Source organism: Ascidiaceihabitans sp., assembly GCF_039986515.1.
Taxonomy (GTDB): domain Bacteria; phylum Pseudomonadota; class Alphaproteobacteria; order Rhodobacterales; family Rhodobacteraceae; genus Ascidiaceihabitans.
The window spans coordinates 1-57,671 of sequence record NZ_JBDWQO010000014.1 but is presented as its reverse complement, the minus strand read 5'-3'; the positions used below and the strand labels follow the sequence as shown (position 1 = coordinate 57,671).

43 protein-coding genes (1 of these 43 running past the window's edge) are annotated in these 57,671 nt (G+C 53.4%); 20 read left to right on the top strand and 23 right to left on the bottom strand.

All coding sequences use genetic code 11. The annotated features are described in order from the left end of the window. Together carB and ABJL60_RS12595 are read right to left on the bottom strand one after the other, a co-directional pair. Positions 1–2,958: the 5' portion of a carbamoyl-phosphate synthase large subunit gene (gene carB / locus ABJL60_RS12600; RefSeq protein WP_348289070.1), read on the bottom strand. The gene continues 390 nt to the left of window position 1, outside the view; the window shows 2,958 of its 3,348 coding nt (coding positions 1–2,958); it begins with the start codon at positions 2,956–2,958; its stop codon lies off the left edge, out of view. A gap of 115 nt (positions 2,959–3,073) precedes the next feature. Then, the gene (locus tag ABJL60_RS12595) at positions 3,074–3,847 is read right to left on the bottom strand and encodes an alpha/beta fold hydrolase (protein WP_348375826.1); all 774 of its coding nucleotides are present in this window, start codon (positions 3,845–3,847) and stop codon (positions 3,074–3,076) included. A gap of 62 nt (positions 3,848–3,909) precedes the next feature. Here ABJL60_RS12595 and ABJL60_RS12590 point away from each other — a divergent pair, with 62 nt between their 5' ends. From ABJL60_RS12590 to ABJL60_RS12575, 4 genes are all read left to right on the top strand, one after another. After that, positions 3,910–4,284 carry a hypothetical protein gene (locus ABJL60_RS12590; protein ID WP_348375825.1) on the top strand — a complete coding sequence of 125 codons (375 nt, stop codon included), beginning with the start codon at positions 3,910–3,912 and terminating at the stop codon, positions 4,282–4,284. Positions 4,285–4,317: 33 nt separating this feature from the next. Next, a complete protein-coding gene (locus tag ABJL60_RS12585; protein WP_348289061.1) occupies positions 4,318–4,908 on the top strand; it encodes a TetR/AcrR family transcriptional regulator in 591 nt (196 codons plus the stop codon). Between the two features lie 103 nt (positions 4,909–5,011). Continuing rightward, entirely contained in the window at positions 5,012–5,686 is a 675-nt protein-coding gene (locus ABJL60_RS12580) for a PspA/IM30 family protein (protein WP_348375824.1), read from the top strand. Between the two features lie 69 nt (positions 5,687–5,755). Continuing rightward, positions 5,756–6,037, top strand: coding sequence for a hypothetical protein (locus ABJL60_RS12575; protein WP_348289055.1), 282 nt, complete (start codon positions 5,756–5,758; stop codon positions 6,035–6,037). A gap of 123 nt (positions 6,038–6,160) precedes the next feature. Here the strand turns inward: ABJL60_RS12575 and glyA are convergent, their stop codons facing one another. Then, positions 6,161–7,456 carry a serine hydroxymethyltransferase gene (glyA, locus tag ABJL60_RS12570; protein ID WP_348375823.1) on the bottom strand — a complete coding sequence of 432 codons (1,296 nt, stop codon included), beginning with the start codon at positions 7,454–7,456 and terminating at the stop codon, positions 6,161–6,163. A gap of 193 nt (positions 7,457–7,649) precedes the next feature. Here glyA and ABJL60_RS12565 point away from each other — a divergent pair, with 193 nt between their 5' ends. From ABJL60_RS12565 to ABJL60_RS12555, 3 genes are all read left to right on the top strand, one after another. Continuing rightward, the gene (locus tag ABJL60_RS12565) at positions 7,650–8,405 is read left to right on the top strand and encodes an NAD kinase (protein ID WP_348289049.1); all 756 of its coding nucleotides are present in this window, start codon (positions 7,650–7,652) and stop codon (positions 8,403–8,405) included. Next, the gene (locus tag ABJL60_RS12560; protein WP_348375822.1) at positions 8,405–9,613 is read left to right on the top strand and encodes a Coenzyme F420 hydrogenase/dehydrogenase, beta subunit C-terminal domain; all 1,209 of its coding nucleotides are present in this window, start codon (positions 8,405–8,407) and stop codon (positions 9,611–9,613) included. Before ABJL60_RS12565 ends, ABJL60_RS12560 begins: the two co-directional genes overlap by 1 nt. A 137-nt stretch (positions 9,614–9,750) precedes the next feature. After that, complete coding sequence (locus tag ABJL60_RS12555) at positions 9,751–10,785, top strand: endonuclease/exonuclease/phosphatase family protein (protein ID WP_348289044.1); 1,035 nt, start codon at positions 9,751–9,753, stop codon at positions 10,783–10,785. Here ABJL60_RS12555 and ABJL60_RS12550 read toward each other — a convergent pair. Beyond that, a complete protein-coding gene (locus tag ABJL60_RS12550) occupies positions 10,782–10,961 on the bottom strand; it encodes a hypothetical protein (protein WP_348289041.1) in 180 nt (59 codons plus the stop codon). The two genes, ABJL60_RS12555 and ABJL60_RS12550, sit on opposite strands and share 4 nt — an antisense overlap. 141 nt (positions 10,962–11,102) lie before the next feature. Between ABJL60_RS12550 and ABJL60_RS12545 the strand changes: the two genes are divergently transcribed. Next, positions 11,103–12,374 carry an Hsp70 family protein gene (locus ABJL60_RS12545; RefSeq protein WP_348375821.1) on the top strand — a complete coding sequence of 424 codons (1,272 nt, stop codon included), beginning with the start codon at positions 11,103–11,105 and terminating at the stop codon, positions 12,372–12,374. Here the strand turns inward: ABJL60_RS12545 and ABJL60_RS12540 are convergent. Together ABJL60_RS12540 and ABJL60_RS12535 are read right to left on the bottom strand one after the other, a co-directional pair. Further along, positions 12,359–14,248 (bottom strand): AMP-binding protein, encoded by a 1,890-nt coding sequence (locus tag ABJL60_RS12540; protein ID WP_348375820.1) that lies wholly within the window; start codon positions 14,246–14,248, stop codon positions 12,359–12,361. The genes ABJL60_RS12545 and ABJL60_RS12540 overlap by 16 nt on opposite strands. Before the next feature lie 159 nt (positions 14,249–14,407). Next, entirely contained in the window at positions 14,408–16,681 is a 2,274-nt protein-coding gene (locus ABJL60_RS12535) for an NADP-dependent malic enzyme (RefSeq protein WP_348375819.1), read from the bottom strand. 134 nt (positions 16,682–16,815) lie between these two features. Between ABJL60_RS12535 and ABJL60_RS12530 the strand changes: the two genes are divergently transcribed. The 6 genes from ABJL60_RS12530 (at position 16,816) to ABJL60_RS12505 (ending at position 23,226) form a co-directional block, all read left to right on the top strand. After that, on the top strand, positions 16,816–17,901 hold the full coding sequence (locus ABJL60_RS12530) for a cupin domain-containing protein (RefSeq protein WP_348375818.1): 1,086 nt from the start codon (positions 16,816–16,818) through the stop codon (positions 17,899–17,901). 131 nt (positions 17,902–18,032) lie between these two features. Continuing rightward, the gene (locus ABJL60_RS12525) at positions 18,033–18,422 is read left to right on the top strand and encodes a cytidine deaminase (RefSeq protein ID WP_348289125.1); all 390 of its coding nucleotides are present in this window, start codon (positions 18,033–18,035) and stop codon (positions 18,420–18,422) included. A gap of 4 nt (positions 18,423–18,426) precedes the next feature. Continuing rightward, the gene (locus ABJL60_RS12520) at positions 18,427–19,743 is read left to right on the top strand and encodes a thymidine phosphorylase (protein WP_348289027.1); all 1,317 of its coding nucleotides are present in this window, start codon (positions 18,427–18,429) and stop codon (positions 19,741–19,743) included. After that, entirely contained in the window at positions 19,743–20,924 is a 1,182-nt protein-coding gene (locus ABJL60_RS12515) for a phosphopentomutase (protein ID WP_348375817.1), read from the top strand. Before ABJL60_RS12520 ends, ABJL60_RS12515 begins: the two co-directional genes overlap by 1 nt. Before the next feature lie 148 nt (positions 20,925–21,072). Continuing rightward, the gene (gene upp, locus ABJL60_RS12510) at positions 21,073–21,705 is read left to right on the top strand and encodes a uracil phosphoribosyltransferase (RefSeq protein ID WP_348289022.1); all 633 of its coding nucleotides are present in this window, start codon (positions 21,073–21,075) and stop codon (positions 21,703–21,705) included. A gap of 90 nt (positions 21,706–21,795) precedes the next feature. After that, positions 21,796–23,226, top strand: a complete 1,431-nt coding sequence (locus ABJL60_RS12505; protein ID WP_348375816.1) for an SPOR domain-containing protein — start codon at positions 21,796–21,798, stop codon at positions 23,224–23,226. A 75-nt stretch (positions 23,227–23,301) separates the two neighbouring features. Here the strand turns inward: ABJL60_RS12505 and ABJL60_RS12500 are convergent, their stop codons facing one another. After that, positions 23,302–24,315: a hypothetical protein gene (locus ABJL60_RS12500; protein WP_348375815.1), complete on the bottom strand. Its 1,014-nt coding sequence runs from the start codon at positions 24,313–24,315 to the stop codon at positions 23,302–23,304. A 58-nt stretch (positions 24,316–24,373) separates the two neighbouring features. Then, a complete protein-coding gene (locus ABJL60_RS12495; RefSeq protein ID WP_348289015.1) occupies positions 24,374–26,002 on the bottom strand; it encodes an AMP-binding protein in 1,629 nt (542 codons plus the stop codon). A gap of 90 nt (positions 26,003–26,092) precedes the next feature. Here ABJL60_RS12495 and ABJL60_RS12490 point away from each other — a divergent pair, with 90 nt between their 5' ends. Together ABJL60_RS12490 and ABJL60_RS12485 are read left to right on the top strand one after the other, a co-directional pair. After that, on the top strand, positions 26,093–27,004 hold the full coding sequence (locus ABJL60_RS12490) for a DMT family transporter (protein WP_348375814.1): 912 nt from the start codon (positions 26,093–26,095) through the stop codon (positions 27,002–27,004). A gap of 76 nt (positions 27,005–27,080) precedes the next feature. Beyond that, entirely contained in the window at positions 27,081–27,731 is a 651-nt protein-coding gene (locus tag ABJL60_RS12485; RefSeq protein WP_348375813.1) for a sulfotransferase family 2 domain-containing protein, read from the top strand. A gap of 16 nt (positions 27,732–27,747) precedes the next feature. Here ABJL60_RS12485 and ABJL60_RS12480 read toward each other — a convergent pair whose 3' ends face one another. Beyond that, positions 27,748–29,793 (bottom strand): EAL domain-containing protein, encoded by a 2,046-nt coding sequence (locus ABJL60_RS12480; RefSeq protein WP_348375812.1) that lies wholly within the window; start codon positions 29,791–29,793, stop codon positions 27,748–27,750. A gap of 346 nt (positions 29,794–30,139) precedes the next feature. Between ABJL60_RS12480 and ABJL60_RS12475 the strand changes: the two genes are divergently transcribed. Together ABJL60_RS12475 and ABJL60_RS12470 are read left to right on the top strand one after the other, a co-directional pair. Continuing rightward, positions 30,140–30,802, top strand: coding sequence for a Hint domain-containing protein (locus tag ABJL60_RS12475; protein ID WP_348375811.1), 663 nt, complete (start codon positions 30,140–30,142; stop codon positions 30,800–30,802). 316 nt (positions 30,803–31,118) lie between these two features. After that, a complete protein-coding gene (locus ABJL60_RS12470; RefSeq protein WP_348289001.1) occupies positions 31,119–31,751 on the top strand; it encodes a 2-hydroxychromene-2-carboxylate isomerase in 633 nt (210 codons plus the stop codon). A gap of 6 nt (positions 31,752–31,757) precedes the next feature. On the opposite strand, the gene ABJL60_RS12465 is transcribed toward ABJL60_RS12470, so the two are convergent. Continuing rightward, on the bottom strand, positions 31,758–32,189 hold the full coding sequence (locus ABJL60_RS12465) for a DUF1489 domain-containing protein (protein WP_108827442.1): 432 nt from the start codon (positions 32,187–32,189) through the stop codon (positions 31,758–31,760). Between the two features lie 173 nt (positions 32,190–32,362). Between ABJL60_RS12465 and ABJL60_RS12460 the strand changes: the two genes are divergently transcribed. Continuing rightward, entirely contained in the window at positions 32,363–34,666 is a 2,304-nt protein-coding gene (locus ABJL60_RS12460; protein WP_348375810.1) for an adenosylcobalamin-dependent ribonucleoside-diphosphate reductase, read from the top strand. A gap of 264 nt (positions 34,667–34,930) precedes the next feature. Here the strand turns inward: ABJL60_RS12460 and ABJL60_RS12455 are convergent, their stop codons facing one another. From ABJL60_RS12455 to ABJL60_RS12395, 13 genes are all read right to left on the bottom strand, one after another. After that, positions 34,931–38,356 (bottom strand): AAA domain-containing protein, encoded by a 3,426-nt coding sequence (locus ABJL60_RS12455; protein WP_348376060.1) that lies wholly within the window; start codon positions 38,354–38,356, stop codon positions 34,931–34,933. A 108-nt stretch (positions 38,357–38,464) separates the two neighbouring features. Beyond that, a complete protein-coding gene (locus tag ABJL60_RS12450) occupies positions 38,465–40,219 on the bottom strand; it encodes a TniQ family protein (RefSeq protein WP_348376059.1) in 1,755 nt (584 codons plus the stop codon). A 50-nt stretch (positions 40,220–40,269) separates the two neighbouring features. Further along, the gene (locus ABJL60_RS12445) at positions 40,270–41,271 is read right to left on the bottom strand and encodes an ATP-binding protein (protein ID WP_348375809.1); all 1,002 of its coding nucleotides are present in this window, start codon (positions 41,269–41,271) and stop codon (positions 40,270–40,272) included. Next, entirely contained in the window at positions 41,268–43,409 is a 2,142-nt protein-coding gene (locus ABJL60_RS12440) for a Mu transposase C-terminal domain-containing protein (RefSeq protein ID WP_348375808.1), read from the bottom strand. The genes ABJL60_RS12445 and ABJL60_RS12440 overlap by 4 nt, the downstream gene beginning before the upstream one ends. Beyond that, a complete protein-coding gene (locus ABJL60_RS12435; protein ID WP_348431227.1) occupies positions 43,406–44,182 on the bottom strand; it encodes a TnsA endonuclease N-terminal domain-containing protein in 777 nt (258 codons plus the stop codon). The genes ABJL60_RS12440 and ABJL60_RS12435 overlap by 4 nt, the downstream gene beginning before the upstream one ends. A 178-nt stretch (positions 44,183–44,360) precedes the next feature. Continuing rightward, the gene (locus ABJL60_RS12430; protein WP_348375806.1) at positions 44,361–44,594 is read right to left on the bottom strand and encodes a helix-turn-helix transcriptional regulator; all 234 of its coding nucleotides are present in this window, start codon (positions 44,592–44,594) and stop codon (positions 44,361–44,363) included. A 240-nt stretch (positions 44,595–44,834) separates the two neighbouring features. After that, positions 44,835–45,422, bottom strand: a complete 588-nt coding sequence (locus ABJL60_RS12425) for an RNA 2'-phosphotransferase (RefSeq protein WP_348375805.1) — start codon at positions 45,420–45,422, stop codon at positions 44,835–44,837. Between the two features lie 351 nt (positions 45,423–45,773). Further along, on the bottom strand, positions 45,774–47,786 hold the full coding sequence (locus ABJL60_RS12420) for a molybdopterin-dependent oxidoreductase (RefSeq protein WP_348502165.1): 2,013 nt from the start codon (positions 47,784–47,786) through the stop codon (positions 45,774–45,776). Between the two features lie 554 nt (positions 47,787–48,340). Next, complete coding sequence (locus ABJL60_RS12415) at positions 48,341–50,650, bottom strand: hypothetical protein (RefSeq protein WP_348375804.1); 2,310 nt, start codon at positions 50,648–50,650, stop codon at positions 48,341–48,343. After that, complete coding sequence (locus tag ABJL60_RS12410) at positions 50,635–52,116, bottom strand: hypothetical protein (protein ID WP_348375803.1); 1,482 nt, start codon at positions 52,114–52,116, stop codon at positions 50,635–50,637. The genes ABJL60_RS12415 and ABJL60_RS12410 overlap by 16 nt, the downstream gene beginning before the upstream one ends. Positions 52,117–52,358: 242 nt before the next feature. Beyond that, a complete protein-coding gene (locus ABJL60_RS12405; protein WP_348375802.1) occupies positions 52,359–53,030 on the bottom strand; it encodes a hypothetical protein in 672 nt (223 codons plus the stop codon). Positions 53,031–53,134: 104 nt separating this feature from the next. Then, positions 53,135–54,862, bottom strand: coding sequence for a DUF2326 domain-containing protein (locus ABJL60_RS12400; protein ID WP_348431225.1), 1,728 nt, complete (start codon positions 54,860–54,862; stop codon positions 53,135–53,137). 209 nt (positions 54,863–55,071) lie between these two features. Continuing rightward, complete coding sequence (locus tag ABJL60_RS12395; RefSeq protein WP_348375800.1) at positions 55,072–56,043, bottom strand: SMEK domain-containing protein; 972 nt, start codon at positions 56,041–56,043, stop codon at positions 55,072–55,074. 616 nt (positions 56,044–56,659) lie between these two features. Here ABJL60_RS12395 and ABJL60_RS12390 point away from each other — a divergent pair. Continuing rightward, a complete protein-coding gene (locus ABJL60_RS12390) occupies positions 56,660–57,211 on the top strand; it encodes a metallophosphoesterase (RefSeq protein ID WP_348375799.1) in 552 nt (183 codons plus the stop codon). Positions 57,212–57,671: the final 460 nt, after the last annotated feature.

Here is a 57,671-nt window from a genome sequence, read left to right as displayed (position 1 = left end):
ACGTGGCAAAACCATGCCTGCTCCCATTTGGGCTTTCAAAAAGGCGCGTGGGAAGGTGCGGTCCCATCCCATGACTTCACCGGTTGACCGCATTTCCGGCCCAAGGATGGTGTCCACGCCCGGGAAACGGGCGAATGGCAGCACAGCCTCTTTTACCGAGAACCACGGCATGTTCGGATCAGCCAATGTCATCGGATCGCCCAAAGGCAGAACATCGTCGTAGCCTGCGTCCGCATCGTAGGGGGCACGCATCGGGAAGTTCGACAGGGGTTCACCTGCCATGACCCGCGCGGCGATAGAGGCAATCGCTGAATCCGTCGCTTTGGCCACAAAGGGCACGGTGCGCGACGCGCGTGGGTTGACCTCGATCAGGAATATCTCATCCGTTCCAGAAGAATTGGCTTTGATCGCGAACTGGATGTTCATCAATCCGACAACCTTCAGACCATGCGCCAGCGCGTGGGTTTGTTTCTCGATTTCTGCGATGATTTCGCGGGACAGGGAATAGGGTGGCAGGGAACAGGCACTGTCGCCCGAGTGCACGCCAGCCTCTTCGATGTGCTGCATGATGCCCGCAACATGCACATCTGTGCCATCGCAGATCGCATCCACGTCCAACTCGACAGCACCTGCCAGATAGCTGTCCAATAAAACAGGGCTGTCACCGGACACCACAACTGCCTCTGAGATATAGCGTTCCAGCTGGGCTTGATCGCGCACGATTTCCATGGCGCGGCCCCCCAAAACATACGAGGGACGGATCACCAGCGGAAACCCGATATCGCCAGCGATTTCCAGCGCTTCGGCGTCTGAATGTGCAAGGCCGTTGTGAGGTTGTTTCAGCCCGAGGTTTTGCACCAATTCCTGAAAACGTTCGCGATCTTCGGCCAGATCAATCGCGTCCGGTGTGGTGCCAAGGATTGGGATGCCTTCATCGTTCAGCGCCTGAGCGATTTTTAGCGGCGTTTGGCCGCCAAACTGGACGATGACCCCGTGCAATGTGCCGTTGTCTTGTTCGACGCGCAGGATTTCCATGACGTGTTCAAAAGTCAGCGGTTCAAAATAGAGCCTGTCGGATGTGTCGTAGTCGGTCGAAACTGTTTCGGGGTTGCAGTTGACCATGATCGTTTCATAACCGGCATCTGTCAGCGCAAAGCAGGCGTGGCAGCAGCAATAGTCAAATTCGATCCCTTGACCGATGCGGTTCGGACCACCGCCCAAAATCACAACTTTCTTGCGGTCGGATGGTCGCGCTTCGCATTCCACTTCGCCCATCATCGGGGTTTCGTAGGTGGAATACATATAGGGTGTCTGGGCTTCAAACTCTGCCGCGCAGGTGTCGATGCGTTTGAAACAGGCCACAACGCCAAGGTTTTGGCGGGCTTTGCGGACGTTTGATTCGTCGCGTCCAGTCAGATGCCCAAGGCGCGCGTCGGTGAAGCCCATCATTTTGAGCGCACGAAGGCCTTCTTCGGTGACGGGCAGTCCGTTTTTGATCACGTCGGCTTCTGTTTCGACAATTTCGCGGATGCGGTCCAAAAACCACGGATCAAACTTGGTGACGGCATAGATCTCATCGTTGCTCAGGCCGTGGCGCATGGCTTGCGCGATGGTGCGCATCCGGTCCGGAGTGACCTGAGCGATGGCGTTGGTTACTGCCGCTTTGTCCGGTGCACCAGCGATTTCGATGTCGTCAAAACCCGTCAGGCCTGATTCCATGGAGGCCAAGGCCTTTTGCAAGGATTCGTGGATGGTACGGCCGATGGCCATCGCTTCGCCCACAGATTTCATGGCCGTTGTCAGATAGGGTTCGGAGCCCGGGAATTTCTCAAATGCGAACTTCGGGATTTTAGTGACAACATAATCAATCGTCGGCTCGAACGACGCGGGTGTGACGCCCGTGATGTCGTTGTCCAACTCGTCCAGCGTATAGCCGACAGCCAGCTTCGCGGCGATTTTTGCGATCGGGAAACCGGTTGCCTTGGACGCCAGCGCAGAGGAGCGCGACACGCGGGGGTTCATTTCGATCACAACCATACGCCCGTCGGCGGGGTTCACGGACCACTGTACATTCGATCCGCCGGTTTCCACGCCGATTTCGCGCAAAACAGCGATCGAGTGGTTGCGCATGATTTGGTATTCTTTGTCGGTCAACGTCAGCGCAGGGGCGACAGTGATAGAATCACCTGTGTGCACGCCCATGGGGTCTACGTTTTCGATGGAACAGACGATGATGGCGTTGTCGGCGGTGTCGCGCACGACTTCCATTTCGAACTCTTTCCAGCCGATCAGGGATTCGTCGACAAGGATCTGACCCACAGGGGACGCATCCATTCCGGACCGGCAGAAGTGTTCATAATCGTCGCGGTTGTAGGCGATGCCCCCGCCGGTGCCCCCCATGGTAAAGGCGGGGCGGATGATGGCGGGCAGGCCTACGTCTTCCAGAACGTCAACGGCAAGCTGAACACCGGCGACAAGGTCCTTTTTGCCGTCCGCATCTTTAGGGGCCGTGACAATGGCCGCACGCGGGTTTTCGATGCCAAGGCGGTCCATGGCTTCGCGGAACAGCTTGCGATCTTCTGCCATTTCAATGGCTTCGCGTTTTGCGCCAATCATTTCGACGTTGTATTTGTCCAGTACACCCATTTCTTCAAGGGCGAGGGACGTGTTCAAACCGGTCTGTCCGCCCATGGTGGGCAGCAGTGCGTCGGGGCGTTCTTTTTCGATGATTTTTGCGACCACTTCAGGTGTGATCGGTTCGATGTAGGTGGCGTCCGCCAGTTCCGGGTCCGTCATGATGGTGGCGGGATTGGAGTTGACCAGAATGATCCGGTACCCTTCTTCGCGCAGTGCCTTACAGGCTTGTGCGCCGGAATAGTCAAATTCGCAGGCCTGTCCGATGACAATAGGGCCTGCACCAATGATCATGATCGACTTGATGTCGGTTCTCTTTGGCATGGTTCTGGACCCCCGATGATATGCAAATCGTGCCGTGCAAGCGGCGCACGGCAAATTATCGGGGGTTATAGGCGCGGAGCGCCTAGGTGCAAGGGGTGAATCGCCTCAATCTGATTTAGGCGTTTTTCACCGCATCGAGGTACGTCCGCACCGCTGCTTCGAAGGCGCGGGGTTGTTCGGCATGCAACCAATGCCCCGCGTCCGGTATTTTGGCAAAACGCGATTTTGGGAACAACGATTTGATATGGTCGCGGTCTTCGCGTTTGACATAGTCTGATGTTGCCCCGCTCAGAAACAATGTCGGCTGCTGGAAGGTGGATTGAAGCGCAGGAAAGGACATGATTTTGGGCATTTCGGCTTCAAGCACATTCAGGTTCAGCTTCCACCGTTTTTCCTTCACATCCAGCGATTGCAATAGAAAGGGCTGTACGGCAGGGTCGACGCCCGCAGTCGCCAGTTGTGCCCCCGCATCAGAGCGGCGCGTGACCGCTGTCAGATCAACAGATTTCATGGCCAGTATATTAGGCAGTTGCGAATGGGTGTAGCTGACCGGGGCGATATCGGCCACGATCAGGCTGCGCAGCAGTTCGGGCCGGGTCAGCGCCAAGGTCATTGCCGTTTTGCCACCCATAGAGTGCCCCAACAGATCAACGGGGCCGCCGATATGTTCAATCACGCCGGCCAGATCCTGAGCCATATCTTCATAGCTGTTGGTTGGTAAATGCGGGCTGTCACCGTGATTGCGCATGTCGACTGTAATCACGCGGCGCGTATCAGACAGACGTTTCGAAATGACACCCCAATTGCGGGCAGAGCCGTATAGCCCGTGGGCGATCAGAAGGGCGGGGGCATTGGCTGGGCCCGTGCCGATGTCGTTGAAATTGAGCATGTCCTCTGGTTATCGGATTGTGTGCGATTGTGCCAGCGGGGCAGGGGTTGTAATACAAGGTTATGACACCGGCAGAAAATATCAGCGATACGGCAGAACGCTTGCGGGCGATGCTTACGCAGAAATTCCGCTTTAAGGCGCGGGATTTGCCGCGTGCCTTGTCCAAGGCGGGGCGCCGTTTGCCGCGCAAATTGCATGTTCAGGCGCAGGTCATTGTCGAAGCGCAGAAACTTGGTGGAAATCCGAAGCTGATGCGGCGTGTTGATATGGATGCTGTATCACACGCCCATGATGCAATTTCTGCCTATTTGGCAAAGATTGATCCTGAGGACGTGCGGCGCGGCCGGCGTTTGGCGTTGTTGGGGGATATTGCAGCCAAGCTTCTTATAATTGTTGCGGCATTTGTTGTTTGGCTGTGGTGGACAGGCAAGCTATAGGGTGAACCCTGTTCAAGTTTTATGAGGGGTCACATGGCGGGCAAGGTTCAAGAGCGCAAAGAAAAGCTGCGTGTCACATTGATTGATGTGGCGCAGAACCAGATTGTGTCTGGTGGACTGGCATCTTTGAAAGCACGTGACATTGCGCGACAGGCGGAATGTGCATTGGGCGCTATCTACAATGTATTCGACGATATCAATGCGTTGGTGATGGCGGTGAACGGGCGGACGTTCCATGCGCTGGGCGCGGATGTGACGGCGGCTGTTCAACAGGCGCAGGGGCAGTCACCCAATGCGCAGTTGATCGCAATGTCCAAAGCCTATCTGGGATTTGCTGTAGACAATACGCATTTATGGCGGGCGTTGTTTGATTTGGACATGTCTGTCGAAAGTCAGGTACCGGATTGGTATTTGGCTGAGCTTGGTCAGCTTTTTGCACATATTGCGGTGCCTTTGGCGCAGTTGTTTCCGGATTTGCCAGAGGCCGAACTTGATCTGATGGTGCGCGCTTTGTTTTCTTCGGTGCATGGAATTGTGTTGCTGGGGTTGCAAAACCGCATATCAGCTGTGCCGCGCGATCAGATAGAGATGATGATTGCCCAGGTTTTGAACCAGGTCGGGTAACCGGTTTCAAACTTTTTTGAACATTGTTCATTTTTATTCTTGAACATCGTTCAAAAATTTCCATATACCAATTCATGAACGACGTTCACGAAAAGGAAAGCAAATGTTTGGAACTTTGAAAACACTGATGATCGGCGCAAATGCCCGGGCCGAAGAACATGTACGGCAAGTCTACTCGATAGAATTGATCGAACAGAAAATCCGCGAAGCTCAGGACGGTCTCAAATCTGCAAAATACGCATTGGCCGGTCTTATCCAGCGCGCCCGTTCCGAAGAGCGACTGATCGCAACGCTGAACACCCGCGTCACCGATTTGATGGCTCGTGCCGGAGAGGCAATGGCGGCAGGACGCGAAGACATGGCCGCCCAAGCCGCCCAAGCCGTTGCAGACATGGAAAACGAAATTGAAGTCCGCCGCGAAACGCTTACTCGTCTCGAAAGCCGCATTTTGCGTCTGCGTGCTTCGGTCGAAACCGCAAATCGCCGGATAATTGACCTCAAACAAGGTGCGATTGCCGCAAAAGCTGTGAAGCGCGAACACGATGTTCAATCTCGATTGGGGCGTACTTTGACCCAAGACAGCGCCATTGATGAAGCAGATGCACTGATCAAATCCGTTCTGGGTCGTGATGACCCGCTTGAGCAACGCGAGATTTTGAATGAAATTGATCAGGACCTGTCCCATGAGGGTGTTGCGGACCGCATGGCCGCCGCGGGTTTTGGCACCGCCAGCAAAACCACAGCAGCAGATGTGCTAAAGCGTTTCAGCGCCACATAAATCCCCTCTTTTTAACTGTGCCCGCCCCAAGGCCCCAGCACATCTTCAAAACAATTTAGGAGAACGACAATGTACAATGAAAATTCAGATAACGGCATGATCCTGACCATCAATGTGGCTGGCGTGCTTTTGGCCTACGCTTTGCTGGCAGTGTCCTTGTGGATGTCCACCGATGTGCCGCTTTCGACAAAAGGTTACTGGGGCATGGGCATCGTCCTGTTGACCATCAGCTTGATCAACGTTGTGAAATATCGCTTTGACCAACGATCCAGCGCCGACCGTATTCGTCAAATCGAAGACGCAAAGAACGAACGGTTGTTGGAAGAGTTTGTGAGTGATCCGAAGGCCTAAATCAGCCCCGGATGGCGCAACGAGTGTGCAGTAACGAGCAAGGCGGGCCGAGGCCCGCCTTTTTTGTCCCGTGTGGTGCACCAAGGTGCACCTTACGATCCAGTGGTTCGGTTGGAAGCCGTCTTAAAGGTTTGGATACATCGGGAAGCGGGCGCACATGGCTGCGACTTCTGCTTTGACTTTGGCTTCGACTGCGCCGTTGCCATCTTCGCCGTTCGCCGCCAATCCGTCGACCACCTCGTTGATCCAATCCGCGATCTGGCGGAATTCGTCTTCTCCGAACCCGCGCGTTGTACCAGCCGGTGATCCAAGCCGGATACCGGATGTGATCATGGGTTTTTCATCGTCGAACGGCACGCCATTTTTGTTGCATGTGATATGCGCACGTCCCAAAGCTTTTTCAGTGGCGTTGCCCTTGACCCCTTTGGGGCGCAGATCCACCAGCATCACATGCGTGTCGGTGCCGTGTGTCACAGTATCCAAACCACCTTTGATCAGCTGATCCGACATGGCTTGCGCGTTTTTGATCACTTGCTGGATGTAGGTTTTGAATTCGGGGCGCAATGCTTCGCCGAAGGCCACAGCTTTGGCGGCGATCACATGCATCAAAGGACCGCCCTGAATGCCGGGGAAAATCGCAGAGTTGAATTTCTTGGCCAGCGCTTCGTCGTTGGTCACGATCATGCCGCCACGTGGTCCGCGCAGGGTTTTATGCGTGGTGGTTGTTGCGACATGGGCATGGGGGAAAGGCGACGGGTGTTCACCTGCAGCCACAAGACCGGCAAAGTGGGCCATGTCCACATGCAGGTACGCGCCAACCATATCGGCGATTTCGCGCATGCGCTTGAAGTCGATTTGACGCGGAATGGCAGAGCCGCCTGCAATGATCATCTGCGGTTTGTGCTCTTTGGCGAGTGCTTCAACCTGATCATAGTCCAGAAGGTTGTCTTCGCGGCGTACACCGTATTGCACGGCATTGAACCATTTTCCGGATTGGTTGGGGGCCGCACCGTGTGTTAGGTGGCCACCCGCATCCAAAGACATGCCCAAAATGGTGTCGCCGGGCTTTAGCAAAGCCTGAAAAACGCCCTGGTTGGCTTGGGACCCAGAGTTTGGTTGTACGTTTGCAAAGTCGCAGCCAAACAGCTGTTTGGCGCGTTCAATCGCGAGATTTTCCGCAATATCGACGTATTGGCAGCCACCGTAGTAGCGGCGCCCCGGATAGCCTTCTGCGTATTTGTTGGTCATGACAGAGCCTTGCGCTTCCATCACAGCGGCAGAGACAATGTTCTCGGATGCGATCAGTTCAATCTCGTCGCGTTGGCGGCCAAGTTCAGAGGTGATCGAACCGAACAGCTCAGGGTCGCGATCCGCGAGGGATTGTGTGAAAAAACCATCGTTATTGTGAGGCGTGTTCATAAGGCAAGCTCCGGTTTGGCTGATTGAATTGTGCTGTTTCGTATCGGAAACAACACATTTCTCAAAGAAGGTAAAGCGACGCTGCGCGGTTAAATTGCGCCAATGCTGGTGGTGCGCGAAATAATGTGTTTCTTTTGGCGCAGAACGGCCGCCATCGGAAACCTGCGGACCTTATGGGAATGGAGCCTGCACAATGAAAATCGCCTTTACGGCCAGCACCACACCTGTGGCGCAAACGGCGCGGGCCGCATTGATTGGCCGGTACGGCGATGCCCCCTTGGAGGAGGCGGATGTAATCGTGGCCTTGGGCGGCGACGGCTTTATGCTGCAAACGCTGCATTTCACCGAAAAGCTGCCCGCGGCCGTCTACGGGATGAACCGTGGCACCATCGGGTTTTTGATGAATGAATACAATGAAAGCAATCTGATTGATCGCCTTCAATCCGCCGAGGTTGCCGCCCTGAACCCGTTATCGATGGATGCGGTCGATGCCAGCGGCAAAACCCACAAAGCGCTGGCCATCAACGAAGTGTCGCTGCTGCGCGCCAGTGCGCAAGCGGCCAAGTTGCGTATCACTGTGGACGGACGGTTGCGCATGGAAGAACTGGTGTGTGACGGGGCGCTGGTCGCAACTCCTGCGGGGTCCACGGCCTACAATTATTCCGCGCACGGTCCCGTTTTGCCCATTGGTTCGGACGTTTTGGCATTGACCGCTGTGGCCGCTTTTCGCCCGCGCCGATGGCGTGGGGCGTTGCTGCCCAAAACCGCAACCGTTCGCTTTGATGTGTCAGAGCCGGAAAAGCGCCCTGTGATGGCGGAAGCAGATTCGCGATCTTTCAAAAACATCGTGTCCGTTGTGATCCGCTCTGACCCAGCTGTGACACACCGTATTCTGTTCGATCCCGGGCACGGGTTGGAAGAGCGCCTGATTTCAGAGCAATTCAACTGATGGATTTGCGCGATCCCGCCCCCCGCAGTCTGTGCACGGATTGTGGTGTATCGCGTATGAAAGACCCGTCCATGTGTGGGCGGGCATGCCAGTTTATCCAACCTGACTATCCGGCTTTGGAAACCAAAATCCACGGGCGTGTTCGAGGCATCGGCGACGAGATGTACTTTGGCGCCTTCAAAGCAATGTACAAAGCCCGGATGGCGACCCCCAAGACGGGGGCCCAGTGGACAGGGATCACCACGTCTTTGGCTGCGGATTTGCTGGACAAGGGCAAAGTCGATGCGGTGCTGTGCGTCGTGCCGGACCCCGATGATGTATGGAAGCCCCGCCCCGCATTGATCACAGATGCGCAGAACATGGCGCAGGCCCGCGGTATGCGGATGGGGTACGCGCCGCTGCTTGCTTTGCTGGAAGAGGCGCAGGCACTTGGGTATTCGCGCCTGTGTGTGGTCGGTATCCCGTGCCAGATTTACGCGCTTCGTGCGTTGGAGGCCGATCTGGGGTTCGAACGGATTTATGTGATTGGAACGCCATGTTCTGACAACACCACCACCGAGAACTTCCACAGCTTTTTAGCGCTTTTGGATGAGGATCCGGAAACGATAACTTATCTGGAGTTTCGCGCTGATTATAAGGTGGAATTGCGCTATAGCGATGGTCGTGTGCGCCTGATCCCTTTTCTAAGCCTTCCGATCAGCGACCTGCCAAACGACTTTTTCCCGATGACCTGCAAAACCTGTGTGGACTACACCAACGCGCTGTCTGATGTCACCGTGGGATATATGGGGGGCGAGGGTAAGCAATGGGTGATTGTACGCAATGATCGTGGTGCAGAAATTTTGGAGGGTCTGAGGCGCGACGTCATATTGGGGCCTGTCGGTTCTGCAGGCAAACGCGCGGGGGCTGTAAAGGGGTTCATTGCGAATACGGCGCTGGCCGCGGGCGGGCTGCCTTTGCGGCGTATGCCAAACTGGGTCCGTCCGATTGTCAGCTGGTTGCAGCCACGGATTGGGCCAAGGGGCTTGGAATTTGCACGCGCCCGGCTTGAAATGAAAGCCGCTGAGACGATCCTGCATTTGCGCCGGGCCATGCCTGCGAAGATGAAGAATATGGTGCCACCGCATGTTTGGGACATTGCAGAACCATATGATTTGTCACCGGAACCCGGTGAACGCGATCCAAAGGCGGCTGCGTCCCGCGATTGATATTTTAGGGGCTCTGCCCCCAACCGCGTGCCGTGGTTTCCAACAGGGTTTTTGGGAAAAAGAGAAGGTCATACATTCCTGACTGTGTGCTGCGCGAATTTCCCGTTATTCTTGGTTGAATTTAAGGGAGTGGTTTTATGGCGTTCTACGGGTCTTTGAAAAATGAAAATGTGTATCCCAGGGGCTGTCAGGCGCCGGGGCAAGCTGGTTGGATTGCGCATCGTCTGTTGCGCTTGCGTGCGATGCTGAATGGTCAGATCACATCAAAACGTCGGCCCAATTCATTGATCATCGGGTCGTGGAACATCCGTCATTTCGATGGGGGACGAAAACGTCTGAACGAAAGCTATCACTACATTGCGGAAATCATTGACCACTTTGATGTGTGCGCTGTTCAGGAGGTTAAAGATCTTGAAGCTGTGGAAAAGTTGATGCGTCTTCTGGGCCCGAACTGGGATTACTTTGTCAACGACAGCTCTGGCGCGGGGCGCGGCAACCACGAACGCATGGCATTTTTATACAACCGAAACACTGTCCGGTTCCGCAATTTGATTGGTGAGCTGGTGTTGCCCAAAGATGCATTGCCCAACGACGAACAACTGGCCCGAACGCCTTTTTTTGCAGCGTTTCAGGCAGGCTGGTTCAAATTTACTTTGTGTTCTGCCCATATCGTTTTCAAAGAAGAAGACGGGCGTCCGCTGCGCGAAGATGAGATCGGGGCTGTTGCCAGCATTCTGGCAGACCGCGCAAAAGACACCGGTGATGTCCAGATATTTCTAGGCGACATGAACATCGACAAACGCGAGGATGCGAGTTTCAAAGCGTTGACAGACAACGGTTTTGAAGTGCCAGACATCGGGCCCACGTCTTTGGGCGGCACCAAACACTACGATCAGATTGCCTTTGCCGGTCCGTCCCACGTGTCGCACATGCTGGGGCATGGTGTCATCAAGTGGCAAGAGGCCGTGTTTCGTGAGGATGAAGTCGCGGATTATGAACAGGTTGCGATGGATATTCGCGAGACGCCGAACACAGGGAAACCCTATTCCAATTGGGCGCGTGAGTATTCCAGTTGGCGGACGCATGAAATGTCGGACCATTTGCCCGTCTGGATCGAACTGGAAGTCGATTATTCAAACAACTATCTGGCGGGCATCACAGCGCTGGACTAGATGGCAAAACTGAGTGCCGCGCTCATGCTGATGATCAGGGTCCCGCAAAACGCCAGCCAAAGCGTTGTCATACGAAACGTACGCTGTGGTATGGTTTTTTCATATCGCAAGGCAATCACGCGGTTCTGAACCCGGTGTTGCGCAGCGTTGTGAAATAGCTTTGCGTCTTGTTGCATTGGTTGCGTTCCTTTCGGGATGCTCGCTCCCTGTCTGAGTTTTGAAGCAATTAGGTGAATATCCATTTAATGAAGTCCCGGGTTGAGGTCGGAACAGGGTTGGGGTATGCGCACAGCCTTTCTAAGCGGGGATGATTGGGCATGGCGCACGACTGGGCAGGCAAAACGCTTGGCATCGACTTTGGCACCTCGAACTCTGCAGCAGGGGTGGCTGTCGCTGGTAAGCCCTATCTCATCCCGATAGAACAAGGGGCGCCGACGCTGCCAACATCGGTGTTTTTCGGTGTGGGGGCATCGCAGATGTCCATGGGGTCAGCCGCCAATCGCGCGTTGATCGCGGGCGAAGAAGGTCGGTACATGCGGGCGCTAAAAAGCGTTTTAGGCACATCATTGATGGGTGAAATGCGCATGTTCCTTGGCGAGAAGATGAATTTCTACGATATCATTGGCGCTTTTCTGAGCCAGGTGAAATCCCGTGCGGAAGCGCAATGCCACCAGACTTTTGATTATGTGCTGTCGGGGCGTCCTGTGCGGTTCCACTCGGCGGACGAAGACCGGAATGCGCGTGCAGAGGCCGATCTGGTTGAGTGTTACATGCGGGCGGGTTTCAAGGATCTGCGGTTCTTGGTTGAACCGGAAGCGGCGGCTTTGGCGTCGGGTGTGCCGCGCGGGCCGGGCCTGTCGTTGATTGTGGATATTGGCGGTGGTACTTCGGATTTTTGCGTGTTCCGCATGGCAGACGGCATCGAGGTTCTGGCCAATTCGGGCATCCGCATGGGTGGGACGAACTTTGATAAACGCCTTAGTCTGGACCATGTTATGCCGCTGCTGGGCAAAGGGGCTTTGATCCGCAACGAGATGGGCAAAGGCGCAATGGCGACGCCGAATTCACTGTTTCAAAAGCTGGCAACATGGGAACAAATTCCGTTCCTGTATGCGGGTGATGTCAAACGTGATGTGGCCAAGATGGTGCGGTTGGCGGTTGAGCCAAAGCCGATGGAGCGATTATTCGAAGTGTTGGATATGGAGCTTGGCCATGAAGTGGCATTCGCCGTTGAAGCGGGCAAAATCCGGTCCAACGAAGAAGATGCCCAGATCAACCTAAGCATTGTCGAGAAAGGGCTTGGTGCACCATTGACGCAAACTGGAATGCAGGCGTCGTTGGCCAAAGAGGTCGCAGACATCAAGCAAGGTGCGTTGGATACATTAACCATGGCAGGGTGCATGCCTGAAGACATCGTGCGCGTTGTGTTTGTCGGTGGTTCAAGCCTGTTGCGCCCGGTGCAAAACGCCTTGGCAGAGGCATGCCCAAAGGCTGAACTGGACTACCGCGACGCCTTTACCGCGGTGGTGGACGGGTTGGCGCTGGGCAGCGCCGACCCGATGCGTTTTGGACGTCAGCCTGCAGCGTAACCGATGGACTGCAGCGCCACTTTGATCTCGTCCAGAATGGCAGGATCGTCGATGGTTGCGGGCATCTTGAAGGGTGTGTTGTCCGCAATATTCACCATGGTGCCACGCAGGATTTTGCCTGACCGTGTTTTGGGCAACCGGTCGACCACCACTGCCAATTTGAAGGCGGCCACTGGTCCGATTTGATCCCGGATGCGTTTGACACACTCTGCCACAACCTCTGCGTGATCGCGTTTGGATGCGGTGTTCAGGCACAAGAATCCAACGGGCATTTGCCCCTTCAGTTGGTCTGTGACCCCGATCACCGCACATTCGGCAACATCTTTGTGACCTGCAAGGACTTCCTCCATGCCGCCAGTGGACAGACGGTGTCCCGCCACGTTGATCACATCATCCGTTCGCGCCATGATATACAGGTAGCCTTCTTCGTCGATCATGCCCGCGTCACCGGTTTCATAGTAGCCGGGGAAGGCGTGCAGGTAGCTTTTCTTGAAACGCTCAGGCGCGTTCCAAAGCGTTGGCAATGTGCCCGGTGGCAGGGGCAGTTTCACCACGATCGCGCCTAATTCGCCTGCAGGCACAGGATGGCCTGCGTCATCCAGAATTTGCACGTCATAGCCGGGCATTGGCACAGTGGGCGATCCGATTTTTACAGGCAAAGCTTCCAGTCCGGCGGGATTGCCCGCGATGGTGTAGCCGGTTTCGGTTTGCCACCAGTGGTCATAGACAGGTTTGCCCAGCAATTCCTGTGCCCATTCGATTGTATCGGGGTCGGCGCGTTCACCTGCAAGGTACAGGGCACGCAAGCCGGACAGGTCGAAATTGGCCGCCAGTTTGCCTTCGGGATCATCCCGTTTGACGGCACGAATAGCTGTGGGGGCGGTAAAGAAACTGCGGACGTTGTGTTCGGAAATGACTCGCCAGAACGTGGAGGCATCGGGTGTGCCAACAGGTTTGCCTTCAAACACCACGGTGGTGTTGCCCGCGATCAGGGGGGCGTAGCAGATGTAGCTGTGCCCCACGACCCAGCCCACATCGGATGCCGCCCAAAACACGTCACCGGGATCAACGTCGTAGATGTTCTTCATTGTCCAGTTCAGCGCCACAAGATGGCCTGCGGTCGGACGCACAACCCCCTTTGGGGCCCCTGTCGTGCCGGACGTATAAAGGATGTAGGCAGGGTGGGTGCCTTCGACCGGGACACAAGGCGCGGGGGTGGTGCCTTGCTGGAAATCATACCAATCGACGTCATTTGTGCCCAATTCGCATGGGTTTTCTTCACGTTGCAAAATCATGGTAAATTCTGGCGTGTGGTCTGCCAATTCAATTGCGCCATCAATCAGGGGTTTGTAAGCGACAACGCGGTTTGGCTCCAGCCCACAGGAGGCGGCGATGATCGCTTTCGGGGTGCAGTCGTCGATACGCACAGCCAGTTCATTGGCAGCAAACCCGCCAAAAACCACCGAATGCACCGCACCTATGCGGGCGCAGGCCAACATGGCTTCCAGTGCTTCGGGCACCATGGGCATATAGATGATGACGCGGTCGCCTTTGGTGACGCCTTTTGCGGCAAGGCCACCTGCAAGGGCTGCGACCCGTGTTTGCAATTCTGCGTAGGTGGTGGTGGATTTGCGGCCCGTGATCGGGCTGTCGTAGATAATGGCTGCTTGGTCTGCGCGCCCGTTTTCAACATGGCGGTCCACGGCATTATAGCATGTGTTCACACGCGTATCCGCGAACCACTCATAGATGTGTTCGCCACGATCAAACAGCGCCTGTGTCGGGGGCACATCCCAGTCGATGGCCTCGGCAGCCTTCAGCCAATAACTTTCGGGATCTTGTAAAGACGCTGTGTATTCCGCGTGATAACCCATTGTGTTCCTCCTCCACTTAATCCGTGCAGTGTTAAGAGGGGCGCAAGGGCGGAGCAAGCTTGTTGCGCTAACAGAGGCATTTTGGAGTGAACGAGTTTTCAAACCGCAGGGGTCGGTTTGAAAATTAGTTTAACAACGCAGCACCAAGAGGCCGACGCCTTACCCGTAGTGGTCGACAGGGGTGCCTGCGATCGCTGACATGTTCAACAAACCGCGTGCCGTAATCGAAGGGGAAACAATATGCGCACGATTGCCCATGCCCATCAGGATTGGACCAACCTCAAGCCCGCCCCCTTTCATTTTCAAAATGTTACGCACCCCTGACGCGGCATCCGCGTTGGCAAAGACAAGAACGTTGGCCGCGCCATCCATGCGACCGTCTGGCATGATGCGCTGACGCAGTTCGGGATCGAGGGCCGTGTCGATGTTCATTTCACCTTCATAGCAGAAGTCACGCGGGCTTGCGTCCAGATGGGCGATGGCTTCGCGCATACGGGCACCTGACCCGCCCGGCTGGTTGCCAAACTGGGATTGTGTGCACAAGGCGATGCGCGGTTCCAGCCCGAAGCGACGCACGTGACGGGCCGCACCCTCGACGATTTCCGCAAGCTCGGACGCAGAGGGTTCCATGTGCACATGGGTGTCGGCAATAAACAGTGGCCCGTCTTCCAGGATCATCATCGACAAGGCACCCACAGGATGCAGTCCTTTGCGCCCTAAAATCTGGGTCAGATAATTCATGTGCCAGCGGAATTCGCCAAAAGTGCCGCAAATCAGACTGTCGGCTTCGTCGCGTTGCACCATGACTGCGCCAATGGCTGTGGTGTTGGTGCGCATAACGGCGCGGGCCAAATCCGGCGTGACACCCCGGCGCGACATTAGACTGTGATAGGTGCCCCAATAATCGCGGTAGCGCGGGTCGTTTTCCGGGTTCACCAGATCAACATGTTCGTTCAATTTAAAGGTCAGGCCCGCGCGTTCGATGCGCTTTTCAATGACATCGGGACGGCCGATCAGGATGGGGCGTTCTGTGGTTTCTTCCAGCATCGCTTGGGCTGCGCGCAAGACGCGTTCATCTTCGCCTTCTGCAAACACGATGCGGCGCGACTTGGCGCGGGCGGCCTCAAAGACTGGACGCATCAAGAGGGCTGACTTGAAAACAGAACCGTCCAGTTTTTCTTTGTAAGCTTCCAGGTCGACGATGGGGCGCTGGGCCACTCCGGTTTCCATTGCGGCTTTTGCTACGGCAGAGCTGACAATGCCCACAAGACGCGGATCAAAGGGTTTCGGGATAAGATAATCCGGCCCAAAGGTCAGTTGTTCGCCTCGGTAAGCAGCTGCAGCTTCGGCCGACGTCGTTTCACGCGCCAGTGCTGCGATCCCTTCGATGCAGGCCAGTTGCATCTCGTCGTTGATGGTTGTTGCGCCAACGTCCAACGCGCCGCGGAAGATAAATGGGAAACACAGTACGTTGTTGACTTGGTTGGGGAAATCACTGCGGCCTGTGGCGATAATTGCATCAGGGGCCACGGCACGGGCATCATCGGGCAGGATTTCAGGGGTCGGGTTGGCAAGGGCAAAAACGATGGGTTGCGCTGTCATTTGCGCGACGTGTTCCGGTTTGAGAACGCCGGGGCCTGACAGGCCAAGAAACATGTCTGCCCCTGCAATAACATCATCCAATGTGCGTTTGTCGGTGGCTTGCGCGAATTCCGACTTTGCGGGGTTCATGTCGATTTCGCGCCCCTCGTATACAAGGCCATGAATGTCACACAGCCAGACATTTTCGCGTTTGACGCCAAGCTTTAGCAACATATTCAGGCAGGCGATGCCGGCGGCGCCCCCGCCTGTGGATACGATTTTTATGTCCTCGAATTTTTTTCCTGCAACGTGCAACGCGTTGGTCGCTGCGGCGCCGACCACGATGGCGGTGCCATGTTGATCGTCATGGAAAACGGGAATGCCCATGCGTTCGCGGCACAGTTTTTCGACGATAAAACAATCGGGGGCTTTGATATCTTCCAGATTGATCGCGCCAAAGGATGGTTCAAGCGCACAGACGATGTCGGCCAGCCTTTCGGGGTCGGTTTCATCCACCTCAATGTCAAAGCAATCAATGGCAGCGAATTTTTTGAACAAAACCGCCTTGCCTTCCATCACGGGCTTGGAGGCCAACGCGCCGATGTTGCCCAATCCCAAAACAGCCGTTCCATTGGACACCACCGCAACCAAATTGCCACGTGATGTGTAGCGGGCTGCGTTGGCGGGGTCTTCTTTGATTTCAAGACAGGCTTCTGCCACGCCAGGGGAATAGGCACGTGCCAGATCGCGGCCATTTGCCAAGGGTTTGGTTGCTCTGATCTCAAGCTTCCCGGGGCGCGGAAATTCGTGATAATCTAGTGCGGCTTGGCGTAGATTTGGCGTGTCGCTCATCGGGGTCTCCGGGGTGTTTGAGATTTAGTTTAGTATTAAACTATTTTTGTGGCGGGGCCAACCTACTTTGATTTCAACGCAAAAATTGGTAACGATGGTTGCGTCGGCGCACGCCGTCGCGCAATGTCGGTGCCATGACAATGATACATGCAGAACTGTGTTTGCCCACAACCGACTTGCGCGGTGATATCGCCTTTTTCACCAAGAGTTTGGGGATGCAAATGGATATGATTTATCCGGCAGATGACCCAAGCGTGGCTGTGTTTTCCGGTCACGGTGTGGCTGTTCGTTTGGACGCGGGGCTGACGGCCAGTGCGGGTCGGATGATGATACGAACCGACGATGTTGCCGGTTTCGCAGCGGGTGAGGCGCAACTGACCAGTCCGGGCGGCACCGTGGTTGAGATAACAGAATTGCACCCGCCGCTGGTGTTGCCGCAAACTGTGCATTCCTTTGTGGTGCGCCGTTTGGCGGATCAAGCGCCATGGGTGATCGGACGCGCGGGCATGCACTACCGTGATCTGATCCCCGACCGATTGGGTGGCTCTATCATTGCGTCGCATATTCGTATTCCTGATGGAGGTCCGGTGCCGGACATGGTGCACTACCATAGGGTCGGTTTTCAGTTAATTTTCTGTTACCGCGGATGGGTGGATCTTGTGTACGAAGACCAAGGTGAACCGTTTCGGTTGCATGCGGGCAACTGTGTGATCCAACCCCCTGAAATCCGTCACCGTGTTTTGTTTGCGTCCGACAACATCGAAGTGATCGAAATTGGTGTGCCAGCCGAACACGTCACAAGCATCGACCATGAGATGGAATTGCCCAACGGTCCGGCCAATCCGACCCGTATGTTTCAGGGGCAACGGTTTGTGCATCATAAAGCAGAAGACGCCACATGGGCACCGTTTCGTGTTCCGGGACTTCAAAGCCGAGACACTGAAATTGCCGACCATACCCAGGGGGTTGCGGGCGTTCATGTGGTGCGTTTGGCGACGGGCGATGTGCCATGGTCCCAACACGCCAGTGACATTTTGTTCACCTTTGTAATGGAAGGACGTGTGACGCTGGAAGGCGAAGGGCGCGATCCGTACATGTTGGAACCGGGGGACGCGTTTGTTGTGCCGCCCGGCATGCGGACGCGCCTTGTGGGTGCGACAGACGATCTGGAGCTGCTTGAAGTATCATTGCCGGGTGTTTTTTCGACGACCGTAGGATAATAATAAAACCGATGTGGTGAATTGCCTGATGCCTTGGGGATTTGCGCAATTCAGGCAAGCGTCCCCTTGCAAATCGGATGCCATAGGCACATGAATACGGATCAATGGTTTTGGGCGCACTGGGGGTGAAAATGTCGTTAAGGGAAGCTGCAAAAGCTGTTCGGCTGAACGCACACGCGCCTTATTCGCAATTCAAGGTCGGCGCTGCAATCCGGTCCACTTCTGGCGCAATCTATGTGGGCTGCAATGTAGAAAACGTGGCCTATCCTGAAGGCACCTGCGCGGAAGCGGGTGCGATCGCTGCAATGGTCGCGGCAGGTGAGACAGCAATATCAGAGGCTTACGTGATCGCAGGGGCTGCCTTGCCCGTGACGCCATGTGGTGGGTGTCGTCAGAAGCTAGCTGAATTCGGGGATGGCGCGGTGCCGGTTACAATGGCAACCACGCAAGGTGTGGAACAGGTCATGACCTTGGCAGAGCTGTTGCCAGGCACCTTTTCCGCGTCGCATATGGAAGAGTAAAACAATGAGTGATTTTTCTGCGCAAAGCGTGATTGCAAAACTGCGTCAACGCCAGACCCCCAACCGCGACGCTATGGCGTGGTTTGCGCAGGGCTTGGCGGATGGAACGGTCAGTGATGCGCAGGCTGGTGCCTTTGCTATGGCGGTCTGCTTGAACGGTTTGGGCGATGTGGGGCGTGTTGCCTTGACGATGGCCATGCGCGACAGCGGCGATGTGTTGTCTTGGGATCTGAATGGTCCAGTTTTGGACAAGCATTCCACAGGCGGCGTGGGCGATTGCGTCAGCCTGGTTCTGGCGCCTGCTTTGGCAGCTTGTGGTGCATTTGTGCCAATGATTTCTGGCCGTGGTTTGGGCCACACCGGCGGTACATTGGACAAGCTTGAGGCCATCCCGGGCCTCAGCACCCAACTGTCTGAACGACGGTTTCGTGACACGGTCACCAAAGCCGGCTGCGCCATTGTCGGTGCCACTGCTGACATCGCACCTGCCGACAAGCGGCTTTATGCTGTGCGCGATGTGACGGCCACCGTTGAAAGTATGGATTTGATAACGGCGTCGATCCTGTCCAAAAAACTGGCGGCTGGGCTGGATGGTCTGGTTTTGGACGTCAAGACGGGGTCAGGTGCCTTTATGAAGGACATCGGGCAGGCCCGCGAATTGGCGGAAGCCCTGACCAAAACAGCGAATGCCGCGGGCTGTCGTACAACTGCCATCATCAGCGATATGAGCCAACCTTTGGTGCCCTCATTGGGCAATGCCTTGGAGGTTGCGGAAATCATGCGCGTTTTGACCTGCGGCAAAGGGCAGGGGCCAATTGTGGATGTTTGTGCGGCTTTGGGTGGGGTTTTGCTGGCCAATGCCAAGCTGGCCAGCGACGTGCAATCTGGTGCAGAGGCTATTGTCGCGGCCATTCGGGATGGTCGTGCCGCTGAGCGGTTCGGCCAAATGGTGGCCTCTATGGGAGGACCCGTGCAGTTCACTGAAAATTGGGCGCGTTTCCTGCCTGAAGCCACAGTGATCCGCGAAGTCACCGCCAAACAAAACGGCTATGTCAGCGGGATGGACGCTGAAGGTTTGGGCCATGCTGTTGTGGCCTTGGGGGGCGGACGCCGTGTGGAAACCGACAAGGTCAACTGGGCCGTCGGGTTTTCGGATGTCATACGCTTGGGCGCAAAAGTGACACGTGGGCAACCTTTGGGCGTGGTCCACGCAGGCCGTTCGGATCAAGCGGATGCCGCCGAACATGCGTTGCGCAAAGCGATCGAAATAGGGCCGAAACCTGCCGTCATTCCCGAACTGATCCAAGAGCGTATCGGCTGATGGCACGCGCGTTTCTGGTGGTGATCGATTCAGTTGGTATCGGTGGCGCGCCGGACGCGGGTGCATTTTTTAATGGCGACTTGCCGGACACAGGCGCGAACACCGTTGGCCATATTGCGCAAGCCTGTGCGCAAGGTGATGCCGATGTGGGGCGCAGCGGACCTTTGCATGTGCCTTGTCTGGACGCTTTGGGCTTGGGAGCGGCCGTGACCTTGGCATCCGGTTTGTCCGCACCGGGGTTGGGCTGCAAGCCGGTTGGGGCGTGGGGCGCTGCCACGGAGACGTCAAATGGCAAAGACACGCCATCGGGTCATTGGGAATTGGCCGGATTGCCTGTGCCCTGGGATTGGCATTACTTCCCGGAGGCATCCCCGGCATTCCCGCCTCATGTCACGCAGACTGTGTGTGACATTGCTGGCGTAGAGGGCATTTTGTGCAACGCGCATGGGTCAGGTACGCAGGTTCTGGAGCAATACGGCGCGGCCCACATTCAAAGCGGGCAGCCGATTTGCTACACCAGTGCAGACAGCGTGTTCCAAATCGCGGCGCATGAAGAGCATTTCGGGTTGGATCGGTTGTTGGATCTTTGCGTGCGGGTGGCCCCTGTGTTGCACGAAATGAAAGTGGGGCGCGTGATTGCGCGGCCTTTTGTGGGGCAAGCTGGCGCTTTCGAGCGTACTCAGAACCGGCGTGATTTCGCGATTGTGCCACCAGGTCCCATTTTGACCAATCGGGTTCAGAACGCCGGTCATAAAGTGTACGGGGTCGGCAAGGTCGGTGACATTTTTTCGATGCAGGGTTTTGACGAGGTGCGCAAAGGCAGTGATGCCACGCTGATGCAGCACTTGGCTGATCTGGTTGCCGAGGCGTGCGATGGCAGTTTGACCTTTGCCAATTTTGTTGAATTCGACAGTCTGTTTGGGCATCGCCGTGATGTCGCCGGCTACGCCCGCCATCTTGAATGGTTTGACATGGCCCTTGGGCAGATTTTGCCCAAGTTGCAGCCAGATGACATTTTGATTGTGACAGCTGACCATGGCAACGACCCAACCTGGGCGGGAACAGATCACACCCGCGAACGTGTGCCGGTTCTGGTGCATGGTCTGGGACCGCGTGAATTGGGCCATATGGGCTTTGTCGATGTGGCGGGTTTGGTCGCGGATCACTTGGGTGTTGCCTGAATGAGCGCCTGATCGGCGCACACCAAAACTTGAATGGGGGCGTTGCCCCCAAACCCCCAGGATATTTGTCGCGAAAAGAAGAAGTGTCGAAGTGTCTTGTGTGTCGCGCGGCGACTTGGCACAACGGCTTTGCATAAGGAGCCAAACCATGTCTGACCATCTTACCGTTGTCGATCACCCGCTTGTTCAACACAAGTTGACGATTATGCGCGACAAGCAAACCCCGACTGCTGTGTTTCGCCAGCTGCTGCGTGAGATTTCGCAGCTTTTGGCCTACGAAGTGACACGTGGGTTGCCCATGACAACCAAGCGTATCGACACACCGATGCAAGCCATGGACGCGCCGACGCTTGATGGTAAAAAACTGGCTTTGATTTCGATATTGCGTGCGGGGAACGGTTTGCTTGATGGTGTTCTTGAGCTTATTCCGTCAGCACGCGTCGGCTTTGTTGGTTTGTACCGCGACGAAGAAACCCTGCAACCTGTGCAGTATTACTTTAAGGTTCCCGATGCGATGGAAGACCGTTTGGTGATTGCTGTTGACCCAATGCTGGCGACGGGAAACAGTTCTGTCGCAGCCATCGACCTTTTGAAACAGTCTGGTGCCACCAACATCCGGTTTTTGTGCCTTCTTGCAGCTCCAGAAGGAATTGCCCGTATGAAAGAGGCACATCCCGACGTCCCGATTGTCACAGCCGCGGTGGATGCGCGTTTGAATGACGTGGGCTACATCGTGCCGGGGCTGGGCGACGCTGGCGATCGGATGTTTGGCACCAAGTAAACTGTGTGAAATCCGCCTTCACGGCCTCTATGTCCCTAGACTCGCGGGTGGAACTGGGGCATTTTGCTGCCATATCTTGTGGGGGCGCAGATGAAACTTACCAGAATTATAGCGACAACTGCCATTGTCGCGGCCATGATGGCCCAAGCCGGACATTCGCAAAGCTTGCGTAATGCAGACGAACCAGCGGAGTTTCCGCCGGCCAGCTACAAAGGCACGCAATATGTCGACAGCCGTGGGTGCGTCTATATCCGCGCGGGTATCAGCGGCAACGTGTCGTGGGTTCCGCGTGTATCGCGTGACCGCAAACAGCTTTGTGGGCAAAACCCGACATCCGTTCGTCGTACGGCCGCGGCCTCTGCACCGGCTGTAAAACCACCGGTTCAGATCACTCTTGATCCGCCAAAAACTCAAGCTGCTGCACCTGCACCCGCTTTGAAAAAACCGGTCCCGAAGAAAAAAGCCCGCGTTCAAGCGCCTGCGAAAACCGTTAAGGTGGCCCGCGTTAAAAAGCGTGTCAAAACGACTGCGCCTAAGCCTGTCGTGCGTCGGGTTCAGCAGCGTGCACCGGTTGTTGTGGCCCAAGTTGCACCACCAAAGCCTGTTGTCGCGCCAAAACCAGCGCCTGTTCGCCGCACTGTACCGGCTGCTGTGCAACGTGGTGGCAATTGCGGTGTGACATCGCTTAGCCGCAAGTACATCAATTCCAGCAGCAAACTGCCTGTGCGCTGTGGCCCGCAAGCTGGCCGTATCGTCGGTGTGCAGGGGGGGCAAACCGCTGCTACTGTTGTGACCCGTCGTGCGGGTGTGGTCAGCCAACCTGCGCAACCGCGTCGTATCACATCTGTGCCTCAGGGGATCGCGACTGGCGGAACCGTGAACAGTGGCACACGCATCGTGCCGCGCCATGTCCATGTGCAGCGTCAAAACACCCAAAAGACGTCCGTTCCGAACGGATATCGCACTGTATGGGAAGATGATCGATTGAACCCCAAACGCGCGGAGCAATCTGTCGGCGGTGTTTTGGCAACGAACTACCTGTGGACGAATACAGTGCCGCGCCGTCTGATCAACGCGAACACGCGCCGAGATGTCACTGGCTCTGTGCCACTGATCTATCCTTACACCGATATGGCGACACAACAACGCGAATTGGGCACGGTGTCTATTGTGCGTCGGGATGGACAAGTTTTGAAGCGGATCGTGCGCAACAAACAATCCTCGCGTACGCCGATTGCACGTCAACCTGTTGTGTCGACCCGGTCCGCGCCAGTTGCAAAGCCAAAGGCCGCGCCGCAGGCTGGTCGTTACGTTCAGGTTGGGACATTCGGCCAAGCAGGCAATGCACAAGCGACGGCACAGCGGCTGAAAGCCATGGGTCTGCCCGTGCGCGTTGGGAAATTCACACGTGGCAGCAAAACCTATCGTCTTGTGTTGGCGGGGCCGTTTTCCCGTGATGCGTCGCGGGCTTTGGCCCAAGTGCGCCGTGCGGGCTATTCGGATGCATTCTTGCGCAAGTAACGGGTCACTTCGTGGCAAAAGTATCAAAGCACGGTTGCATTGCGGCCGTGCTTTTTTCGTGTGTTGGATAAGGGATCAACTGCCGCAGATGGCTTGAAGGCGCAGCCAGTCCGCATCGCGCAAGAGTGGCTTGGGGTCAGCATTGCGCATCGGGTCTGCTTCTATCAGCGGCAATGTTTCTTCACCGGTGATGTCGCGTGCATAGGCATACGGAGAACTGCGAATTTCAGCGGATGCAAAGGCGGCCAGCAGGGCCACGTCGTCCACGGGGGGACGCGGTGCTTGTAATATGCGTTCGGCGTGTGCGTCTAATGTCGTGGATGGTAGATTTCCGGTGGTCAACAAGCTGATGCTGGCGCGCATACCTGCCTGAGACAAAAGGGTTTCCAGCGGATCATGTGTCTGGATGCGTAGGGTTTCTGCCAAAATGTAGCCAGCCGCCACGTCGGGTTCTTCAAAGCCTTCGACGAGACCGCGATGCAAAAGGATTTTTCCGCCAGGCAATGACAGGCTGTCGTTTAGTCCGCTGCGCAAGATCACCAAGTTCTCGGTATTCGTTCGCAAGCCCAGCGTTTTTAAACCGGGGCCTGCCCCGGCGGATCTGCAGGGCTGTCCTGTCACCCGCTGGATACGGCGCAACAAATCTTCGCCGATCTGGGCGCGTATGACCGTTGGCACCACGTCCAGTGCGTGTTGTGTCAAAGCACCGGGCAGCCACAGGGTAACACCCGCAACCACGGCTGAAACCGACAACGCAGCCCCCAACCAGCGCAAGCGTCCGGGGCGGGGCCGGGCCTTGGCCACTGCACGGCGCAGTTGATCAATAGCGTCGATCATATCGGCTTCGTCTGCGGCCAGATCCAAAGTTTCGCCGGGATCTCCGTCGGGATGGAATGTAGCGGGTGCATTGCCAGTGGTGCTGCGTTCCACTGCGGCCAAAGACCAATGCGTGATGGCTTTGTCTGTGAGATCCTTGATGACGAGGGTCGCGTTCCCGATGGACACCACAACTTCGCGTCGCTGGTCCTGCGGCGTGGCCCGCCACAGCCCTGTGGCTTCCAAACGGTCATATTTGGTCAGGGCGGTCATCGTCTGCTCAGTTTTTGCTGTTGTTGAGCACGCAGCCTAACACCTGTTGTGGCATCTATCAAAGTGTCCGCGCGTGATTGCGCAATTCAAATTTCTGGATTTTCCCCGTCGATGTCTTGGGAAGCTCTTGAAAGATGACCAGTTTTGGCGCTTTGAACCCAGCCAACGTCTCGCGGGCGAAAGCGATCATTTGCGCGGCGTCGCCTGTGCACCCCTCTTTCAATTCAACAAAGGCGCAGGGCACTTCGCCCCATTTGTCGTCCGGTTTTGCGACAACAGCGGCCAATGACACGTCAGGATGGCCCATCAAAACGCCTTCCACTTCTACAGAGCTGATATTTTCGCCGCCCGAGATAATGATGTCTTTGGCGCGGTCCGCGATCTGGATGTAGCCGTCGGGATGCTGGATAGCGAGGTCTTCGGAATGGAAGTACCCCCCTTGAAAGGCCTTGGCTGTGGCGTCCGGGTTCTTGAGGTAGCCTTTCATGACAGAGTTCCCCCGCATCACGATTTCGCCTTGATCGGTACTGTCCATCCTGACCTGACCCATGGTCTCATCCACAACGGTGATATGTTCCATCATTGGCATGGCAACACCTTGGCGGGCCTTTATGGCGGCTTTGTCGGACTGGTCCAATGCGTCCCATTCTTCTGATTTCCAGACACATTCGGTGACGTGCCCGTAGGTTTCTGTCAGCCCGTAGACTTGGGTGACGTTAAAGCCCAAGGCCTCGATCTTGCCCAATGTGGCCGGGGCGGGGGGGGCACCTGCCGTGAAAACTTCGACTTGGTGGTGGAACTCGCGCCGTTCTGCTTCATCTGCGTTGACAATCATATTCAACACGATGGGGGCCCCGCCAAAATGGGTGACGCCTTCGTCGGCGATGGCTGCATAAATTGCATCAGCGCTGATGTCGCGGCAGCATACCAAAGTGCCACCGATCAAGGGCATCATCCATGTGTGGTTCCAGCCGTTGCAATGAAACAAGGGTACGATGGCCATAAAGACCGGATGCAAGACCATGCGCCATGAAATGACGGTGCCCATTGTCATCATATATGCGCCGCGGTGATGATACACGACGCCTTTGGGGCGGCCCGTGGTGCCGGAAGTATAGTTCAGGGCAAGGCTTTCCCATTCATCTTCGGGCATGATCCAAGCAAAGTTCGGATCGGCCAGCGTCAGGATATCTTCGTAAACCGGATGGCGTCCCGAAGCGGGCCAGCCGTTGGCAGCGTCCGCAACCTCGATCAGAATCGGGGCGTTCCCGTCCATTTGTGCGACGGCGGCTTCTGCCAATGGCATGAATTGCGGGTCAGCTAAAACAACTTTGGCTTCGCCGTGGTCGAAAATATACGCAACAGTATCGACATCAAGTCGGGTGTTGATCGTGTTCAGGACTGCGCCACAGGCGGGCACCCCGAAATGGGCTTCGGCCTGCGCGGGCAGATTGGGAATAAGGGTCGCCACGACGTCGCCCGGGGTGACGCCCATCGATACCAAAGCAGAGGCCAGACGCGTGCACCGGTCATAATACTGTGCATATGTGACACGGTGATCGCCATAAATCACAGCGGGGCGTCCGGCAAAAACATGTGCGGCGCGCCGCAAATGCGACAAAGGCGTCAGCGGTACATAATTGGCGGCACATTTGTCCAAACCAGTTTCATCGTTCATCCAGCCCATTTGCGATCTCCCCTTCGCGTTGATCTTACTTGAATTGCCAAAAAAAGAGGATATTGCAAGTGGGTCTTACCCCAAATGAAAGAGACTGCCATGTCTGCGGCCGCTTCCCCGACCAAACCGCTTGCTGCTGCGGGCTGTATGATCGGCGCCATGGCGTTGTTGGGGTTCGTCGACAACTACATTGCAACCATCGCTTTGGAAATTTCGGTTTGGCAGTTTTTGTCGGTGCGGGCCGTGATGGCCGTGTCGTTGATTGCGGCGCTTTCGATGTTGGGCTTGGGATCAATCTGGCCGCGACGCTGGTGGGCGGTCGGCTTGCGATCTATGTTGGTTGCAGTGGGTATGTTGCTTTATTTCGGGTCGCTTGCGTTTATGCCGATCGCGCAATCCTTGGCAGGGTTGTTTACCGCGCCGATCTTTGTCCTGCTTCTGACGGTTTTGGTGCTGAAACAAACCATCGGACCTTGGCGCGTGTTGGCTGTGGTCGTCGGGTTTTCGGGGATTTTACTGGTACTGGGTGTACAGCAGGGGGCCCCGGGGTGGATCATGCTGATGCCGGTGGCTGGCGGGCTCTTTTATGCCATAGGGTCTTTGGTGACACGTATTTTGTGCGCTGAAGAAAGTACATTGTCCATGTTGGCGGGGATAATGACGTCGCAAGGTGTCATTGGTGTATGCGTTTTGATCGGGTTGGCGATTATCGACCCTGCCGTTCCGGAAGGGACCCAAGGCTTTTTATTGCGGGGATGGGTTTGGCCAATTCTCTCGGTATTTCCCTTTATCGTGCTGCAAGCCGTCGTATCGGTGGCCGGTGTATTTTTGTTGACCCGCGCATATCAGTGGGGTGAGGCCAGTCAGGTTTCTGTGCTGGAATATTCAATCATGATTTTCGGGCCGTTCTTTGGGTGGGCCTTGATGGGGCAGGTGATCACACCGTTGATGATTGTAGGCATTGCTTTGATTATGGTGGCTGGTGGCATCATCGCCGTCCGGTCCAAATAGGTGGGTCGTTCAGATTTTGCCCTGTTGACCGCTCAAAGCACTTGGGGCTGGCTGCGGCTGCTATAGACTGTGTTTTATGATCATCTCTTATGGCCGAAAATATGTGTTTGTTCATGCCCCCAAAACGGGGGGGACTTCGATGGCTTTGGCCTTGGAAGATCGGGCAATGAAAGATGACATTATGTTGGGTGACACGCCAAAGGCATTAAAGCGCCGGCGCAAGTTGACCCATGTGAAGACGCAAGGCCGCCTTTGGAAACACGCGACTTTAGCGGATGTGGGTGGGCTTTTGCCACTGCGCGATATTGACGGGATGTTCGTTTTCACAATGGTCAGAAATCCGTGGGATCGCATGGTAAGCTACTACCATTGGCTTCGCGATCAGCGCTTTGATCACCCTGCGGTGTCTTTAGCGGGGCAGGTTGATTTCAAGAATTTTGCGCAATCGGATTTGATTGCGGCGTCAATGGCTGCAAACCCTGCGCATCGCTATGTCACGGATATCACGGGAACAGATCGGTGTAGTCTCTACATCAGATTAGAATATTTTGTGCAAGATGCACGCCCCTTAATGGATCATTTGGGATTTGACCTTGAACTGCCGCACCAAAACAAGTCGCAAAGATCTGTTCACTACCAGGACTACTATGATGATGCGACGCGAAAGGCCGTGGCAGGGGCTTGTGCAGATGACATCGAACAATTCGGATATCGTTTTGATCAATGACAATCAGCTGCTGATCCTAGGATGCTTCTTTCTGGGCAATACCCGCCAGTAAATTGTGCAAATCCGTGAGGGGAAGAGGTGTGCCAAAGTAGAAACCTTGCACATAGGCACATCCCGCATCTTCTAAAAAAACTAACTCTTCTTCGACTTCCGTGCCCTCGGCAAGAACCGGAATTTGCAAAGCATCCCCGATCAGCATTGTGGCTTTGGCAATCGCTGCGCGTTTTGGGTTTATGTGGATTTCCTGCACAAAACTTCTGTCCATTTTGATTTTGTCGAATGGAAAAGACTGCAGGGTACTCAGAGATGAATACCCGGTTCCGAAATCGTCCATCGCGATCCGTAGCCCCATTGCCTTCAACCTGTGCATCACACGCAATGTGTGGTTTTCGTCGTCGATTATGCTGGCTTCGGTGATTTCCAGTTCCAGTCGTTCGGGTGCCAGTCGTGTTTCGAACAAAATGTCCGAAACGCTTTCAATGAACGAGGGTTGTACCAGTTGTTGGGGTGCCACGTTTACTGCAATGGATAAAGGAATAGGCCATTGCACAGCTTCTTCGCACGCGGTGCGCAACACCCACAGCCCAATATCGCGGATCAACCCGGTTTCTTCGGCAATTGGAATGAATTCCACAGGCGACACCCTTCCGCGAGTTGGATGGTTCCAACGCAATAGCACTTCGAACCCGATCAGGTCGCGCGAGGGCAGTTTATTTTGTTTTTGATACACCAGTTCCAATTCCCCACGGGCAGCGGCCTGGCGGAGGTCCGTTTGGATTTCGAGCCGTGCGCGTGATTGTTTTTGCATGTCGGCATCAAAAATCTGCACGTTCACGTCGGGGTTTGCTTTGGCATAAAACATCGCAATGCCGGAGTTCTGCAAAAGAGTGTCCATGTCGCGCCCGTCTTGTAAACTGGAGGACACGCCCATGGATGACGTCACAAGAATGGGATTGTCGCCCACGTTCAAAGGTTCTTTTAAATAGGCCGATATGCGGTCCGCCATTGAGGTGACTTGACCCATTCGGCGGAACCCACGCGATACTATAACGAATTCATCGCCGCCTGCACGGAACAATGTGTCTTCATGCTGCAGCTCTTCGCCGATGCGTTGGGCAATTTTCGACAAAACTATGTCGCCGGATGCTGTGCCGTATAGTTCGTTGATATGTTTGAATGCGTCAATGTTCACTGTGTACACAGCAACATGGTCCGCGAGACCGCCTTTCAGCGCTGTTGTCCAGTTTTCCAAGGCGAGATGCAAAGCATGACGGTTTGGCAAATTTGTCAAAATGTCTTTCATCGCAGCAGATTGCATCTGCTGGTTCGCATGTTGTGACAGACCCTGTTCGATATTGAGGGCCGCATACCCCATGATAAAGATAAAAAGCGCAACCAGAATGACGATCAGCCCCAGAATATGATCAGAAAACACTTGATCCGGAACGTCATAAAGCGGGCTTAGGGATATAGAAAACGCACCCATGCCGACAAAGTGCATGGTGCAGATACCCAATACCATCGCGGTAATACCTCCGGCCGTGCAATAGCGCGTCCAAGGGTAAGCGATACGGTGGTAGGTGATCGCACCAAAGCCTGCGCCCAGGCATATGGACACAAAAACGGTTGTCGCATGCCAGTCCAATGTACCTGGCAGCACATAGGCTGACATTCCGACGTAATGCATGGCGCTGACAGTTATGCCGAACATGATGCCTGCAAAAACAAACCGCGTTCGTGTTTTCATGTATGCCATTGTGAAATTTGCACCCAGGGCGCCAAGTACCGCGATCACCAGGGAAACCGCTGTCAAAATCGGTTCATATGCGTGGGGAAGGCCAGGGTCGTAGGCGACCATGGCGATGAAGTGTGTGGCCCAGATCGTAGCCCCGGTCATTGCACCTGCCATGGCGACCTGAATGGTTCTAATTTTGTGTTTCACAATCAGAACACGGCGCAAAAGAGTGACCGATAGTGAGGAGCCGACCACACACACAATGGCCGCCACAGCGACAAGCCAGAAAGAGTGTTCTTGTGTCAGACATTCGATAACGCGGTACATGCACCAGCCCGAAGAATTAGCAGATCCTCATCGTGATAGGGGTAAGAGGTAAATGAACGGTTCAGGCCATCAAACCTTTGCGCACATTCGGTGTACAACAAAGCCAGGTCTTCACGGGAAGTGGGTGCGTTTTCCACTTTGGGTCGTGGAAATACAGATAATTTGTTTCAAATTGATGATCAATAATAGGCGACCCTAATGAACTGTTCTGGAATGTCGAAACAATGCCCCAATTCGGCCCAATTGCCGACCCATCGGCGTCATGCGAATCGCAACATCTGTCCTCACTGCTTCACATGCGCCGCCGCTGCAAACTTAGGCGCTTTATACCACGGGGATGGACACAATGTTTGGATGGAAAAACAAAGCCAACGGAATGCCGCAGCGGATGGTCGAAAAGACCGGCGCATATGATGGCGGTATCTACAACGCCACAACGCACGGATTGCTGAGCGGGACACGCGTCGCCTCCAATCTTGGCTGGCGATCCGTTGACGCCATCGAAATCGGTGATTCAGTTTTGACATTTGATCATGGCATGCAACAGGTGACTGACATTCGTCGCAGCACCTTGTGGGTGGATGCAACAGCGGTTCCAATACATATGTGGCCTGTGTTCGTGCCAGCGGGCGCACTGGGGAACCGCGTTGACATGACCGTTTTGCCAGAACAAGGCATCTTGATCGAAAGCGAAGCGGCGGTTGACCAGCACGGCGACCCATTTGCAGTTGTGCCGATCAACGCATTGGCTGGTGTGCGCGGCATAAAGCGCCAACCCCCGGTGCAACGACTGGAAGTCATTACACTTTTCTTTGCTTCGGAACAGGTCATCTACACGGAGGGGTCATTGTTGTGTCACTGCCCCCGCGCCCATCTTTCGTTGACTGACATGGTCGCAGGGTTGCAGCAGCCCTATGATGTTTTGTCTGGAACCGATGCGTCTTTTTTATCGGAATGCATCGTCGTCGAAGATCATTTCGCCGCTCATGAATTCGGCATTGCCTGCTGATCCCCATTTGACCAAGCGCTGAATAGTTGGCGCCATGGTCATCCCTTCTCTGCATCCGGCCGCCGGTCAGACCGGGCTCCACCCCCAATGCTGGAGTGGGTCGGATGCAGGGACAAAATGCATGTAAAGCACTGTGACAATACCGGCCATTTGGCTTGTGCCAAACCTGCGATCTTGTGACGGGGTTCAAATCAACTAACATGATTGGCACTGATACTTCGACGTTCGGTGTAGGCCTTTCAGAACTGGCGCTGGTGAAGGCCAGCACGGACACCTAGGATAGGGCCTTTATGCAATTGAATAAAAGGATCGCCCCATGACGGAAATCGAGTATTTCTATTCCGCGCACTCAGCTTTCGCTTATATCGGCTCTTCAAGATTGATGGAGATTTGTGCAAAATACGGCGCGTCATTGGTGCACAGGCCCATTGCGCTATCGCCAGTTGTTGAGGCGGCGGGAGGATTGTCTTTTGCAGGGCGTACGCGACCGCATGTGGATTACTATTTCGGCCGCGAAATCGAACGCTGGTCTGAATTTCGCAACGTCTCAATCATAAACCATCGCCCGACCTACCACGACAATGCGCTGGATCTGTCGAATGGCATGATAATCGCATCCATACCCTTGGATGTGGACACCGACGCGTTGGCACATGCAATTTTGCAAGCGCATTGGCGGGACGATATTGATCTTGCGGATGTGGGGGCATTGATGGACGTGGCGCAGGATCTTGGACTAGATGGGCGGGCATTGCTGGACGCGGCGCAGGGGGACGACGTTCGCAGTCAACATGAGGCTAACACACAAGAAGCGATCGCGCGAAACGTCTTTGGGTCACCGACATATTTCGTGGGCGGGGACATGTTTTACGGGCAAGACCATCTGGAATTGGTCGCGCGCGCATTGGAAAAACCATTCGAGCCGAATGCGTTTCGAAATCCGGAATAAGACGGATTATAGAACGCCAATTTCTGCCAAAGCCTTGTTCAATTCGATAGGAAGTGGTTCTTCGTTTTCGCGTCCTTCTGGCAAATCGAGGGGCGCGTCTTCGGGTTTTAGGTAACGCCATCCTTGAAAGGGGCGTTTCAAGCTGCCTTGGGTGCGTATCAGTTTCGGGTCGCTGACAATGCTGCAGCGTCGAATACCGTCCGATCCAATGTATTCATCCAGCCGCAAAATCTTTTGACGGCACTGGATTACGCCTTTGATGACCCAATAGATGGATCCTCCGTTCAAAATTTCGGCTTCGCGTTTGGGCCACATGCGGGTGACGTGTCGGGGGCTGCCATCGGGGGCTTGTGCCCTCTTTGTGGCTTGCCACGCGGCCAACCCTTCGACGTTTTCGGTGCCGACAGACAGTTTGATGATGTTGATGTGGCTGCTCACGCGGGATGCTCCGAAAGTGGTGTGGATATACTATATATAGCGTTTCGCTTCGCGTCACCCACAATTTGTTGCGAAAATTCTAGAAATTCCTGTGGCGCTTGTGGTATAGATGGTCTAATCCAAACCTTCGTCAAGCCACCAATCAGAATCGCCGACCTTAGAGGGATGTCCGTATGACTCGTTTCGCAGCACCTATCGCCGAACAAATTTGGGATATGAAGTACCGCTTCAAGGAAGCGGACGGCACGCCTTTGGATACGACGGTTGAAGACAGCTGGCGCCGCATAGCGCGGGATTTGGCACGGGTCGAAGACGACGCTGACCATTGGGAAAACGTTTTTTACGGAGCATTGGAAGACTTCAAATTCTTGCCAGCTGGCCGCATCACAGCGGGTGCAGGCACAGCACGCAAGGTGACGTTGTTTAACTGCTTTGTCATGGGTACCGTTCCTGACAGCATGGGCGGCATTTTTGATATGTTGAAAGAGGCCGCGCTGACCATGCAGCAGGGCGGCGGTATCGGATATGACTTTTCCACGATCCGTCCGAAAGGCGCGGATGTGCACGGCGTGGCGGCAGACGCATCTGGGCCTTTGTCGTTTATGGATGTGTGGGATTCTATGTGCCGCACGATCATGTCCGCGGGCTCGCGCCGCGGCGCTATGATGGCGACCATGCGGTGCGATCACCCCGATATCGATGATTTTATCACGGCCAAATCAGACGCGGCACGGTTGCGCATGTTCAATGTGTCGGTGTTGATCACCGATGACTTTATGGAAGCGGTAAAAGCCAACGGATCTTGGGATCTCAAATTTGACGGTAAGGTCTACAAAACGGTTCAGGCGCTGGATTTGTGGAACAAGATCATGCAGTCGACCTATGACTATGCTGAACCGGGTGTGATCTTCATTGACCGTATCAACGCTGCCAACAACTTAAGCTATTGCGAAACTATTGCGGCGACGAACCCGTGTGGCGAACAACCTTTGCCACCGTATGGCGCGTGCCTTTTGGGATCCATCAATCTGGCCCGCCTGGTGTCTGACCCATTTGGCGATTCGGCCAAACTGGACGAAGATGCGCTGACGGAACTGGTCGCAACGGCTGTGCGTATGATGGACAATGTGGTCGACGCCTCTAAATTCCCACTGCCAGAACAAGAACGCGAAGCCCAAAACAAGCGCCGCATTGGCCTTGGTGTCACAGGGTTGGCGGATGCGCTTTTGATGGTTGGGCAGCGCTATGGCTCTGACGAGGCGGCGCGTCAAACGGAAGACTGGCTGCACGCGATCGCCCGCGCCGCATATCGGGCGTCGGTCCAGTTGGCACGCGAAAAGGGCGCTTTCCCGCTGTTTGATGCCGACGCGTATCTTGCATCCGGCACCATGCAAATGATGGATGAAGACGTCCGTGCCGAAATCAAGGAACACGGTATCCGAAACGCCTTGCTGACGTCTATCGCGCCCACAGGCACCATTAGCCTCTATGCGGGCAACGTAAGTTCCGGCATCGAACCGGTGTTCGCCTACGCCTACACGCGCAAAGTGCTGCAAAAAGACGGGTCACGGACCGAAGAAGAAGTTGTCGATTATGCCGTGCAAATGTGGCGCGACAAAATGGGTGATGCGCCTTTGCCCGACTATTTTGTCAACGCCCAGACGTTGGCACCCTCGGATCACGTTAAGATGCAAGCTGCCGCCCAGAAATGGGTCGATTCCAGCATTTCCAAGACCATCAACTGCCCCGAAGACATTAGCTTTGATGAATTCAAAAATGTCTACATGCAGGCTTGGGATACCGGGTGTAAAGGGTGCACGACTTACCGGCCCAACGATGTGACAGGGTCTGTCCTGAGTGTAAGCGACGACACCGCAAACAAAACGGATCAAACGGCCCCCGAAATCGTCACTCACGATGACGCAGAGCCGATGCAACCGCACGGCGACGTCATCTACATGCAAGACCCATTGGACCGGCCTGAAGCCTTGGAAGGCAGCACCTACAAGATCAAATGGCCTGACAGCGAACACGCCATCTACATCACTGTGAATGATCTTGTGACCGGCGGGCATCGTCGCCCGTTTGAAGTGTTTATCAATTCCAAGAATATGGAAAATTTTGCGTGGACCGTTGCTTTGACACGCATGATCTCTGCCGTATTCCGACGCGGCGGAGACGTATCGTTTGTCGTCGAAGAGCTGAAGGCCGTGTTTGACCCACGAGGCGGGGCCTGGATGAACGGCAAGTATATTCCGTCAATTCTGGCGGCGATTGGTGGCGTTATCGAACAACATCTTGTTGCAACGGGCTTTATCGCAGGCGAGGGCATGGGGCTGAAATCGGATCCACAGGCCGAAATCATCGGCATGGACCGACCCAAAGGCAAAGCCTGCTCAAGCTGCGGCAGCTACGAACTGCGCATGGTCGAGGGATGTATGACATGCGCAAGCTGCGGATATAGCAAGTGCGGCTAAGAGGTTTGGTGGCCGATTCTGGAGCGACAGATAAGGTGACATTTCAAACTGCTCAATAGCCATGTTTTATGGGGCTTGACGAAACCGTCGACTACTAAGTTGCCACTTCTCGACCGACAAGTTGCAATTCTCGGGACGAAGCAATGCTGCCCACGAATTGAAGCGCCACTACCAACGCAACTCACGTACTAGTAGGATCACGAACCAGGTTACTGCTTCGTACCCACGTGGGACAGCTTGTTGAAGGAAAGAAGAGGTAACTTACTACCGCTTTTCGCGGCCACCCAAGCTTCCCTTGATCACATCAATCTCGCCCTGAAGATGCGATCCACTGTAGGCGATTGATGTTTCATGACGGGCGTAACGTCCCTTTCGGTCCGCACTCAGCCAGTTGTAAGAACCAATGCAAAGCTGATTGGCATCCACAATGACGATCTTGCTATGCAGTTGGCGGACTTCGTGAATGCGGACACCCACTTCTGTCAGCGCAGCCTTTGCGATGTCGAGTTGTGTCGTGCCATCATCATTCCGTGACTGGTTAAGGAGCGGATCAACAAACACGTCGATCTCAGCTCCCCGATTTGTAGCTTTCTGGAACGCATCGAGCAGACCAGCGCGTTTCATTGTCGAGGATATGACCCACGGACTGACGATAGTAAACTCGCGCGCTGATGACGACAGCGCCTCGATCAGGAAGCTGTCATGCTCTGCCGCATCTCGCAATGTCTTTAAGGATTGATCCGAGATCTGAAGGTCAGGTCGCGGTTGAGCGGCAAACTCTAGTGAAAAACCTTTGGGAGAGAAGAGAACCTCGGCCAACACTGCTCGGGGCGTTCCTTTGGCGGCTGAGGAGAAAACGTCCATATCGCCAAACACAAGGAAGCTGTCTTGCGCACGAGAGACGGTCACATTCAGGATGCTGGGCGACATATCGATGAATTGCCCGTCAGCGTGTTTCGAGTAAACGGGCGAGAATATGATGATCGGTCGCTCAGCACCTTGCAAAGAATGCACATTGCCAACTGTCATTTTCGAGCTGATACCCTGAGCAGCGCATGCTCCTTTGATTTCTTGAACCTGGCGTCCAAATGGCGCGACAACACCAACGATGTCTTCCAGTTTCTTATCATATTGCCGTTCAAGGTCTTGGCGGTTTGCCGCAAGCCAGCCAGCAATCGTTGCAGCTTCGGTAGTGTTGGCGCGACTGCCGCCATAACTCAAAGCCATACCGTCGATATGCAGATAGCCCATTGCCGGGACAACGCATTCTTTGGTCGCGCTACCCCGCTTAGGTTGGAGCATCCCCTTGTAGCAAAGCGTATTACAGAAGCTGATGATTTCGTCATAGCAACGGCGATGCTCAAACAAGTAGAGGCCACGCTCCAGGTCCGGATACGGCTCAAACGAGCATGCTTGCTGAGCTAACCGCATCACACTGCCATCAACACTGCGCATACCCGTATTTGAGACTTCGGTCAGATCAGCTTCGGTATAGGTGTCTTTCAGAAATCCCAGGTTCTGCAGATTACCAATATCTACGGCACTGGAAACGGATGATATCGGCTCAATCTGTTGGGTATCTCCAATAACCAGAGCCCGCTTTGCCAGTGCGAATGATGGCGCAGCTACTTCGGGAAAGACTTGCCCCGCTTCGTCGACGATCAATAAGTCGATGAAGTCGAACATATGTCCGGTCTTCCAATCGCCGTCGGATTTGAGGCCATATGACATATTGCCCGGAAGGCTTGCAAAGGTAGATACGGCGCAAGGCGTCAGCATCATACGGCGGTGCCAGCGTGGTTCGACCGTTTTTAACCCGGTCTTTCGGTGTGCTCCGACAATCTCATTGAGGTTCGCCTCCATTTCGAGCAGCCAGCGTCCCTCCCAATAGTGGCAGGCAAGCCGAAAGAGGTAAAAACGCGTGTGGCAATCTGCAAACTGATCAACAGTCAGTGCGCCTGAAGCTGGTACTGATGGCGCACCCAGATTTTCGATTGTGCTGGTCCAATCATCCCGGGCCTGATCCAGGTCCTTCATCGCAGCCTGTGCCTCTCCATGGTCATGACGAGCGGCAACGGCCACGTCTTTAGCCGATCGCAGAGCCTCTCGCAGCGAGGTGCCGATGCTTGCAATCGAACTCGAACTTTTGCTGGAAAAGTCCATCGTGCAGCCAGCATCTTCAAGCGCAACACGTGCCTTCATCAATCTCTTTCGGGCAACAGGAGGAAGAAAACTGAACAAGGAAAGCAAGACAGATTCATCAGCTTGGTGTTTGATCCAGCGGGACTCCCAAGATTTGTGGCGTTTATGCGCTGCCTCGCTTTCATGAGCGGCCTTTTCAAGCTGGGCCGAAGTCGTAGCCGGGTCATTGCCCAGCAGGTCAGCGACTTTAGCCGTTGCTTTCTCAACCCATGTACGCGCGTCGTCCACACTGGACAGTTTGGAAACCTCGGCAGCAATTCGTTTTCTCAACTGAGAAACGATGCTTGCGACATCTGGGTTTTCAAGATCGGGAAAAGCATTGTTGCCTGAGGTCAGATACGCCTCTTTGGCACGTTCAAAATAGACATCGTTTTCAAGCTCATGAAAGAAGCGCTCTGTCTGATACTTCAAAGCCGCTTCCGCTTCTTTGGAACGCGCTGGAAGAAACAGACCGTAGCTCTTTAGATCAGGCAACCATCGCCCTGCAAATGGCCCTTCACCTTCAGCAAAATCCTTTCCGAAAGCATCGATGATATTTGTGACAGCCTGGTTGTTACTCGATGCCGCGACGATGATCGGCGGTTTGCCCTCTTCGAGCGCTGCACGAACCCAGGCATCGGCGATAGCGGACAAAAGCATCGTCGTCTTGCCCGTTCCCGGTGGGCCGTTGACAGCAAGAACATCCCCATCTGTGCTGGTTGAAAGGTACGAGAGAACTTGACGTTGATGGTCCGCCAGAGGAAACGCATCGTTGGCATGGCCAAGGCGATTGGCGAAGTTCGCCTCGGTCTGTGTGGAAAGTTTTTTTTGCGCTGAAGACGGAACCGCCAATTGTCCTAAAAGCGGGGTCTCAGGTTTATCTTCGATGAGACTATCATATAATTTGATGACCTGCGCGATGGTGGCAGCTGCATCTCCTGCTACCTCAATGAATCCGACACCTGCAGAGACGTAGTTGTCGTCGTTTGCTGGCCACCCTGGTGACACGGCATCAAGCATTTCGCGGCAGTGACTCAGATATTGTGACCAGATCGGAGAGTTTTCGTCCGGCGAGAATGGTGTAGCCGACAAGAACGTATCGAAATCCTCAATGCCGCCTAGCGAAAACTCATCATTCGGCAACGGCGTAAGTAGGTCCCGCGCAAGCACATTTCGTGATGGTCGAATATTTCCTTCTCGGTCAACTGACGCCTCGGTAACGACAGGAGCAACGAGTTCGGGAAAACCATTTGATAACGTCGCACCATGGGACTTCATGCGGGCGGTGACCATCGGCCAAAGTCGGACCGACATCAGCTTGGTATCAGGTTTCTCTCCCTCAAAGACCTTCTCAACTTGGTTCTTTGGCAAAACACCGGTGCCCAGAGTGTCTTTGGACAGTTCAATATAGTTTTTCCGATCACGCTGCTTGAAGCGACCCTGCCCCAACGCGCCATCAGCGAGAGACGCACGCCAATACTTTAAGGTTTTTTGTAATTCTTGCTGCATGATGCTCAATCGCTGTTTTCGCTAGAACGAATTGATGGTCCAGCGTAAATCAATTCCTTAATACAAACACATGCCAATGCGATCAGCAACGCGATCACGCGCTTATGTTTAAGATAATTCATTTACCAAATTCACGTCAGCGCGGCGGAAAAAACGACCACGACACCTGGAAGGAACTGGCAATTCATAAATCCCTTTGCCCTTTAAGCTATGGCTTAGTGCGCGCCCAGAGATCTGCCTCTCAACTGCCAAGTTCCTGAGGCTAACGTATTCTTCTGAGAAGCGATCGACACTAGCTTTGGTTACATATGAACGAATCTTGCGTGATGTACGGCAGCGCGTTCGAAACTCATCAAAATGCCCCTCTCGAAGAAGAAATGCGACAGTCGCGCCACAGACCCCGAATTGCTTTAACAACTCTTCCCGCGTCAGCGCGGCTTCTACAGCTTCATAGGATGGAAGCCCCTCAAAGACCTCTTTTGGATCGACCCGAATGGCGTCAAAAGTTCGTAGGCCTTGCATTAGGCCGACAATCTGAATTTTTCCTGACACAAGCAGCTTCACGACTTCTGCAATACCGCAAACTGACTGATTGGCGGCCTTATAAATGGGCACCAAACTGTCGTCTTCCTGTTCTATGTTGCATCCATTCTGACACAGCGCGTCCCGAAGACGACTGAGGTCATGTCGGCAATACATGTACTGCCCTCCGCATGCTGGGTTTATCGGCGAAATCAACCCAGCGTCCTGCAGGCTCATCAGGTGCCGCCATGGTAGCCCAAGGAATTTGAGGGCGTCCCTCGTGAGAACCGCATTCGACAGCCTACGCAACATCTCTTCGGCAGGCTCCGCTTCGATTTGGATGGAATTTGTATCTTCAGGTCGCGGAATCAGACCGGCGGCAGTCAGCACACTCGCGACTTTTGTTGGATGTACCCCGGTTTGGTCGGCAGCCGACTGTAGAGAGTGAAACCTGCGCTTCACACATAGCTCTCCAAGCAATTTGTCACCGGGATGAACTACGAAGTTTTCTAGAATGACCTCCCTCAACACATTGCGAACTGATGGAATTTTCTGACCCATTTTTCCGTCCATCAGGTTGAAGAAAACTCCAAAAACGCGCCGTGTACCCGAACGACCTCGCTTGTTTATCAAGTCGAGCAAGGTGGCACGCAAAGCGTCGGGCCCATCTGACAATACCGCAAACCCGATATCAGCTAATCTCGCCAGTTCAGATCGGGCGAGATACTTTGCCGACGTCACTCCTTCGACGGCGCATCCCAGCCTCTCACTGGTGCGGGACACAACATACGCGTCGGAATTGCCCAGCCAAGAGCGATCAGCGTCCCCGGATAGTAAACTGATCGAAAATTGGTCGACTTTGTTCGGCGCTGGCGCGATCAAATCGACCAACTGGTCTCTTGATATCTGAGATCTCTTGAGCCGTGCAGCAAAGTCATAGGGAAACCAGCCCTTTTGTCGCTCCGGCAATGGCACGAGTAAAAGACCGTGCTTCGGACACGTGCGTACGAAGTCCAAATACCAAAACACGCGAGGTGCGGCGAAGTACAATTCACGATCGATAGAACTATCTAGAATGCACTTAGGACAAATATGCTGTGTTTGAATTTTGATGTCTTTGTTGGGAAATATCTGCCCTCCTAGACAACGGGTCGCCCGTGTCTCGGTGCAAGGTGTAAATCTGGTCAAAGCCGAAACATCTGTCCCAGTGAGATCAGACAAGTGTTTTAACGTCTCCGCATCCCCCTGAGCCAATTTCAGGGCTGACAGCCCAGTCAAACCGCAGAAGGACCATAGACTATTGCAACCGTTCAAAGCTGCTATTCGGGAGGCATATGTCACCGCTGGTTCATGCTCACCGACCGGAAGAGTTAGCCCAAGTCGCCCATACTTCACGACGTCACCCACGCTTTCTTCGGGCCCTTCTGTTTAGTCAACTTGCCCTCAAGAACGACCCGCGTGTTGATCCCTTGGTAATCACTTGCGACAAACGGATTTGCGCCATTAACAGCGCCAGTACGATCTCGATAAACGTCGCGAAAATCATCAACACCGAGCCGTAGTCGCTGAGCATCAAAGACCCGCTGAATGGCTTCCAGGATAAACTCAAACACCAACCCTAGTTGGCATGATGCCGAAAAAATGAGCCTTGCTAAAAAGTCGTCCATATCGGTAGGTCTCTGAAGTTCCAAACCTGCCGCACTCAAATACTGGGACAAGATATGTTCGACGTCACTCAGGTCAGTTTCGGGTACGAGGTTCTCAAAAAATACGGGTGGGACCCTTCGCCCAAGTTGAAAATCGCTATCAAGAAAATCGGCTAGAACAGTGTTCCCTGACAGTATGACAGAAACTGGCCACTTCTTGCATTGCGTCAGGCTCTTAATTGTATTGATAACGCTGGTTGATTCCCGGCCAGATTGGTTCAGGATAAAATCCTGCGCCTCATCGAAATGCAAAAAAGTGACCTTATGCATATGGAGATGATGCCGCACCAACCTCCATATTTCCGACGCGTTCGGATCCCCAACGACCTGAAAGTTAAGAGCTTCAAGTGTTGCGATACCAGTCGATTTGAGTGTTCCAGGTGAAGGTGTCTCGACTGTCACGAAGGAACCGACACGGTCATCAGGGGCCCCTTCCCGGGGCCCTTGATATTGGTTCTTAATCTTCGCAAGCGACTTCGACTTTCCAGCACCAGAAGGGCCGATCACTGAAAGCCCTTTTCGTTCCCGTGGCTCTCCATCCCTAATTTCCGCGCGTCGCTGGCGCGCTAGAGCGGCAATTCGTTGCTCGAGATCAAGAAAACGGTCGTGCCGCACAAACAGTTTGCTGAGTTGCACCATACGATCCGCATTACTTTCGAGAACTTCCTCCTTGCTCTGTACGTTCATTTGTCGCCCTCCAGTGTCCAATTGGACGGGAGATCCGAAGATCTAGGAATATCTGTCGCAGGCGTTTCTGATTTTGGTGGTTCATGACTGGATTGACCTGTGGGCGTACCTGAAGCGAAGATTTCGCCAACATCAGGGATTGGCTCTGGATCGCTCCACGGAATGACCTCTTCCCCGCTGAAGAGCTCTTCTTCCAGCTTGTTGATATAGTCAGCCGTTAACCTCTTAGGGGTAAGCCCAACCAAGGCAGCTGCGTCCCCATTGATTTTCCGGATCGACGCAATCGCTCTTCGAATAGCTGGGAGGTCACGCTCGAATTGCTCCTGACCCTTTCGTTTTCGCGCCAAATTCGCACCAGACCATTCTTCCGAGGTGACACCCTCAAGATCAGGGATAGTAGAATAAGCTGCAACCCACGCGTCGTCGACCTGAACAACGATCCAGCTAATGTCATAGGGGTCCACACGTAGGTTGACGTCGCACATATAGTGATCAACGAAGAACTTTCTGAGTTTGGGACACGTATATCGAATTCCATTCACAAGAAAGCCTGTCCCGTCAACTCGACGAGTGAGTGCTTCTCCAAAAGCCGCACGCATCCGATAGCCATCTGGCGGTGCGGTTGTCCCTACTTCTTTGGTAAGTTCTGCCCATTTGACTGATGGGGCCGTGTAGCCAATGCCAGAATGAGGGGTCCTGTGATAGATATCGACAACATACCAAATCAAGATGCGCAAAAGCTGCTCAGGTGTTAACGCCGCCGTGGAAGCCGGGTCGACATCGCCCCGTTCAAAAATGTTCCCAAACGTCCGACCACTCATCATTGGCGTCAATTTAGTTGAAAAAACACCGAACAGCCGTTCATTGACCCCCCTTAAGGAAGGGGCCGCAGCACGATTTCTCTCATAAGCAGCTAGTGCGGCCAGCACGGCGGTTTCGTACCGATCATTTGCAAATTCGCTTCCCTGATCAGACACGACCATTGAGAACCCGCCCCCTTCGACCCAATCAGAGGTTGTGCCAACGGCATCTGATATTGCCGTTTTGTCGCGGGTTGCCATTTCGAGGACACGCACAGTTTCGTCAGCCTTGCCGCTCATAACAACGCGCAACCCAACAACGCACCGTGTCGCATGGTCAATTACGACGTACACCCAAACACGTTTTCTAGGAATTTTCTTCAGGATTTCAGGAGGCAGCTTACTCGCAATGCCAGAATCCCGAAGCAAGATCATGAAATCTCCCTTCCAGCCATCCATCTCAAAGCGTTCGCACGGTATGAGCGTTTCTAGGCCAGCCGAAGAACTCATGAATTGACTACGCCCACGATCAATCCCTTCACGCTCACACGTTACAAAAAACGGTGGAAGATCTGAGATATACCGCTCGATTTGTCTACTGCACGGTCGCCCCAGCAGATTTTCACCCGCCTCTGCTCGAATTTCGTTCAGATCATCAATTGCCCACTGGGTTTCTAATGCCACAGCATTTGCATAGGGCCTATCGGGCGAAGCGTAAGCAAGAATTTGGTCATCAATGAAGGCATAAGTTTCGTCGCAGAACTTCCGATTCCAGTTGCCTGAATTACATCTTCCGTCTTTGAGACTCATCGGGTCGCAACCCGACTTCTCGTACTTTCTGACCCATCTGATTAGAGTGTCGAAAGATGGCCCGAATGTGATTTCAACTTTTTGGCCCGTTTGCCGTTTCTTATGCTGAAATTTATTACCGATACACCTCTTCATCATTTCGACATCAAGCGCAGTGATGAACGCTGCCGAACACAGAGGCGTTCGCTTTACATTCCCAGCATCCTCTTCAGTCAGCCACCTTTGGACGCAAAACAACCGATGGCGGATCGTTTCTTGCTGCCATGGGGGAAGGTTCGTAATCAGTTCTTCCGTGCCGACGGCCCGGAAGCGCGCTGATTTTTGAGAGTAATGCCCAGGCCAGATTTTGAAATGCGGCGCTTTCAACAATCGCCTGAGCTTCTCATGTGGTATGGTGTCGAAGATCTCGGGGTCTTCTACACTGCGAAGTACAACACCCTCGGACCCGTGTGTGAACGCCCTCCAGTTTGAGCCAAGGTAGTCGACCTTGTCGTGGGGATAAATTCTGAATATCGGTGCATTTTTCATGCGATGCTCCCCCCTTTGACTACAAGGCTATCTCTGGTCAGGGATGCCGCTTTTAGTCTGCGGATCTCGCCGCGAAAAACCGTGCGGTACGCTGCGCGGAAGCCTCGACCGGCAAGGTCAGTCTCACGAACAAGCGCGCCTATCGTGGTTTCTCCTGCCAAGCAGGTTATTACACTTTGGACGGCATCATCTGCTTCGGGGTCTGGGTTCTTACTAAACTCATGCACACGACGGGCGTCTGCAACGAACCATTTCGGGCAGCTTTTCTCAGTGAAGAGGGAGATTTGGTTTGCAAATTCCGGCGGTACGAACTGCGCGATATGCTTCAACTTCAGCTCTGTATTTCGCCTTTGGGCGATCGCAAATGGTTTTGTTTCGACCAACACCTTGAAACCAGACTTATACTCGATAAGCGCATCCGCCGTATAAGCCACCTCACGACCATCCTCGCATGTGTACGTAACTGAACTGGGCTGGTCCCAGATATGAACAACCTCCGGATCAGCCATGGCGACAAACAAGCCATCCCCCTCAAGGTGGCTTTCGGTTTTCAAAGTGATGTACTTTTTCAGCTTCTGGCTAAAGAATGGGATCCCGCCCCGGCTGCTTTGTCGAGATCGCTTGCTGAGCTTTCTAGTTCCAGCGCTTTCTAACGGGATCTTAACGAACCCGAACGAGCAATCCACATAGGATTGTCGAGCACAAGGTTCAGATTTCGGTGTTCTTGTTGGTTGATCTTTGACCCGCAGGTCATCTGTTGGTGACGACATCATGCGCCTCCCTCATTTGCGTGAAAACAATAGCTAACGCCGCCGCAAAAAACGGCGTCGCAGCTTGACTTTTGGCGAATGAGAAGGGAAGTTCGCCTGAGGTGGCGTCGAAATCTACCTACAGAGAGCCCTCAATCGTCGATGACGAGAGAGGGTTTTCGCCTTCTCGGGGAATTGTTAACTATTCATCCGAGACCTCCATATTTTCCTGAATTGGGCCGAAGAGTTCATCGACTGGAGTGTCGAGTTGACGCGCGATGAACTTCTGGACCTCTTTTGAGCGACGGCTTCTATGAAGCACTTTGCTGACTAAGCTACGAGAAACGCCTACTTTTTCGGCTACCTCAGCCAAAGAATATCCAGCCATCTTTAACTGGTATTTCAGCGATTCCGCATCCGTAAGCCGCTCATTCATTAGCCGCCAGCCTCATTGGCAAAGTACAATATTCGGCGCACCATATTTAGTGTCACCGCGTGTACAGGATACGAATTACAGCGAGCCTTATAAGGGTGAATCGGATGAGACTCGACCTTTTATCGTTCCCCATCAGATACTTAGGTTAAATCTAAAACTACTATTAACATAGCAGCACTCTGCCAGATGAAATTTCCGTAAAGATAACAAGTTCATGCAGTTGTTCAGATCTGCACTACACTATTGTCCAGAGATCTGTCCGAAACCAAGAAATCTTGTTGGAACCTCGTCCGTCAGCCAAACGCCGTTGTCGGCACGAAAAAACTCGAACCCATCCTTGAACATCTTCTCAGCTTCGACGCGCAGAACAACTGGTTTTCCGTGTCGCTGGCCGACCCGTTCGGCTGTCTCTTGGTCGAGAGACAGGTGCACTTGCTGACGACGCCCAGAATTCAGCCCATCGGCGAAAATCGCATCGAGGTTTGCGGTTGCGGTCCCGTGGTAGAGTTCATTCGGTGGGCGCAGCGCCTGCAAACCAAGATCCACGTCGATCGAATGACCTTGAGCCGCCCTAATCCTCAACCCGTCTTCGGACAACGTGAAGCGCTTCTTCTCATTGGCTTCGACGATTTGGATCAGTTCTTCACGGTTCAGCCTTCGATTGGCCTTTTTCATTTTTCGCAACAGCTGGTCAACTTCGACCCACCCATGCTTGTCGAGCTGAAGATCTATCTCTTCAGGTTTGTGCCGGAGCACAAGGCTCAAAAATTTGCTCTCTCTACTCATCAATAGACCGCACAGAAATGTTGGTTTGTCTGCCGTTATCATGGTGCCCGGCGTTTAGAAACTGTGGAGATTCTCTTATTAATGCCAACACTTGCTTTTTAGTCTTCCTTCGGACCCGGGATCAGTTGCCTTTCGCTACACCGCGCATGAACTAGTAGACAGCGGACAAAGCCGCCGCTCGCGGCGGCAGCGCCAATGGCCGCTTAAGGCCCGGCTCCAAAGGCGATACGTTGTGCGAGGAATTGGAACCTAGCCAAAGTTAGCCGTCGGAACGGAAGTGGGGCTTCGGCATCTGAATTGTCATGGAAAACCGGCTTTCTGCACGTCGGTTTCACCGATCCATATCACAATAAATAGAATTGCGAACGTCCTTGGCGACAGAATACTCCGTACTTATAAACAATCGTTAACGGATCGAATTTCAACCCGTGCGCCAAAACCGTTTTGGCCGACGGAAAATGGAAATTCGTTCAGTGCTGCTGATGGAAGAACCGACGTGCCATTAGTCAGGACATTTAATCCAGGCCAGCCATCTCTTATCCAAACCGTTCCCTTTGGCACGCGTGGTGTGACCTTTGCGCGGGCCAGAAAAACACCAAGCGTATTCGACAATTCGACTTGGTCGCCATTTGCAATTGATCGCATGTCTGCATCAGCCGGAGATATCCATAAATCAGCGACGTCTTCGCGGGCTGCAAGCGTCGGGATGGCACGGCCGTGATCGTAAAAGGAATGAAAATGGGCGAATGTCCGGCCATGGGTCAGGATAAGCCCATCGGCCTCACTGGTTTCTGCGGCAATCGGAAGCGGCGGCAACTCCATCCCATAAGCTCGATCAGAATAGAATTCAATCTTCCCAGTAGGCGTCGTGAAATCCAATTCAGGATAGGCGACGTGCGATATGTTCAAGGCCATCCGGCCTCCATTTTGGCGTAATGCCTCGACTGTGGTGTAATTCGTCGCAGGATGATCAAGCACTGCGTTCATGGCTTCTTCTTGATCTCCCCAAGGATAAACATCAGCAACGCCAAGCCTATCCGCGAGCCCCTTATATATTTCATACGCGGGCTGTGCTTCACCTGCTACCGGTAGCGCTTTATCGGTTAAGTGGATATATGCGTTTGTCGATTTCGCGCCTATTTCCTCAAGCCAAATCGTCCCGGGCAATACAATATCTGTGGCTTCGCGGATCATCTGATTGGGAAAGATATCATAAGAAACCACCAGCTCGGCCTTGGCGAGTGCGGCGCGGACGCGATTGGTGTCGGGAAAAGACGAAAGGACGTTAGACCCGATCGAGACAAAGATTTTTATCGCACCACTTTCAAGCGCCTCAATAATTGCCTCCATCTGGTTTGGTACGTAATCACCAGGTTTGCGACGATCATGGGCAGAAAAATCTCTGAATCCTGCGCCGTGGCTGCGTCCACCGTGACGCGGGCCGATCCCACCGCCGGGTTGACCAAAACTTCCGTTCAGAGCGGGCAGACATGAAATCGCACGTGCCGCATTCCAAGTATTGTCGCCCTTATGCATGGACGACCCGCCTATGACGATCATTACGGCAGTTGTCGCGGCGTAGCTTCGAGCCAAATTGATGATCGTCGCGGCTGGAACGCCTGTTTGAGCTTCGCCCCAGTCTGGTGTCATGGGCTGCACGTGGGTCTCCAACGCCTCAAAACCTATGGTATTCTTAGCCACAAAGTCTGTATCCAGAATCCCCTCCGAAATGATCACATGCATCATCGCAAGGGCAAGTGCTGCATCTGATCCCGGCCTCACCAAGATTACCTCATCCGCCAACGCCGAGGCTTCAGTCCTACGAACATCGATGACCACAATACGAGCACCACGACGTTTGGCCGTTTCAACATGTTGAAGTGTAGAGGCCTGACTAACAGTATTGGCACCCCAAATGATGATTAATTCTGAATTGGCGCTCAGGTCCTCTTTGGTTGACGTTTCCAGCGCACCGGTCATGCCAAGTCCAAATCCACCCATGCCCCAACAGATCATTGCCGGATTCCAAAACTGGCAACCATAAAGATTTGCAAACCGATCCATCTGTGAGCGTTTCAAACCAAAGGCGTAATCATTCGCAAAGTTACCATGTCCTTGCCAAAACCCCACCGCCTCAGGCCCAACCCGTTTCATATGTTCAGCGATAACATCAAGAGCCCCGTCCCAACTCGTTTCGGTCCAGCTATCTGATCCGCGCGATTGCCGTGTCAAAGGTTTCAGCAGTCGACGTTCATTGCCCACGATCTGATGTGCCGCTTTGCCACGCATGCACAGGAAACCCTTACTGTCGGGATTGGTTACGTCCCCTTCAATCGACACAAATTTACCGTCCACGGTCGTCACCTCCATCCCACAGAGCGTGGGGTGACAATTCATTGGGCACATGGTCTTCAAGATCTGTTGGTCTGGCATTTCTATTCCGTTCTTCTGATCTTCATTTGGACGATATCACATCGGCGGGGCATTCGAACGTGGAACCTAGTGTGTCAAATAGAACTCGGCAACGATCGAGGCACCCGATGAACCCAATCTCGGCGACCAAAAGCGAAATCGCTGGCAGGCCGACCTTTATCGCTTCTCTTAATGCGGCTTTCATCCCGGTTTCGGCAAAGCGGCGCCCCGGCGTTGAATGATGTGAAAAGGGAACCATTATAAGTCGATTTCTGGAAGCCATCTTCCCCGCCCCCCCCAACTGGACATTCGCTGCAGCACAGAAAATCGGTAAATTGGGCTCATCGAAGACCTTCGCCGCACGATGATCGAATGGCCTGTCTCCGTCTTGGGGCGAAAATCATGATATTTGTAACGACCCGAAGCAGTCATCAAAAAAGGCTTTTGGACTTGTGCATAAATCAGGTGAGCAACACTTTGCCTAGTGAACGCTCATGGTTTTCGCCATTGAAAGAAGCATAGATGATCAGGAGCCGTCGTTCGCAATACTAGCCGTCTTTTATCTTACCCAAGTTCGCCGCTTGTTGGACCCAGCCCTCGAGACGTATTTCGGCAGTCACATCACTGTAGCCCTTTTGCAGGGCAAAATGACGCTCGAGCGCCTCTTGGCGTCCTAAACTGATACGTTCTTCTAAGGCTTGATTGGTCCCGTAGTTTTTCAATACGCGAGACAGAGCGTCCCAAGTCTGGAATAAGCGGCAAGGTTCGCTTTCAAGCTTTTCAACCTGCGTGGAAATAAAAGTGCACATAAGGAGAGCAACATTTTCCTTGTCGGGGGTTCCATTACTTTTGATCTGGTCAAAAATTTCTTCAATTCGGTGAAGATCGACTATTGTCTTGATGTCACGCGGATAGAGACTGATCAACCGATCCGCAAAACGGTTATTACCTAGCCATTGTCGCGCATCGCGCAGATGGTCAAGGACGCCGTCCGAAACGGCATCAATCCGTTCGAACATCGCATCAAGCAATCCGACATCTTCGGCCCGCTCTAAAAGACGTACCCAGCTTTTGTCCCTCCAAAACCCATTACAGCCCAGCTTGTACTGTAGCAGTAAATCGAACGCCTGCATCAGCGCGGTTTCAGGCAGCTCATCAACAATGTCGCGCAACTCGCCTTGACCTCCAGAACTGGCCACCTCGGTGAAGCATTCACCAAACAGGGGGTGGTCTGGACAAGCGGCAATGGCGCGGACAATTTTTGGCCAAACAGGATTGTCAGAATGATGAGTTCCATACCACCAAAGCGGTTGCGGATCACCTCGGTACATACGTATGCATGCCGCCAACAAATCGGTCCCGAGGGCGGTTTCAATGTTTTCGGCATCTTGCTCGAAGAGATGAGTATCGCCACACAATTGCCCAACGAGGACCGGTGGAGGTGCACTGCTTGTCAGGACGGTGGCACAAAGCCAAATTGCGTCAGGTCGCTCTTCTGAAAGGGCCTCAGACAGCAGGGCCTGTTCTTCGGCGACGAGTTGATCCCAGAATCTAACAAGCCATTTGACGGTGACGGTGCGCGCACCAGTGTCCGGAACACCAAGCAGATTCTGAAGTTGAATAAGTCGGCGGTCTGGAGACAGAGCAAAGAGGAGTGGCTCAATGATCGAAAGCTCGTATTCGTCCAACATGCTGAACGGGAGCCGGCGAAGCAAACGGTACGCCCAAGCCTCTAAAGTTGGAGCCAGCACTTCTGAAGGCGATGCCTCAAGTGCTGCATCCAGTACCGCATTGAGGCGGCCGTTTCTAAACGCCACCGACAACGGCAAATGCGTTATTACAGTGGGCATGAGGTCTGCGAACAACGGCCATGGCGGTGTTTCACCAAAATGTTCAATTCGATTGAAGAGAACGAGCTGATTGAACAGGACACTTGCGCAACCGACTGATGATGCTTGGGATCGTAGCGTTGTCGTCACAGCTTCGCGCCGAGCAATGTCGATTTCTTCCCAACTGTTTGCCACGCTTTTTAGGATTGCTGTGCCAATTGAGGGGGCACGGTCATGAGCCAAGGTTTTTAATATATCTGTGTCTCCTCCGCGAGGCCGCGCGAGCCAGACACCAGCGGTCGTCGCCCGGATGACTGCTTCATCCGCACTCAGCAAGCGTCGGCAGACGGCTGCAGTCAATGCTTCGGGATCAAGTTCAAGCGTAAGAAGAATGCGTCGACTAAGTGCTAAATCGAGGTTGACGGGCTCCCCGGCGTCAATCGCATCGAGGTAAGGCTGGATGTCGCTAAGAGGTGAGGTTTCTGCGAACAGCAGAAACTGGTCGGTAATAAAACCAACGCCGTCGTGTACATCGACGTTTTCGAGTTGAAGAGAAACGCGATCCGCCCATTCCGGCAGACGGTTGCGTTGCTCGGGTGGCAACTCGTCGATCAGATCCGCTAAGAGAGCAAAGCAGGCATCACGTGTTGCAGGGAAAAGCGAACGTAGCCCTTTGATTGCGATGGTTAGGATGGTTGGCCGCATATCGGGTGGGACCGCTGCGCGCAGCCAACGTAAGTTGCGGGCAGTCGCAAGGGACGTGCCCGCATTCGCACAAGCGAGACTGCGTTCGGTCTGTGCGATCAGAAGGTCAAGATCGGATGGAATTTCGGGCTGCAAAACTGCTTGAGCACCAGCACGCAGATAGGGATGAGTGAAGTTTAATCCTTTACCCCGAAAATTTAGAATACGTCGGCGCTGGAGATTATCCACCGCCAGCCCTTGCGCTTCGTCCAATTGGGGCGGGTTCGAATACTGCGGTGCCGGTCGCGGGCTTGCACCAAGCGTGATCCCTAAGTCATCAGCCAAACTAGGGCGTGCTTCACCACCATTGGCGACGAACGCCAGCTCGGGGATAGCAGCTTCTTGACCAGGGCAGTCGCAAGTGCTGCAGCGCAGAGCATTGCGCGATATTCTGGAGAGACATCTGCTAGGCTTTTCGCAAAATCAACCGCGTCACGGCGTGCTTGGAACAGGATCTCCGCTTCACCCGCGTTACTGGGAAGTTCGTCAAAGGTTTGGGCAAGATACGATAACGCACCCGGCTCCCGTAGTTGGTCGTTACGTTCGATGATCTTCGCGACCAGTTCGACTTTGGAAGCTGAAATTTTTTGATGTTCAGCGGCAGATCGCCAGACTATGTCGGCATGCGTGGGAGATAGTGTTGGAATTACACGCCATGGCTGGTCGCCGATTTTACATGCCTCGATCGAAGGGACGCCACGTGTTTGCAGCAGCACAGTGTCCGTTTGTGCAACGATCAGTCGTCTATTGGTCGGTAGGCGTTCAATGAGCTGACGCAGCGCAGCTAGGCGCGCACTCCCGCCAGAAAGCGGCTCTCTAGCGCCGAGCGGGTCATCAAGCAGATACACCCGCGCTGCACTGATCGGGTCAATGAGAAAACGCTCCGCCTCATCTATGTGGCTGCCGTTCGCCACTTCATAGCCGAGATGTTGTAGCTCCCCCCCAATACGCCGTGCGGTCCATGATTTGCCGGTGCGCGGTGGCCCAACGAGCAGCAGAGTTTTTTGATCCTGAAGTTGTTTGAATAGGTCTGCTTCGATACCGCGATCAAGATAATCAACCGGACGCACTTTCAGAGGCGCACGCTTTTCCAGTTCAACGCGCATCGCTGGGATAACATCCGACTGACTCCGCTTGGCGTCATTGAGATGGTCAGTCAGGCTGGCCAGAATTCCGCGAAGGGTAAGTGTATCGAAGCGTCGTCGTTGCAATGTGCGATGCAGACTTACCTCAACGGTTTCGGCGGTCTCACGTTCGGTGATAGCGAGATGCGCCAGCGCCTGAGAATAATCCGAAAGGGGGCGAGCGGCAAGTATCTGCGCATCGGCGTGGCGATCTTCCTGAAGTCTAGTCGCGCTTTCTGGAAGTGGTTTTTCACCAATTAACCTTACAGCTGCGAGAACCGCTTCGGCAATTGATGTGAGAACTGGGCGCCCTTTGGTAAGTTCTTGTGGGCTGCGATCAAGAAGGAGAGGTGTAAGACTGTCTGTGCACCGGGCTGACATAACAAACAGTGCTCCGTGGTTCTTCAAGTCCATGAGGCGCTCAATCAGAGAGCCAGTTCCCTTGCGATCCGGATAGTGAAGCAGATGCTCAACTAGCGTTTGTAAATCGACCTTCCCAGCCGCCCCCTTGACTTGCACTTCGAGGGTCGCTGTCGGGCGGTCTTTGTCCGCTGGCCATACAAATGTCGCGTCTTCTCGGCCTGCCTGTTCAGGAATCATCGAAACTGAGCCATCTTCCAGAGCCATGAGTGCTAGGTCCACGCAGACAAGGTCTTGGAAAGCAAATTTTTCAGGCGCAATTATAGCAATCGACATGCTGAATGAAGTACTGCGGGGAACGTGCACTGACAAGCGCGGCGCAGGAAAAAACTAATGACGCAATTTGTCCATCGCAACGGTCGCATGTCTTTGTGCTTTGCCCGATGGTCAAGAGAAATCTGAAAATGGACTGTTCGTTTGGGTCAATTCGAATCAGAAACAATTTAAATTTAGGAGCCGTAACTTCCAATCCAATCGGGAGTGGGCCCAACAGGGAATGACCACTCATAACCAGTCTTTTTCTTCAATCGGCCAAGTATCTTCGTAAGCCGGTCATGCATATGCGCATCTATAAAGGTGATGATTTCTTCCCACTCATCTCTGCCGCCAACGTGGAACCCAAGGGTCATCCGCACACCGACTCGGAAGCCGCCGTCGTCAAAATTAACTTCAACGCCACTCTGTTTGGTTTTGTGGGCATCATTGTGGGCATATCGTTTGTTGCGTAGCTCCATGATGTCATCGTGAACGAATTTCAAATGCGCTGGGATGTGGTTTCTAGATATGCCACTCGCACCATTGCCGCGTGAGAACAAACGGGCGTAAGTCACAATGAATGCTGTCGTCAGAATCTCCTGTTCCATCACTGCTTCTGCGGTGAGCTCGAATTTGGTCGTTCTCAAACGGTGAAAGATGTAACTGAGACTTGAGGTAGTCGGTATTGCATTAACGAGTTTGATAAGGCCCTGAATGTCCTTGTCTGCGATTCGAAGAACGTTTTGTCCTTGCTGCTTACGTGCCTCTGCGGCTTCACGGTATTCTGGCGGCAAATGGTGGAAGAGTGCCTCTGGCACATAGACAAAATCGTCATCCTCCCAAAGTTCTTGGTGTTCTGGTTCCATAGTCAATTGAATCCTCTTGTGCGCCAAACCTTTTCAGGAGGACAGACGATTTTCCAGCGCTACCAGATCTTCGTCATTGAGGTATAGCTTTCACCAAGCCAGGTCTAATCCTCTTGATATTTTTTCTTAAGGAAACGGCTTTGTTTCGTGAACCTAGCTCGTACACTACTTGCCAACGCATTCATGGCATCAGGTGCATCCGAAGATGCCCGATCCGAGTTCAAAGTCAGTATGTATTGTCCTTGTAGCGCCGGTGCGTGCTGAGCGATGAAGCCCAAACTCCGTTTTAATGTATCGGAGTCAACTTCGAAAATATTGTCATGTACCAGAAGCCCGAAGTGTCTTTCACCAGTCAACTCATTGGTTAATAGGCTGAAGTCATAGATAAAGGTTTTCTCTCGTTCAACGCTGTGACTTCCATCACTATCTATTCTCAGTGTGATATCAACGACTTGTGCTTTATCAACGGTTTCAACGTGAATTGCCGCCTGTCGATTGCCCATGACGAAATTGTGGATATCCAGAATTGTTCCTTCAAAGCTCAACTTTATCCTGTTTGCTTGATCAATATTGACTTGAAGCCGTTGCACTTCTGTATCTTTTTCCAATAGCTTTTCACGCCTTTGCGACACAGCACCGTCATGACCAGTAATAAAGCTACGTAGGTCAGCAAGTTGGTCAGCCTTTTCTTGATAGGTGGCGAATGTTTGCTTTAGCGCTTTGAGTGCGCCTCCCTGATCCAAGAGACGGAGCTTTTTCTGGTACTCTTTGTCCATCACCCTGAGTGCGTCTTTAACCTCTTTCAGGCTTCGTTCAAGGCTGTCTCGGCGCTTCCGTAGAACTTCATTTTGAAAACGATAAATCTTGGCTTTGAAAGCCTTCAACTCGTCGAAGTCCTTTGCAACCAGATCTCCCAAACCTGCCTTCAAATCATTGTAATATTCAGAGAGTTCATCAGTCGATATCTCAACTCTCTCGGCTTCAATTGGTTCAAGGCGAGATATTTTGTCCAAAACTATTGCTGATTGGCGGCGACGCTCGAGAATTGACTCGTCCAGTTCCTGCATTTCAGCTTCAAGAGCGTCATAGGATGCTGTGTTTTCGAGATTTTCGATGTCCTGTTCAATAATTGAAACTTCGGCATCTAGTTCGTTCAAATCAGCTCGAGCGTCATCGATTTTCTTCTGGCGCAGAAGCATTACGCTCTTTTCATATTCTTTTACCTTTTGACGAAGATCGGAAGCTTCCTTCTGCAGAACTTTGATTTTCTTGTAAGAACTGATGTTCACACCAAGAAGATAGAGATGAGGTGCGTAATCATCAGATATTTTGAGCGTGGTGTCGTATCCATTGATTATTGATTTAAATTCCGATCTTTCATCTCGGAGAAGTACGCCCAGCATCGATCTAAAAGAAGGGTGTGTGGCCTCACTTCCTTCAAATAGCAAGTTGCCTAAAAAAGACTGTGCATCTTCCAACTTGGAGAATTCAAAAAGGTCTCCATTCACCAAAATTGCTGGTCTGTTTTCCTCACCGCGCTTCCTTTTAATCGTTACTTCCTGACGGCCAATCAAAAGATCAACGCAGATTTCTACATCCAGTGGAACGACGACCTTAGGGATTTTTTTGACGCGTGAGGAAGAATATTTGGAAAGCAGAGCGAAGTTCAGAAATTCTATTGCAATGGATTTGCCAACTCCATTCGTTTTCGCGCTTCCTTCGCTTGGCTCCCCAAGGATCAAGTTAACTCCTGGTAAAAAAGGGATCGCATCAAAGACGGTAGGGTCGGAGTATAGCTTCCTAATCTGTAGCATGTTTACCTGCAGATACATGCACTCCATCGAACTCAATAAGGTCGGTGGCGTAGAGGAATGTCAGGGCAAAGTATATCACCTTTGGCGCGAACCATGGGCGGTCTTTCAGCTTCTCGAAAACATCAAAGAGTGAGACCTTTTGTTGGGGAGATTTCCGAACCAACTGCATGACTTCCATCCCGACCAAGGGAGGTAGCGAGCTCAAATTTTCGTTGCTTGCGAAAATGTTAGGCACTTAACTGCACCGGGTTTGGGAAAACATGACATTTCACCATCTGATCTAACATGAAGAAGCGCACTGCACCTTCATCTGAATGCTTGTTGTACTTTTGGAGGGCCTTAACATAGAACTCAACCAACTTTTCAAGCGCTTCCTTCGGGTCCCCTTCAGAAGCCATAAGTATGGCGTTGCTCTTTGTTGCGAGATGTAAACCGAGCCTTCGAACACGTGCGGAGCCAAGATCCCCTTGCTTGATGGTCTCGGCCAGTACTGCGCCATATTCTACAAAATGCAATCCATACTGTTCTAGCAGATAGTCAGCGTGCGAGCTGAAACGGTGCTTGATCTTCCCTTCGGGATCAGGCTCCTTCAAAACGCCTTTGCCTGCTTCATCGTGAGTTTCGTTACTTAGGATTTCCATAAGATCGATGAATGTACCGACCTCATTCAGCGGAGTCGCAACCTCTTCAAACTTGATACCAGCTTCTACAAATGAGCGGACAATACTCAAGTCGTCTTGAGATAGGTCGTTGGCGAGCTTGACCAGATCATCCCAATCCCAAACATCTTTTTTCAGGTCAATTTCGAATTCTGAGTTCGCGCTGGAGACTTTGTCAGCTTGATATTTCTTCTTTTTTGTAGCGATTAAGACGACCAAACGCTTGTAGTCATTGTGCAGACCATGTTCGACAAACTTCTTCACTGTCTTAGTGATCTTGGGTTTATCACTTGTCGAGGTAACCTGGATGCACATGGCCTGTTTTTTGTCACCCAAGTCAATCGCTGCCGCATTCCCTAGTTCAACATTCAGGTTCTGAAACTCACTGTTCAAGATCAAGTTCAACAGGTCCCTGAAAAAATTCTCTGAAATTACATTCAGGCTCGTCAAATTCTGAACAACAGACATTTCAATGATGTTTCTTAGATATGCAAACCGCTGAATAATTACGTTTATGTCCTGATCTCTCTGCAAACCCATAAATTAGCACTCCAACCACCTTGACCCGACAGTGCAACTCAAGAGTGAAAGCGTCAACCGTTTGCGGGCAAGAAGGGCGAGGGCGAAAACGAAGTGAGCTTATAAGATACATTAGGAGCATTTGTCGGAATTCGTGAATAGGCCTTCTAGATCCTCGAAATTCCAAAAACCCGAAGCAAGATCGCGGAAATGCTTTCTTACCCAGCATAAGTTGGGTTTCTTGTCGGACAAGTTATAGTTCACGCCGGACGGCACACAAACAGGCGAAAAATGAGCAAATTAGGATTCGAAGCTACGGACAGCTATCAGAAAACTTGCCCCTTCCCATCACAAGGCTAGAAGCTGTGCGAAGCCCTACAGCACCTATATCTGAAGCTCGAAAGACGTTCTGGGGCAGAAATTGCAAATTAGCTTTCAAAAAGCAGTAACTCGGCGTCAATAAGTGTCACCTTACGTGTCATTCCACACCGATGTGAATTGGCCCATAGTTTTTCCATTATTGCATAATGAACTTCCTTTAATTGGGGCATAGTGCTGAAACTAGGCTGATTTTATAGGTTGGACTTGCTAGACAAGTCCTCACCCCTATTGTGCTCAGAACTATTGAGAGCAACAGATGGCAAAATGGTACACGGCTGACCTACACTTCGGTCACAAACGCATAATCGAGTTTTGTAAGCGGCCATTTGCATCGGTTGCCGAGATGAACGCGAAAATAATCGGGAATTTCCAATCTCGCGTGCAACCGGATGATGATCTGTGGATAATTGGTGATTTTGCCTTCGGCCAGAGTGAGAGTATTTCTCAATTCGAAGGTTGGTTTCATGGTCTTCCGGGCCGTAAGCATCTGATCTTGGGCAATCATGACGATGAGGCGATAGTTTCGCTGCCGTGGGAGAGTGTCGAAGACATTGCGAGAGTTACCGATGGAACGCAGAAATTGGTTCTCTGCCACTATCCAATGATCACATGGGAAGATGCACGTGATGACGCGTTACAGCTCTTTGGCCATGTTCATGATCAATGGCCCGGAACACGCAACAGCGTGAATGTCGGTGTGGATCAATGGGATTTTTGTCCTGTTCAAATTGACGATATTCGCCGGAGAGCAGCGAAACTAGATGTAAATAAGCATTGGGAAGATGTTGAACACGGTAACGCATTGTAGTGATCGGCCTTTATGGGTCACTCAACAGCCATTGTTGGTCCGGCGACTGCCTCATTATAGTGGCAGACCATTTCAAATCGATAGGTTCAGGCCCGCACTCGGTCTTTTTTGTTGCCGGAGTTCGGTTCATGGTTCCAAATATGAGTTGACTCTCATACAGTTGTGAAAAGTTCAAATTGAGCACACACATCAGAACTGCTTTGGCCGCATTTTCCGGTCGAATCTTGAGGACAAAATTGTTTGATCAACAAGTTATGAGGGTGTCTGACGTCAGCGCTTATGGGTCCAAATAGGGCAAATTGCTAAGAGAGTGTTCTTGGCTCATCGTAGCCACTGAGGAGTGGATGATGAGAAAGACAACGAAGAGCCCTGGCGAGAAGATCGTCAAAGACATCAAGCGCGCGACGCGCAAGCATTATTCATCCGAAGAGAAGATCAGGATCGTGCTGGATGGCCTGCG

Bases quoted from the DNA above. Each gene is read 5' to 3' on its own strand.
- ABJL60_RS12480 (WP_348375812.1), bottom strand. From the start codon at position 29,793: ATGTACCGCGTTATCGAATGTCTGACACAAGAACACTCTTTCTGGCTT.
- ABJL60_RS12410 (WP_348375803.1), bottom strand. From the start codon at position 52,116: ATGGCTCTGGAAGATGGCTCAGTTTCGATGATTCCTGAACAGGCAGGC.
- ABJL60_RS12400 (WP_348431225.1), bottom strand. From the start codon at position 54,862: ATGTATCTGCAGGTAAACATGCTACAGATTAGGAAGCTATACTCCGAC.
- upp (WP_348289022.1), top strand. From the start codon at position 21,073: ATGTCTGACCATCTTACCGTTGTCGATCACCCGCTTGTTCAACACAAG.
- ABJL60_RS12545 (WP_348375821.1), top strand. From the start codon at position 11,103: ATGGCGCACGACTGGGCAGGCAAAACGCTTGGCATCGACTTTGGCACC.
- ABJL60_RS12590 (WP_348375825.1), top strand. From the start codon at position 3,910: ATGACACCGGCAGAAAATATCAGCGATACGGCAGAACGCTTGCGGGCG.
- glyA (WP_348375823.1), bottom strand. From the start codon at position 7,456: ATGAACACGCCTCACAATAACGATGGTTTTTTCACACAATCCCTCGCG.
- ABJL60_RS12515 (WP_348375817.1), top strand. From the start codon at position 19,743: ATGGCACGCGCGTTTCTGGTGGTGATCGATTCAGTTGGTATCGGTGGC.
- ABJL60_RS12435 (WP_348431227.1), bottom strand. From the start codon at position 44,182: ATGATGTCGTCACCAACAGATGACCTGCGGGTCAAAGATCAACCAACA.
- ABJL60_RS12575 (WP_348289055.1), top strand. From the start codon at position 5,756: ATGTACAATGAAAATTCAGATAACGGCATGATCCTGACCATCAATGTG.
- ABJL60_RS12500 (WP_348375815.1), bottom strand. From the start codon at position 24,315: ATGACCGCCCTGACCAAATATGACCGTTTGGAAGCCACAGGGCTGTGG.
- ABJL60_RS12505 (WP_348375816.1), top strand. From the start codon at position 21,796: ATGAAACTTACCAGAATTATAGCGACAACTGCCATTGTCGCGGCCATG.
- ABJL60_RS12530 (WP_348375818.1), top strand. From the start codon at position 16,816: ATGACAATGATACATGCAGAACTGTGTTTGCCCACAACCGACTTGCGC.
- ABJL60_RS12595 (WP_348375826.1), bottom strand. From the start codon at position 3,847: ATGCTCAATTTCAACGACATCGGCACGGGCCCAGCCAATGCCCCCGCC.
- ABJL60_RS12470 (WP_348289001.1), top strand. From the start codon at position 31,119: ATGACGGAAATCGAGTATTTCTATTCCGCGCACTCAGCTTTCGCTTAT.
- ABJL60_RS12565 (WP_348289049.1), top strand. From the start codon at position 7,650: ATGAAAATCGCCTTTACGGCCAGCACCACACCTGTGGCGCAAACGGCG.
- ABJL60_RS12475 (WP_348375811.1), top strand. From the start codon at position 30,140: ATGTTTGGATGGAAAAACAAAGCCAACGGAATGCCGCAGCGGATGGTC.
- ABJL60_RS12525 (WP_348289125.1), top strand. From the start codon at position 18,033: ATGTCGTTAAGGGAAGCTGCAAAAGCTGTTCGGCTGAACGCACACGCG.
- ABJL60_RS12535 (WP_348375819.1), bottom strand. From the start codon at position 16,681: ATGAGCGACACGCCAAATCTACGCCAAGCCGCACTAGATTATCACGAA.
- ABJL60_RS12430 (WP_348375806.1), bottom strand. From the start codon at position 44,594: ATGAATGAGCGGCTTACGGATGCGGAATCGCTGAAATACCAGTTAAAG.
- ABJL60_RS12460 (WP_348375810.1), top strand. From the start codon at position 32,363: ATGACTCGTTTCGCAGCACCTATCGCCGAACAAATTTGGGATATGAAG.
- ABJL60_RS12580 (WP_348375824.1), top strand. From the start codon at position 5,012: ATGTTTGGAACTTTGAAAACACTGATGATCGGCGCAAATGCCCGGGCC.
- ABJL60_RS12440 (WP_348375808.1), bottom strand. From the start codon at position 43,409: ATGAAAAATGCACCGATATTCAGAATTTATCCCCACGACAAGGTCGAC.
- ABJL60_RS12540 (WP_348375820.1), bottom strand. From the start codon at position 14,248: ATGGGTTATCACGCGGAATACACAGCGTCTTTACAAGATCCCGAAAGT.
- ABJL60_RS12425 (WP_348375805.1), bottom strand. From the start codon at position 45,422: ATGATAACGGCAGACAAACCAACATTTCTGTGCGGTCTATTGATGAGT.
- ABJL60_RS12395 (WP_348375800.1), bottom strand. From the start codon at position 56,043: ATGGGTTTGCAGAGAGATCAGGACATAAACGTAATTATTCAGCGGTTT.
- ABJL60_RS12485 (WP_348375813.1), top strand. From the start codon at position 27,081: ATGATCATCTCTTATGGCCGAAAATATGTGTTTGTTCATGCCCCCAAA.
- ABJL60_RS12550 (WP_348289041.1), bottom strand. From the start codon at position 10,961: ATGCAACAAGACGCAAAGCTATTTCACAACGCTGCGCAACACCGGGTT.
- ABJL60_RS12495 (WP_348289015.1), bottom strand. From the start codon at position 26,002: ATGGGCTGGATGAACGATGAAACTGGTTTGGACAAATGTGCCGCCAAT.
- ABJL60_RS12420 (WP_348502165.1), bottom strand. From the start codon at position 47,786: ATGTGCCCAATGAATTGTCACCCCACGCTCTGTGGGATGGAGGTGACG.
- ABJL60_RS12555 (WP_348289044.1), top strand. From the start codon at position 9,751: ATGGCGTTCTACGGGTCTTTGAAAAATGAAAATGTGTATCCCAGGGGC.
- ABJL60_RS12585 (WP_348289061.1), top strand. From the start codon at position 4,318: ATGGCGGGCAAGGTTCAAGAGCGCAAAGAAAAGCTGCGTGTCACATTG.
- ABJL60_RS12455 (WP_348376060.1), bottom strand. From the start codon at position 38,356: ATGCAGCAAGAATTACAAAAAACCTTAAAGTATTGGCGTGCGTCTCTC.
- ABJL60_RS12390 (WP_348375799.1), top strand. From the start codon at position 56,660: ATGGCAAAATGGTACACGGCTGACCTACACTTCGGTCACAAACGCATA.
- ABJL60_RS12560 (WP_348375822.1), top strand. From the start codon at position 8,405: ATGGATTTGCGCGATCCCGCCCCCCGCAGTCTGTGCACGGATTGTGGT.
- ABJL60_RS12445 (WP_348375809.1), bottom strand. From the start codon at position 41,271: ATGAACGTACAGAGCAAGGAGGAAGTTCTCGAAAGTAATGCGGATCGT.
- ABJL60_RS12405 (WP_348375802.1), bottom strand. From the start codon at position 53,030: ATGGAACCAGAACACCAAGAACTTTGGGAGGATGACGATTTTGTCTAT.
- ABJL60_RS12520 (WP_348289027.1), top strand. From the start codon at position 18,427: ATGAGTGATTTTTCTGCGCAAAGCGTGATTGCAAAACTGCGTCAACGC.
- ABJL60_RS12490 (WP_348375814.1), top strand. From the start codon at position 26,093: ATGTCTGCGGCCGCTTCCCCGACCAAACCGCTTGCTGCTGCGGGCTGT.